This window comes from Streptomyces sp. NPDC032161 (assembly GCF_040636995.1).
Lineage (GTDB): Bacteria > Actinomycetota > Actinomycetes > Streptomycetales > Streptomycetaceae > Streptomyces.
In genome coordinates, this window is record NZ_JBEZVN010000030.1 from 6,440 (window position 1) to 64,110 (window position 57,671).

The 57,671-nt window shown below is 72.1% G+C and carries 47 protein-coding genes and 1 tRNA gene (1 of these 48 cut by a window edge); 21 read left to right on the plus strand and 27 right to left on the minus strand.

The features are described from left to right. Positions 1–175: 175 nt before the first annotated feature. Both AB0E67_RS29685 and AB0E67_RS29690 read right to left on the minus strand, forming a co-directional pair. Positions 176–2,872, minus strand: coding sequence for an SUKH-4 family immunity protein (locus tag AB0E67_RS29685; RefSeq protein WP_362032256.1), 2,697 nt, complete (start codon positions 2,870–2,872; stop codon positions 176–178). Between the two features lie 5 nt (positions 2,873–2,877). Next, a complete protein-coding gene (locus tag AB0E67_RS29690; RefSeq protein ID WP_362032258.1) occupies positions 2,878–3,855 on the minus strand; it encodes an SMI1/KNR4 family protein in 978 nt (325 codons plus the stop codon). 348 nt (positions 3,856–4,203) lie between these two features. Here AB0E67_RS29690 and AB0E67_RS29695 point away from each other — a divergent pair, with 348 nt between their 5' ends. Further along, complete coding sequence (locus AB0E67_RS29695; protein ID WP_362032261.1) at positions 4,204–4,740, plus strand: YwqJ-related putative deaminase; 537 nt, start codon at positions 4,204–4,206, stop codon at positions 4,738–4,740. A 10-nt stretch (positions 4,741–4,750) separates the two neighbouring features. After that, complete coding sequence (locus AB0E67_RS29700) at positions 4,751–5,284, plus strand: SUKH-3 domain-containing protein (RefSeq protein ID WP_362032263.1); 534 nt, start codon at positions 4,751–4,753, stop codon at positions 5,282–5,284. A gap of 104 nt (positions 5,285–5,388) precedes the next feature. On the opposite strand, the gene AB0E67_RS29705 is transcribed toward AB0E67_RS29700, so the two are convergent. After that, the gene (locus AB0E67_RS29705; protein ID WP_362032265.1) at positions 5,389–6,717 is read right to left on the minus strand and encodes a histidine kinase; all 1,329 of its coding nucleotides are present in this window, start codon (positions 6,715–6,717) and stop codon (positions 5,389–5,391) included. 155 nt (positions 6,718–6,872) lie between these two features. Between AB0E67_RS29705 and AB0E67_RS29710 the strand changes: the two genes are divergently transcribed. The 7 genes from AB0E67_RS29710 (at position 6,873) to AB0E67_RS29740 (ending at position 12,701) form a co-directional block, all read left to right on the plus strand. Beyond that, the gene (locus AB0E67_RS29710) at positions 6,873–7,745 is read left to right on the plus strand and encodes a hypothetical protein (protein ID WP_362032268.1); all 873 of its coding nucleotides are present in this window, start codon (positions 6,873–6,875) and stop codon (positions 7,743–7,745) included. An 11-nt stretch (positions 7,746–7,756) separates the two neighbouring features. Further along, positions 7,757–7,830, plus strand: a tRNA-Gln gene (locus AB0E67_RS29715). A 138-nt stretch (positions 7,831–7,968) separates the two neighbouring features. After that, complete coding sequence (gene glmU / locus AB0E67_RS29720) at positions 7,969–9,417, plus strand: bifunctional UDP-N-acetylglucosamine diphosphorylase/glucosamine-1-phosphate N-acetyltransferase GlmU (protein ID WP_362032270.1); 1,449 nt, start codon at positions 7,969–7,971, stop codon at positions 9,415–9,417. A 118-nt stretch (positions 9,418–9,535) separates the two neighbouring features. After that, positions 9,536–10,510: a ribose-phosphate diphosphokinase gene (locus tag AB0E67_RS29725; RefSeq protein WP_073790034.1), complete on the plus strand. Its 975-nt coding sequence runs from the start codon at positions 9,536–9,538 to the stop codon at positions 10,508–10,510. Positions 10,511–10,702: 192 nt separating this feature from the next. After that, positions 10,703–11,287 carry a 50S ribosomal protein L25/general stress protein Ctc gene (locus AB0E67_RS29730; RefSeq protein WP_362032273.1) on the plus strand — a complete coding sequence of 195 codons (585 nt, stop codon included), beginning with the start codon at positions 10,703–10,705 and terminating at the stop codon, positions 11,285–11,287. Between the two features lie 155 nt (positions 11,288–11,442). After that, complete coding sequence (pth, locus tag AB0E67_RS29735; protein ID WP_362032276.1) at positions 11,443–12,036, plus strand: aminoacyl-tRNA hydrolase; 594 nt, start codon at positions 11,443–11,445, stop codon at positions 12,034–12,036. A gap of 194 nt (positions 12,037–12,230) precedes the next feature. Then, positions 12,231–12,701: a hypothetical protein gene (locus AB0E67_RS29740; RefSeq protein ID WP_351518413.1), complete on the plus strand. Its 471-nt coding sequence runs from the start codon at positions 12,231–12,233 to the stop codon at positions 12,699–12,701. 78 nt (positions 12,702–12,779) lie between these two features. Here AB0E67_RS29740 and ppc read toward each other — a convergent pair whose 3' ends face one another. After that, on the minus strand, positions 12,780–15,509 hold the full coding sequence (gene ppc, locus AB0E67_RS29745; protein WP_362032279.1) for a phosphoenolpyruvate carboxylase: 2,730 nt from the start codon (positions 15,507–15,509) through the stop codon (positions 12,780–12,782). Positions 15,510–15,848: 339 nt separating this feature from the next. Here ppc and AB0E67_RS29750 point away from each other — a divergent pair, with 339 nt between their 5' ends. The 3 genes from AB0E67_RS29750 to AB0E67_RS29760 all read left to right on the plus strand — a co-directional run bounded on the left by AB0E67_RS29750 (position 15,849) and on the right by AB0E67_RS29760 (position 18,284). Further along, entirely contained in the window at positions 15,849–16,850 is a 1,002-nt protein-coding gene (locus tag AB0E67_RS29750; RefSeq protein ID WP_362032282.1) for a fatty acid desaturase, read from the plus strand. Next, positions 16,847–17,533, plus strand: a complete 687-nt coding sequence (locus AB0E67_RS29755; protein ID WP_360118022.1) for a TetR/AcrR family transcriptional regulator — start codon at positions 16,847–16,849, stop codon at positions 17,531–17,533. The genes AB0E67_RS29750 and AB0E67_RS29755 overlap by 4 nt, the downstream gene beginning before the upstream one ends. A 148-nt stretch (positions 17,534–17,681) precedes the next feature. Next, a complete protein-coding gene (locus AB0E67_RS29760; RefSeq protein ID WP_362032395.1) occupies positions 17,682–18,284 on the plus strand; it encodes a Uma2 family endonuclease in 603 nt (200 codons plus the stop codon). 19 nt (positions 18,285–18,303) lie between these two features. Here the strand turns inward: AB0E67_RS29760 and AB0E67_RS29765 are convergent, their stop codons facing one another. Beyond that, positions 18,304–18,678, minus strand: a complete 375-nt coding sequence (locus tag AB0E67_RS29765) for a VOC family protein (RefSeq protein WP_362032285.1) — start codon at positions 18,676–18,678, stop codon at positions 18,304–18,306. After that, complete coding sequence (locus tag AB0E67_RS29770) at positions 18,675–19,523, minus strand: trans-aconitate 2-methyltransferase (protein ID WP_362032287.1); 849 nt, start codon at positions 19,521–19,523, stop codon at positions 18,675–18,677. The genes AB0E67_RS29765 and AB0E67_RS29770 overlap by 4 nt, the downstream gene beginning before the upstream one ends. Positions 19,524–19,626: 103 nt before the next feature. Between AB0E67_RS29770 and AB0E67_RS29775 the strand changes: the two genes are divergently transcribed. Then, complete coding sequence (locus tag AB0E67_RS29775) at positions 19,627–20,124, plus strand: MarR family transcriptional regulator (RefSeq protein WP_362032290.1); 498 nt, start codon at positions 19,627–19,629, stop codon at positions 20,122–20,124. Here the strand turns inward: AB0E67_RS29775 and AB0E67_RS29780 are convergent. From AB0E67_RS29780 to rsmI, 14 genes are all read right to left on the minus strand, one after another. Beyond that, positions 20,083–20,925, minus strand: a complete 843-nt coding sequence (locus AB0E67_RS29780) for a response regulator transcription factor (protein ID WP_362032293.1) — start codon at positions 20,923–20,925, stop codon at positions 20,083–20,085. The two genes, AB0E67_RS29775 and AB0E67_RS29780, sit on opposite strands and share 42 nt — an antisense overlap. Positions 20,926–21,319: 394 nt before the next feature. After that, positions 21,320–22,564 (minus strand): galactokinase, encoded by a 1,245-nt coding sequence (gene galK / locus AB0E67_RS29785; protein ID WP_362032296.1) that lies wholly within the window; start codon positions 22,562–22,564, stop codon positions 21,320–21,322. Next, positions 22,561–23,541, minus strand: a complete 981-nt coding sequence (gene galE, locus AB0E67_RS29790; RefSeq protein WP_362032299.1) for a UDP-glucose 4-epimerase GalE — start codon at positions 23,539–23,541, stop codon at positions 22,561–22,563. The genes galK and galE overlap by 4 nt, the downstream gene beginning before the upstream one ends. Further along, a complete protein-coding gene (gene galT / locus AB0E67_RS29795; protein ID WP_362032302.1) occupies positions 23,538–24,581 on the minus strand; it encodes a galactose-1-phosphate uridylyltransferase in 1,044 nt (347 codons plus the stop codon). Before galT ends, galE begins: the two co-directional genes overlap by 4 nt. Positions 24,582–24,999: 418 nt before the next feature. Then, positions 25,000–25,695: a LuxR C-terminal-related transcriptional regulator gene (locus AB0E67_RS29800; RefSeq protein ID WP_362032305.1), complete on the minus strand. Its 696-nt coding sequence runs from the start codon at positions 25,693–25,695 to the stop codon at positions 25,000–25,002. A gap of 313 nt (positions 25,696–26,008) precedes the next feature. Continuing rightward, the gene (locus AB0E67_RS29805) at positions 26,009–27,952 is read right to left on the minus strand and encodes a PQQ-binding-like beta-propeller repeat protein (protein ID WP_362032308.1); all 1,944 of its coding nucleotides are present in this window, start codon (positions 27,950–27,952) and stop codon (positions 26,009–26,011) included. 140 nt (positions 27,953–28,092) lie between these two features. After that, positions 28,093–29,940: a PQQ-binding-like beta-propeller repeat protein gene (locus AB0E67_RS29810; RefSeq protein WP_362032311.1), complete on the minus strand. Its 1,848-nt coding sequence runs from the start codon at positions 29,938–29,940 to the stop codon at positions 28,093–28,095. A gap of 338 nt (positions 29,941–30,278) precedes the next feature. Then, a complete protein-coding gene (locus AB0E67_RS29815) occupies positions 30,279–31,334 on the minus strand; it encodes a hypothetical protein (RefSeq protein ID WP_362032313.1) in 1,056 nt (351 codons plus the stop codon). Between the two features lie 254 nt (positions 31,335–31,588). After that, positions 31,589–33,406, minus strand: a complete 1,818-nt coding sequence (locus tag AB0E67_RS29820; RefSeq protein WP_362032315.1) for an ABC-F family ATP-binding cassette domain-containing protein — start codon at positions 33,404–33,406, stop codon at positions 31,589–31,591. A gap of 186 nt (positions 33,407–33,592) precedes the next feature. Continuing rightward, the gene (locus tag AB0E67_RS29825; RefSeq protein WP_362032318.1) at positions 33,593–34,486 is read right to left on the minus strand and encodes a 4-(cytidine 5'-diphospho)-2-C-methyl-D-erythritol kinase; all 894 of its coding nucleotides are present in this window, start codon (positions 34,484–34,486) and stop codon (positions 33,593–33,595) included. Continuing rightward, positions 34,483–35,478: a 16S rRNA (adenine(1518)-N(6)/adenine(1519)-N(6))-dimethyltransferase RsmA gene (rsmA, locus tag AB0E67_RS29830; RefSeq protein ID WP_362032321.1), complete on the minus strand. Its 996-nt coding sequence runs from the start codon at positions 35,476–35,478 to the stop codon at positions 34,483–34,485. The genes AB0E67_RS29825 and rsmA overlap by 4 nt, the downstream gene beginning before the upstream one ends. A gap of 92 nt (positions 35,479–35,570) precedes the next feature. After that, complete coding sequence (locus AB0E67_RS29835; RefSeq protein WP_362032324.1) at positions 35,571–36,437, minus strand: TatD family hydrolase; 867 nt, start codon at positions 36,435–36,437, stop codon at positions 35,571–35,573. A 166-nt stretch (positions 36,438–36,603) separates the two neighbouring features. Continuing rightward, entirely contained in the window at positions 36,604–36,999 is a 396-nt protein-coding gene (locus AB0E67_RS29840; protein WP_362032326.1) for a hypothetical protein, read from the minus strand. Between the two features lie 158 nt (positions 37,000–37,157). After that, positions 37,158–38,045: a 16S rRNA (cytidine(1402)-2'-O)-methyltransferase gene (rsmI, locus tag AB0E67_RS29845; RefSeq protein WP_351518949.1), complete on the minus strand. Its 888-nt coding sequence runs from the start codon at positions 38,043–38,045 to the stop codon at positions 37,158–37,160. 325 nt (positions 38,046–38,370) lie between these two features. Here rsmI and AB0E67_RS29850 point away from each other — a divergent pair, with 325 nt between their 5' ends. From AB0E67_RS29850 to AB0E67_RS29870, 5 genes are all read left to right on the plus strand, one after another. Continuing rightward, complete coding sequence (locus AB0E67_RS29850; protein ID WP_362032329.1) at positions 38,371–40,227, plus strand: phospholipid carrier-dependent glycosyltransferase; 1,857 nt, start codon at positions 38,371–38,373, stop codon at positions 40,225–40,227. 294 nt (positions 40,228–40,521) lie between these two features. Next, on the plus strand, positions 40,522–42,156 hold the full coding sequence (locus tag AB0E67_RS29855; RefSeq protein ID WP_362032332.1) for a penicillin-binding transpeptidase domain-containing protein: 1,635 nt from the start codon (positions 40,522–40,524) through the stop codon (positions 42,154–42,156). A gap of 159 nt (positions 42,157–42,315) precedes the next feature. Continuing rightward, positions 42,316–42,813 carry a YbaK/EbsC family protein gene (locus AB0E67_RS29860; protein ID WP_362032335.1) on the plus strand — a complete coding sequence of 166 codons (498 nt, stop codon included), beginning with the start codon at positions 42,316–42,318 and terminating at the stop codon, positions 42,811–42,813. Further along, positions 42,810–43,661 (plus strand): DMT family transporter, encoded by an 852-nt coding sequence (locus tag AB0E67_RS29865; RefSeq protein WP_362032338.1) that lies wholly within the window; start codon positions 42,810–42,812, stop codon positions 43,659–43,661. The genes AB0E67_RS29860 and AB0E67_RS29865 overlap by 4 nt, the downstream gene beginning before the upstream one ends. A 194-nt stretch (positions 43,662–43,855) precedes the next feature. After that, positions 43,856–44,443, plus strand: coding sequence for an RICIN domain-containing protein (locus AB0E67_RS29870; RefSeq protein ID WP_362032341.1), 588 nt, complete (start codon positions 43,856–43,858; stop codon positions 44,441–44,443). 173 nt (positions 44,444–44,616) lie between these two features. Here AB0E67_RS29870 and AB0E67_RS29875 read toward each other — a convergent pair whose 3' ends face one another. The 5 genes from AB0E67_RS29875 to AB0E67_RS29895 form a co-directional block, all read right to left on the minus strand. Next, positions 44,617–45,459 carry an SDR family NAD(P)-dependent oxidoreductase gene (locus tag AB0E67_RS29875; RefSeq protein ID WP_362032344.1) on the minus strand — a complete coding sequence of 281 codons (843 nt, stop codon included), beginning with the start codon at positions 45,457–45,459 and terminating at the stop codon, positions 44,617–44,619. Next, on the minus strand, positions 45,456–46,616 hold the full coding sequence (locus tag AB0E67_RS29880; protein ID WP_362032398.1) for a serine hydrolase domain-containing protein: 1,161 nt from the start codon (positions 46,614–46,616) through the stop codon (positions 45,456–45,458). The genes AB0E67_RS29875 and AB0E67_RS29880 overlap by 4 nt, the downstream gene beginning before the upstream one ends. Before the next feature lie 236 nt (positions 46,617–46,852). Further along, positions 46,853–47,638, minus strand: coding sequence for an ABC transporter ATP-binding protein (locus AB0E67_RS29885; protein WP_362032347.1), 786 nt, complete (start codon positions 47,636–47,638; stop codon positions 46,853–46,855). Beyond that, entirely contained in the window at positions 47,635–48,396 is a 762-nt protein-coding gene (gene cbiQ / locus AB0E67_RS29890) for a cobalt ECF transporter T component CbiQ (RefSeq protein ID WP_362032350.1), read from the minus strand. Before cbiQ ends, AB0E67_RS29885 begins: the two co-directional genes overlap by 4 nt. A gap of 1 nt (position 48,397) precedes the next feature. Then, the gene (locus tag AB0E67_RS29895) at positions 48,398–49,486 is read right to left on the minus strand and encodes an energy-coupling factor ABC transporter permease (protein WP_362032353.1); all 1,089 of its coding nucleotides are present in this window, start codon (positions 49,484–49,486) and stop codon (positions 48,398–48,400) included. 241 nt (positions 49,487–49,727) lie between these two features. On the opposite strand from AB0E67_RS29895, the gene AB0E67_RS29900 reads away from it, so the two are divergent. Then, a complete protein-coding gene (locus AB0E67_RS29900; RefSeq protein WP_362032356.1) occupies positions 49,728–50,093 on the plus strand; it encodes an SsgA family sporulation/cell division regulator in 366 nt (121 codons plus the stop codon). Between the two features lie 237 nt (positions 50,094–50,330). Here AB0E67_RS29900 and AB0E67_RS29905 read toward each other — a convergent pair whose 3' ends face one another. Then, complete coding sequence (locus tag AB0E67_RS29905) at positions 50,331–52,571, minus strand: MMPL family transporter (RefSeq protein WP_362032358.1); 2,241 nt, start codon at positions 52,569–52,571, stop codon at positions 50,331–50,333. A 191-nt stretch (positions 52,572–52,762) separates the two neighbouring features. Next, entirely contained in the window at positions 52,763–53,335 is a 573-nt protein-coding gene (locus AB0E67_RS29910; protein WP_362032361.1) for a TetR/AcrR family transcriptional regulator, read from the minus strand. Positions 53,336–53,555: 220 nt separating this feature from the next. On the opposite strand from AB0E67_RS29910, the gene AB0E67_RS29915 reads away from it, so the two are divergent. Further along, positions 53,556–56,864, plus strand: a complete 3,309-nt coding sequence (locus AB0E67_RS29915) for a S41 family peptidase (protein ID WP_362032364.1) — start codon at positions 53,556–53,558, stop codon at positions 56,862–56,864. Between the two features lie 143 nt (positions 56,865–57,007). Continuing rightward, positions 57,008–57,671, plus strand: the 5' portion of a protein-coding gene (locus tag AB0E67_RS29920; RefSeq protein WP_362032367.1) for an FAD-dependent oxidoreductase. Its footprint extends 509 nt past the window's final position; 664 of the gene's 1,173 nt are visible here — the first part of the coding sequence; the start codon lies at positions 57,008–57,010; the stop codon falls past the right edge of the window.

The following is a 57,671-nucleotide window of genomic DNA, read 5'->3' on the forward strand; positions in this document are numbered from 1 at the left end:
ACGGCACGGCACGGCACGGCACGGCACGGCACGGCACGGCACGGCACGGCACGGCACGGCACGGCACGGCACGGCACGGCACGGCACGGCACGGCACGGCGCCCGGCCCCTTTCGGGAGCCGGGCGCCGAACCTGCGGCCCGCCCGCATCCATACGACCGGGTCGGCCGCATCCGTCAGAGCAGCCCGTCCCACATCTGTTCGAGCAGTACGGACCACCAGCTCTCCGGCGACGCCAGCGCTGCCGCGTCCAGCGCCGCCAACTGGGCCTGGAAGTCGACCGTCCAACGGCCCGCCTGCTCCGGATTCAGCCCGAAGCGCAGCCGCCACATCCGGCCGAGCAACGCCATCGAACGCTGGAACTCCGGCAGCCCGGTGTTCACGAACTGCGGCGCCACCGACTGCCCGCCCGGACCCGCCTCGACCGGTACGGCCACGATGTTCGCGGTGCCGTACTGGACGCAGATCGCCCGGCCGAAGTCGGTACCCATCACGAGGTACGCCCCCGCGTCCGGCGCCGCCTGGACCTGCCGCTGCGCGGCCAGCTCGGCCAGCGTCGGCACCACCGGCTGCCCGGGCTGCGCCCAGAAGAACGGCCCGAAGTCGGCGGGCAGCCCCGCCCACACCAGCGCCCGCGCCACGGTCTCGGGCACACCCTGCCGGGACACCGCGCGCTGATCGAAGCGCAGGATGCCCTGCGGACCGAAGGACTGCACCATCTCCTGCGCGACGGCCTCCGGAGGCACCGGTGGCGCGGGCGGCATCTGCGGCAGCGGCGCCCGCACCGGCGCGGGGCGCGCGGGACCGTCCGCCACCTGGTGCAGCTCGCCCTGATGCGTCAGCAGATGCCGCATGCCCTGCTGCCGGCTGGCGTGATCGGTGCCGTACGGGGCGACGCTGGTGATCCGCACCTGCGGCCAGGTCTCACGGATCATCCGCGCGCAGTAGCCACCGGGCAGCTCGCACGACTCCAGCTCGGTGTGCAGCTCGATGACCTGCTGCGGCGGCACGTTCATCGCCCGCAACTCGTGCAGCATCTGCCACTCCGGGTGCGGAGTGCCGGGCGCCGAGCGGCGGATCAGCTGCTGCTCGCTGCCGTCGTGCGCGCGGTAGCGGAGCACGGCCTGGTAGCCGGGACCGACGGTCGGCTGCCCGGGCTGCTGCGGATAGCCGTACGCGGCGGGCGGCGGGGTGTGCCCGGGCGGCGGTACGGGAGCCGGCCCCTGCGGCGCACCGGGAGGGCCGGGCGGGCCGGGAGGTTGCGGCAGACCCGGGCCGCCGATGCTCGGGTCGGCGAGCATCGTCGCCGCGTGATGCACCCCACCCCCCGGCGGAGGCGTCGAACCAGGAGGCACGGGCGGCACCGAACCACCAGGAACCCCAGGCGCACCCGGAGGACCCGGAGGACCGGGCGGACTCGGCGGACCGGGCGGACTCGGCTGCTGCGGCGCGCCGGAAGCACCGTGAACCCCGGGGGGACCAGGAGGACCGGGAGGACCGGGAGGGCCGGGCGGGCCGGGAGGCTGCGGCAGACCCGGGCCGCCGATGCTCGGGTCGGCGAGCATCGTCGCCGCGTGATGCACCCCACCCCCCGGCGGAGGCGTCGAACCAGGAGGCACGGGCGGCACCGAACCACCAGGAACCCCAGGCGCACCCGGAGGACCGGGCGGACTCGGCGGACCGGGCGGACTCGGCGGACCCTGCTCGGGAACGAGCTGCGTCGGCAGGTACCCACCGGCCGGGGAACCGGGTGCACCCGGACCCGAGGGCGGCGGCACCGGCGCGCCGGGCACACCGGGCGGCGGCGGGGTCGAGGGGCCGCCCCCGCGCGTACCGCGCGGGGGCACGGCGGCCTTGCTGGTGGTCGCGTCCGCGATGTCACCGGCCCCGGGCGCGCCGGGCACGGGCGTACCCGGCGCGGGAGTCCCCGGCACAGGGGTGCCGGGCGCGGGAGTACCGGGCGTGGGAGTACCGGGCGCGGGAGTCCCCGGCGCGTCCGGTGCCTGCGCCCCCGGCGCGGAACCGGCGGCGCGCGGCGAGTCCAGCCCCGGGACGATCGCCGTCGGCGGCAGCTGACTGCCACCGGACATCAGCGCGGTCGGCGCGTCCGCGGGCACGACCGGCGGCGGGGTGCCCTCGTCGTCGGCGCCCGAGAGCGGCGGCGCGAACACCGTGGCGGGAAGCGGGACCGAGCCGTCGTCCGAACCCGCGTTGGTGTCGGTCCCGTCCCACGGCGTGGAACCGGCGGGCACGCTCGGCGGCGACGCCGGAACACCGTCGTTCGCGGTGGGCTCGTACTCGGCCCGGCCCCCGCCCGTGCCCCCGGCCACAGCTCCGGACACACCACCGGCCACGGCTCCGGGCGCACCCCCGCCCGTACCTCCGCCCGTGCCTCCGGTCGACGAAGGCGCGCCCGAGACCTCCGGGCCCTCGCCCCGGCCGTCCTGGCCGCCCTGCTCGTTCGGCTCCCCACCGTCGTTCCGGTCGTTCCGATGATCGGGAATGCCCAGCTTGTCCGCCGCCTCCTGGAGCCACTCCGGCGGGCTCAACAGGAAGGACGTCTGATTCAGATCGACCCGCTGCGGCAGCTCCGGAGCGGCCGGCGCGGCGGCGACCGCCCCGTACTCCTCCTCGTACCGCCGGATGATCTCGCCCACCGGCAGCCCCGGCCACAGCGTGGCCTCACCACTGTCCCCGGCGATCACCAGCCGCTGCCTGCCGCCGTCCGAGACCGGACCCTCGGCACGGTCCTCGCCCCACACGACGAACCCCAGCTCGAACTCCCGCACCCGCACCTCCCGGTGCTGATACGCGGGCACATCGCCGTTGATCCACTCGTCGGCGCGCTCCTGCGCCTGCGCGAACGTCACCATCGCGCTCACCCCTCCACCGGGACGGCCCGCGCGAAGCCACCGTCCACCATCAGGTTCGCCACGGTCTCCAGCTCCGGCGGATTGCCCGCCAGACGCTCCAGGAACGCATCGAAGTCGTCACCGCACGGCAGCAGCAGCCGGTCCACCCGCTCCTGCACGTTCCAGCCGTCCCGGTCCCGCGCGTCGTCGTACGCGCAGAACCACACCGAACCGATACCGGAACCTTTCGCCTTCACCGCGAGCAGACCGCCCTGGACGAAGGCGACCCCCAGGAAGTCCTTGGTCAGATGGTCCCGCAGACACTTGTTCACATACACCAGATCGTTCACGGCGGCCTCCTCGCGCACCGTGAAGAACGGCTGATCGACCAGGAGTCCCAGCTGCGCGTCGAGCGCGGCGCCGACCGGCGCCGAACCACCCGCCGCCTTGAGGAACGAACGGTACGCACCCGGCAGCCGGTAACCCAGGTCCTCCTCGACCCCCTGCACCTGCTGCTCGGTCACCGCCACGGCCCCCTTCGGCAGACCGAAGTGCGCGGGCCGGGTCTCCTGCAACGGCCGGGTGCCCCGCTTGTCCTGGTCGACCTCCGTCGCCGCGAGTCCCGCGTGATGCCTCAGCAGCGCCTTGACCTCGACCGGGATCAGCTCCATGCGCCGACCGCCGGGCACGTGGTGCCACGTCCAGCCGTGCGGCGTCGCGACCGCCGGAATCGTGTCCCACAGCTCATGACCGCTCGCCGCCAGCGCCGCGTTGGCCGAGACGTAGTCCGTCAACCGCAGCTCGTCCACACCGAACCCCTGCGGGGGCTCGGCGATCTCCGCGGCGGCACGCGCGTACGGCGAGAAGTCCGGACTCCCGTCCGCGCCTATCCGCACACCCGCGGGATGCCGCGCCGCACGGACCGGATCCGGGAAGTGCACGAGCTGCCCGGCATAGGCCGCGTTCGGCGGCGCGGCCTGCTGCCCGGGCCGACCTGTCGTCATGGCGTTGCCCCCTGCTGCGTCTGGCTGGTGAGGACCGGCCTGCCCGAGGGGGACGGTCCGCGCACAGCCTATGCGGTGCCGCAAGCCCCGGAACCGCCCCTGCTCCCCTCCTTTCCCTCCTCCCTCCCGACCGCCCTCCACACCGTCACGAACCGTCACGACCGCACGACGGACGAGCGACGACTCCCCGCCCTCCGGGAGCCGCCGCCCCACCCCCCAGGGCGACACAAACCGCCGTAACCCCGCCCCAGCTTCCCCACCAGCCCGGACATTTGGCAGGCTGTCACCGCAACTCGGGGGCGTGCACATCACGCGGCCACCGCCGCGGGCACGGGAGGGAACAGCACCATGCACACCGCACTAACAGTCACACCCACCGGCACACCCGGGGATCCACGCCTCAGCTGGAGCAGCACCCGCACCGCTCACGCACCCCGGCTGCACCAGCGCCGCGACGGCATCCTCCCCGCGGTGGCCGCTGCCCTGTCCGTACGCGGCGAGACACTCACCTGCACCGCGGGCAAGGGCGACCAGCCCCCCGTGCTCCACCCCCTCGTGCAGGACTTCCTCGACACCCTCACCAGCGGCCAGCGCGAACGGTTCACCGGCCGCTGCCCCGAGGCCATGCTGCTGTCCCGGCACCTCGCCGCGGCCGAAACCGCCCGCTCCAAGCGCGCCCGGCGCAAGCCCCTGACCAACGGCGAGGCCCGCCGCGCCCTCAAGCACTCCCGCCTCACCGCACGGCACATCCGCGAGGACGGCGACCCCCTGCACGGCAGCTACGCCCCGCCGTGCCGCTCCTGCTCGGCGATGCTCGCCCACTTCGGAGTACGTCCCGTCGACCTCGCGACGGACGGGGCGGCGACCACCGCCGAGAAGGGCTGACCCCGCGCCGATGCACGACCGAACCGACCTGCCCGGCCAGACGGCCCCCGCGCACCCCGACCGCCACGCCCCGGCCCGCTTCCCCGCCCCCGTCGACACCGCCCTGCGCTCCGCGGGCTGGCAGCCCGGCCGCTGGGACATCCGCCGGGCCGAGGAATGGGCCGACGCCCTGCGCGCCCACCGCTCACCCGCCGGCCACCAGCACGCCGTCTTCCCGGCGGCCGTGGAGGCCTGGGCGGAGTTCGGCGGACTGCACATCAAGGCCACCGCGCCCGGCCGCCAGATCGCACCCGCGCCGGTACGCATCGACCCGATGAGCGGCCTGCACCTCGCCCGCACCCTCGGCGACCTCGGCCGGGCCCTGGAGACCGAGATCAGTCCGCTGGGCGAGGAGGGCGACGGACAGGCGATCCTCGCGATCGACACCGAGGGCCGCGTCTACAGCATCGACCACACCGGCGACTGGTACCTCGGCCCGGACATCGACCAGGCCCTGACCAGCCTCGTCACGGGCATCCAGCCGGAACGCCTCACCGCGGGCTGACCCCCGCCCGGCCCCGGCAACAGCAACCGACCGCCCGGCCGACGACGGCCCGGTGGGACCGGCACGGCCCGGATCGAACGGCCGCGGCCCCACACGCCCCGCGATCAGGCGGACGCGCCCCCCGGGTCCGGCAGCACCGCCGACACCCGGAAACCCCCCGCGTCCGTCGGGCCCGAGACGAACACACCCCCGAGCCCCAGCACGCGCTCCCGCATGCCGACGAGCCCGTTGCCCCCGCTCGGCAGCCCGGCATCCGCCGTCGCGGCGTCCGACGGACCGTTCTCCACCTGCATCGCGACCTCCGAGCCGCGGTGCGCCAGCCGTACCCACGTCCTCGCGCCCGCCGCGTGCTTGTGCACGTTCGTCAGCGCCTCCTGCACCACCCGGTACGCGGTCTGCTCGACCTCCGGCGCGTACGGGCGGGCCTCGCCGTCCACCGACAGCTCCACCGTCATACCGGCCGCCCGGGACTCCCCCACCAGCTTCTCCACCTCGGCCAGCCGGGGACCGTCCTCCACCGCCGCCGCCTCGGCCGCCGCGGCCGCCGCCCGGCCGACCGAGGCGAGCGGCACCTGCGCCCGCGCGGGACCGGGCACCACCGACTCCCCCGCCCGCAGCACCCCGAGCATCTCCCGCAGCTCCGTGAGCGCCTGCCGCCCCATGTCACCGACCAGCGCCGCGTTCCGCACCGCCTTCGCCGGGTCCTTCAGCGCCACGGCCTGGAGCGCGGCGGCGTGCACCACCATCAGGCTCACCCGGTGGGCCACCACGTCGTGCATCTCACGGGCGATCCGGTGACGCTCCTCCGTCCGCGCCCACTCGGCCCGCTCCTCGGCCCGGTCGGCGAGCAGCGAGAGCTCCTGCTCCAGCGAGTCCGCCCGCTCCCGCAGGCTCTCCATCAGCCGCCGCCGGGCCCCTATGTACAGGCCGAACAGCACGGGCGGCGCGGTGAGCCCCAACGACATGAAGAGGGAGATCAGCGGGATGTACCCGTCGCCCGGCCCGAATTCGGCCTGATCGGCGACGCTCTGCCGCATCCGTACGTACGTGACGATGAACGACCCCGCGAAGGACATCCCCGCCAGCACGACCGTGATCCTGCGCGGCACCTCGGAGGCGGCCAGCGTGTAGAGGCCGACCAGCCCCATCAGGAAGCCCATGTCGGCGGGGGCCGTCGCGATCGCGACCAGCACCACGGCGATCGGCCAACGCCGCCGCACCACCAGCACGGCCCCCGCGACCAGCCCGAACACCACGCCGACCGGCACCGGCAGCGCGGCGTCGCGGGCGAAGTCCACCCCTTCCCACCCGCACTCCAGCGCCGACAGGAGCGCGAGCCCCACGTCCAGTGCGACACTCCGCCGCCGTCCCCACCACGCATAGCCGCGGGCAGTCGCACCCACGGCTTCCCGGTGTTCCCCCGTTGCGGTCATGCCGTCCACCCTACGGGCGCACGCACCTCATTTACGGGCGACCTGGACAGCACGCGCGTCCGCCGAACAGAGACGGAACGGTCGCTTTTCGCTTGAAATAGTGAATCGAGCAGGCTTTCGCACCGGACGTCCGCATTCCGGACGACGGTCGACGCATGACGGAAATCACGAGCAGGTACGCCGACTTCGAGGGTCTGCGCGCCCGAGCCGTCGCCCTCCGTCGCCAGGGTCTCAGCCTGCGCCGGATCCGCGATCGCCTGCACGTCCACAACAACGACCTCCTGAGCCGTCTCGTCCGGGGCGAGCCCGCCCCGGAGTGGACCAAGCGCCCCAACGCCAAGGGCGACCTGCGCGCAAGAGCCCGGGAACTGCGGCTACAGGGCATGACGTACGACCAGATCCAGGTGGAGCCGGGCTGCTCGAAGAGCTCGATCTCGCTGTGGGTGCGGGATCTACCGAAGCCCGAGCGGAGGCGGACGCGGGAGGAGGCGTCGGCCATCGCCAGGCGCGGCCGGGAGGCCACCCTCCAACGGCGCGAGGCGGAGCGGCAACGGACCAAGCAGGCAGCGGAGAAGGAGACCGGGACACCAAGCTCACGCGAACCCTTCCTGCTCGGCGTGGGGCTCTACTGGGCGGAGGGTTCCAAGGCCAAGCCGCACCGCCCGGAGGAGCGAGTCACCTTCGTCAACAGCGACCCCCACATGATCGAGGTGTTCCTCGCATGGCTTCGCCTGTTGGGCGTACGGCCGGATCATCTCCGGTTCCATGTGCACATCCATGAGACGGCCGACGTCCCGACGGCGGAGCAGTTCTGGCGGGCCCTGACGGGCGCCGACGCCTCGGCATTCGGCAAAACGTCCCTCAAGAAGCATTCCCCCAGGACCAACCGGAAGAACACGGGTCCGGCCTATCGGGGCTGTCTGGTCGTACGAGTCCTGAAAAGCGCCGACCTGTACCGTCGCATCGAGGGCTGGTGGTACGGCATAGTAGGAGCTGCCTCGACGCCCGATCATGAAATTCGGGCATAGCGGACGAACTATCCCGGGTCGTCTAATGGCAGGACAAATGGTTTTGGTCCATTGAATGAGGGTTCGATTCCTTCCCCGGGAGCCACAACACGGGCCCCGACCACCAAGGTCGGGGCCCGTACGCATGTCCGCACGCGCATCTCCCGCCCGTCCACCCACCGAGCCCCCACAGGCCCCCCGGTATCCTTCGGATGTCCACCACCCGAAGCCGAAGGGCATTTCCGTGAGCTCCGAACGCCCGGCAGCCGTCGTCGTCCTCGCAGCGGGTGAGGGCACCCGCATGAAGTCGAAGACACCCAAGGTCCTGCACGAGATCGCCGGGCGTTCGCTCGTCGGACACGTCGTCGCCGCCGCCCGCGAACTGGACCCGGCCCACCTCGTCGTGGTCGTCGGCCACGAGAGCGAGCGGGTCACCGCACACCTCACCGCCGTCGACGACCGACTGCGCACCGCCCACCAGGCCGAGCAGCGGGGCACCGGCAACGCCGTGCGCGTCGGGCTCGACGAGCTCGGCGGGACCGTCGAGGGCACCGTGATCGTCGTCTGCGGCGACACGCCGCTGCTGTCCGGCGAGACGCTCGCCGCGCTCTCGGCCACGCACACGGCCGACGCCAACGCCGTCACCGTGCTGACCGCCGAGGTCCCCGACTCCACCGGTTACGGGCGCATCGTCCGCGACCCTGCCACCGGCGCGGTCACCGAGATCGTCGAGCACAAGGACGCGAGCGAGGCCCAGCGGGCGATCCGGGAGATCAACTCCGGGGTCTTCGCGTTCGACGGCCGGCTGCTCGCGGACGCGCTCGGCAAGGTCCGCACGGACAACAGCCAGGGCGAGGAGTACCTCACCGACGTGCTGTCCATCCTGCGCGAGGCCGGTCACCGGGTCGGCGCCTGCGTCGCCGGCGACCACCGCGAGATCCTCGGCATCAACAACCGGGTGCAGCTGGCCGAGGCCCGGCGGCTGCTGAACCAGCGGCTGCTGGAGCGGGCGATGACGGCCGGCGTGACCGTCGTCGACCCCGCGTCCACGCTGATCGACGTCACCGTCACGTACGAGCGGGACGTGATCGTGCACCCGGGCACCCAGCTGCTCGGCACCACGCACCTCGCCGAGGACGCGGAGGTCGGGCCGAACTCCCGGCTCAAGGACACCCGCGTGGGCACGGGCGCGCGCGTGGACAACACGGTCTCCGACGGGGCCGAGGTCGGCGAGGGCGCGACCGTGGGCCCGTACGCCTACCTGCGGCCGGGCACCAGGCTCGGGACGCGGTCCAAGGCCGGCACGTACGTGGAGATGAAGAACGCGACGATCGGCGAGGGCACCAAGGTCCCGCACCTGAGCTATGTCGGTGACGCGACGATCGGCGACCACACCAACATCGGTGCCGCGAGCGTGTTCGTGAACTACGACGGCGTGGCCAAGCACCACACCACGATCGGCTCCCACTGCCGTACCGGTTCGGACAATATGTTTGTGGCTCCCGTCACGGTGGGGGACGGCGTTTACACCGCCGCCGGCTCGGTCATCACCAAGGACGTACCGGCCGGTTCGCTGGCCGTCGCCCGTGGCCAGCAAAGGAATATCGAGGGTTGGGTGGCCCGCAAGCGTCCGGGGAGCGCCGCCGCGCAGGCGGCTCAGGTGGCCGCCGCGGGGCACGACAGCGAAAGCTGACCGGAAACAGGCACGCCGTGCACGGCGTACCGTGATAGGTGCTCACCCCATTTCGGCTGGCTCGTCGCACATTGGGACACGTGCGCGGCGCCAGGAACATGTCTGAGGAGACTGTGCTGTGACCGGGATCAAGACGACCGGCGAGAAGAAACTGATGCTCTTCTCCGGCCGCGCCCACCCCGAGCTGGCCGAGGAGGTCGCGCATCAACTGGGTGTCGGTCTCGTGCCGACGAAGGCGTTCGATTTCGCCAACGGCGAGATCTACGTCCGCTTCCAGGAGTCCGCGCGCGGCGCCGACTGCTTCCTGATCCAGAGCCACACCGCTCCGATCAACAAGTGGATCATGGAGCAGCTGATCATGCTGGACGCGCTGAAGCGCGCGTCGGCCCGGTCCATCACGGTGATCGTGCCGTTCTACGGTTACGCCCGGCAGGACAAGAAGCACCGCGGTCGTGAGCCGATCTCGGCGCGTCTGGTGGCCGATCTGATGAAGGCGGCGGGTGCGGACCGGATCCTCACGGTGGATCTGCACACGGACCAGATCCAGGGCTTCTTCGACGGTCCGGTGGACCACCTGTTCGCGCTGCCGATCCTGGCGGACTACGTCGGGGCGAAGGTGGACCGTACGAAGCTGACGGTGGTCTCGCCGGACGCGGGCCGGGTGCGGGTCGCGGACCGCTGGTGCGACCGGCTGGACGCGCCGCTCGCCATCGTGCACAAGCGCCGTGACAAGGACGTCGCCAACCAGGTGACGGTCCACGAGGTGGTCGGCAACGTCAAGGGCCGGGTCTGTGTCCTGGTGGACGACATGATCGACACCGGTGGCACGATCTGCGCCGCCGCCGACGCGCTGTTCGCGCACGGTGCCGAGGACGTGATAGTGACCGCGACGCACGGTGTGCTGTCGGGTCCGGCCGCGGACCGGCTGAAGAACTCGAAGGTCAGCGAGTTCGTCTTCACGGACACGCTGCCGACGCCGGGCGAGCTGGAGCTGGACAAGATCACGGTGCTGTCGATCGCGCCGACGATCGCGCGCGCGGTGCGCGAGGTGTTCGAGGACGGTTCGGTCACCAGCCTCTTCGAGGAGCAGTAGCCACCGGCCGGCATACGGTCCGGAAGATCCACTTTGGGGTGCGGCCTCCGCGCCGGGTAGACTCAGTGAGTTGCTCGGCGAGGGAGGCCGTACTCATGTGTACGGCGGTCCGTTATCGACGCGCTCTTCGTAGCAGGCCTGTCGTGGGCCGGGTGACCGTACGTTTTCCGTCACCTCACGAGGAGTGCAGTCATGGCTGAGGTCAAGCTCGCCGCCCAGGTCCGTTCCGAGTTCGGCAAGGGTGCCGCCCGTCGCGCCCGCCGCGAGGGCCTGGTTCCCGGTGTCGTCTACGGCCACGGTGCCGAGCCGGTCCACGTCGCGCTGCCGGGCCACGCCCTGATGATGGCGCTCAAGACGGCCAACGTCCTGATCGGTCTGGACATCGAGGGCAAGAGCACCCTGGTCATCCCGAAGGCCGTGCAGCGCGACCCGCTGAAGGGCTTCCTGGAGCACGTCGACCTGCTGACGGTCAAGCGCGGCGAGAAGGTCGACGTCGAGGTCGCGGTGCACGTCGAGGGCGACCTGGCTCCGGGCAGCAACCTGCTGGAGTACGTGATGAACACCCTGCGCATCCAGGCCGAGGCCACCCACATCCCCGAGTCCGTCACGGTCTCGGTCGAGGGCCTGGACGCCGGTGCCTCCGTGTTCGCCAAGGACATCCCGCTGCCCGAGGGCTCCGCGCTGGTGGACGACCCGGACGCGATCGTGCTCCAGGTCGTCGCGGCCAAGGCCGAGGCCGCGGCCGCGGGTGCTGAGGAAGAGGGCGCCGAGGGCTGAGCCTCGTCCGCGAGCTTCGCCGACCTTCACTGACGGGGCGGCGGTTCCCGTGTCCGGGACCCGCCGCCCCGTTTCCCTGTTGAAATCCTGTCGATCGGGCCGTCCGGGTCTTCCGGGGCCCGGGGCCGTCCCGTATGCGAGGAGACCGAGCGCAGATGTCCGACGCCACCGCCCCCTGGCTCATCGTGGGCCTGGGCAATCCCGGTCCCGAATACGCGGCGAACCGGCACAACGTGGGTTTCATGGTCGTCGACCTGCTCGCCGAGCGGATCGGCGGGAAGTTCAAGCGGGCGCAGAAGGCGCAGGCGCAGGTGGTCGAGGGCCGTATGGGTCCGCCGGGGCCGTCGAGCCGGCGGGTGGTGCTGGCGAAGCCGATGTCGTACATGAACCTGTCGGGTGGCCCGGTCACGGCGCTGTGCGACTTCTACAAGGTGCCGGTGGACCGTGTCGTGGCGGTTCACGACGAGCTGGACATCGACTACGGGACGCTGCGGCTGAAGCTGGGCGGCGGCGACAACGGGCACAACGGGCTGAAGTCGATGACGAAGTCGATGGGCGCGGGCTATCACCGGGTGCGGTTCGGGATCGGACGGCCGCCGGGGCGGATGCAGGTCGCGGACTTCGTGCTCAAGGACTTCTCGTCGGCGGAGCGCAAGGAGCTGGCGTATTTCGTGGACCGGGCGGCGGACGCGGTGGAGTGTCTGCTGGCGGAGGGGCTGGAGCGGGCGCAGAGCGCGTACAACTCCTGACGGCCCCGGCCCGCCGCGCCCGACGCCCGCATCGGCGCACGCGCGCCCGACGCCCGTGTCTCACGTCCAGACCCGATGTGCGCGCCTCGGATGGCGGCCGCGTCGGTGCGCAACTGCTGACATTCCTGACGGTAAGCCGTGTTTTTCGGGCGCGAGTTGACCGGGCGTGCCGCTCTGTCCAAGGATCGCTGCCCATGAAGCGGAGCTCCTCCCACCGCGCCGTGGTCCATGCCCGTACCGCCGCCATGGGCTGTGTCGTTCTGTTGCTGCTCGTCGCGGGGGTGCGGTCCTCGTGGGATTCGGCGCACCACATCGTTCTGGGCAAGGGCCGTGAGCACGGGACGATGACGGTGACGGGCTGCGGTGCGGATGTGTGCACGGGGCCGTTCACGCCGTCGGGGCAGGCGGTCGCGCGGTCCAGGGTGACGGTCGAGAAGTCGGTCGGGGCGCGGCGTGGTGATCGTTTCCCGGTGGTGGTGCGGCCGGGTACGGATGATGTGGTGCGTGCGGGGGTGGCGGGGTTTCTGCACGCGTGGGTGCCGTTGGGGGGTGCGCTGGTGCTGGCCGCGTTGGTGATCGGGGGCGGTATGCGGCTGTCCCGGATCGCGTGGGGTACGGGGATCGCGGGGGCGGTTCTGCTGGTGGCGGTGTTCTTCGCGTTGTAGTTCCATGCCGCGATGTCGACGGCGTGGCGCGTGGTCGCGTCGCCCTGGCGGAACCGCCCCCGTGGGCCGGGGTGTGGGTCAGCCGGTGTTGCGCAGGCCGGCGGCGACTCCGTTGACGGTGAGGAGCAGGGCGCGGGCGAGCAGCGGGTCGGGGTCCTCGCCGCGTGCGGCCGCTTCGCGCTGGCGGGCCAGGAGGGAGACCTGGAGGTAGGAGATGGGGTCGAGGTAGGCGTCGCGGATGGCGAAGGTCTGCTGGAGGACCGGGCTGGTGCCGAGGAGTTCGGTGGCGCCGGTGACCTTGAGGACCTCCTGGACGGTGAGGGCGTGTTCGGCCTCGATGGCGGTGAAGACGTGCTTGAGCTCGTCGGGGACGAGGGTGTCGACGTAGTGGCGGGCGATGCGCAGGTCGGTCTTGGCGAGGGTCATCTCGACGTTGGAGATGAAGTTGCGGAAGAAGTGCCAGTTCTCGTGCATCTCGTCGAGGACGGTGTCGAGTCCGGCTTCGCGCAGGGCCTTGAGGCCGGAGCCGACGCCGTACCAGCCGGGGACGATCTGGCGTGACTGGGTCCAGCCGAAGACCCAGGGGATGGCGCGGAGTCCGTCGAGTCCGGCGCCCGAGTCGGGGCGTCGGGAGGGGCGTGAGCCGAGGTGGAGTTCGGCGAGCTGGTCGACGGGGGTGGAGGCGAAGAAGTAGGCGGGGAGGTCGGGGTCGTCGACGAGCCTGCGGTAGGCGTCGTGGGCGGCGTCGGAGACGGTGTCCATGGCCGCGTCCCAGCGGGCGAGGGCTTCGTCGGACTGGCGGGGCGCGGTGTGCAGGGCGGATGCCTGCAGGGTGGCGGCGACGGTCAGTTCGAGGTTCTCGCGGGCGAGGGCCGGGATGAGGTACTTGTCGGAGATGACCTCGCCCTGTTCGGTGACCTTGATCTCGCCTTCGAGGGTGCCCCAGGGCTGGGCGAGGATCGCGTCGTGGGAGGGGCCGCCGCCGCGGCCGACGGTGCCGCCGCGGCCGTGGAAGAGGCGCAGGCGTACGCCGTAGCGGTGGGCGACGTCGCGCAGCCGGCGCTGGGCGCGGTGGATCTCCCACTGGGAGGTGGTGATGCCGCCGAACTTGGAGGAGTCGGAGTAGCCGAGCATGACCTCCTGGACGTCGCCGCGGAGCGAGACGAGGCGCCGGTAGGAGGGGTCGGCGAGCATGTCGTCGAGGATGACGTCGGCGGCGCGGAGTTCGTCGGTGGTCTCCAGGAGGGGGACGATGCCGATCCTGGCCCAGCCGGCGTGGAGGTCGACGAGGCCGGCCTCGCGGGCGAGGACGGCGGCGGCGAAGACGTCGTCGGCGCCCTGGCACATCGAGATGATGTAGGACTCGATGACTTCGGGGCCGAAGCGTTCGAAGGCTTCCTTGATGGTGTGGAAGACGCCGAGGGTCTTCTGTCCGGCCGCGTCGAGCGGTGCGGGGGTGGGGGCGAGGGGGCGGCGGGAGCGGAGTTCCTTGGCGAGGAGCTTCTGCCGGTAGTCGCGGGGCATGTCGGCGTAGCGCCAGGATTCCTCGCCGAGCCGGTCGAAGAGCTGGCCGAGGGCGTGGTGGTGGGCGTCGGCGTGTTCGCGGACGTCCATGGTGGCGAGCTGGAGGCCGAAGGCGGCGAGGGTGCGGATGGTGCGGTCCATGCGGCCGTCGGCGAAGAGGCCGCCGCGGTGTTCGCGCAGGGAGGTCTGGATGAGTTCGAGGTCGGCGAGGAGGTCTGCGGTGCCGAGGTAGTCGCAGCCGGGGCGGTGGGGTGTGCCGCCGGCGAGTCGTTCGCGGGTGTTGACGAGCTTCTGGCGGATGCAGGTGGCCTTGAGCCGGTAGGGCTCCTCGGCGTTGAGTCGCTTGTAGCGGGGGCTGATCTCGGGGAGGCGTTCGAGGTCGGCCTGGAGGGAGGTGAGGAGTTCGTCGGTGGCGCCGGTGTAGCGGATGGAGTTGGAGAGCTGGGCGCGCAGGTGGTCGACGAGTTCGAGGGCGTCGGTGATGCCGTGTTCGTGCTGGAGGATCAGGACTTCGCGGGTGACGTCGGGGGTGACGTTGGGGTTGCCGTCGCGGTCGCCGCCGATCCAGGTGCCGAAGGTGAGGGGGCGGGTACCGGCGGGGAGTTCGACGCCGACGCGTTCGAGTTCGGCGGCGAGGTCCTCCAGTACGTCTCCGACGGCGCCCATGTGGAGTTCGTCGAGGTAGTAGATGGCGTTGCGGGCCTCGTCGGCGGGCTCGGGGCGGACGACGCGGAGTTCGTCGGTCTGCCAGATGAGGTCGATGTTCTCGGCGAGGCGGAGGTCCTGGCGGCGCCGGTCGGCGTCGATGACGGGGGTTTCGAGGAGCTCGGCGATGCGGCGGAGCTTGTTGAGGACGGAGCGCCGGGCGGCCTCGGTGGGGTGGGCGGTGAAGACGGGCCGCACGTTGAGGTGCTCGACGGTCTGGCGCAGGTGCTGCGGGTCGGCGTCCTTGAGGCGGTCGGCGGTGCGGGCGAGGACTCCGCCCTCGGCGGCGCGCCGGTCGCGCATCTCGCGGGCGCGGTGGACCTGTTCGGTGACGTTGGCGAGGTGGAAGTAGGTGGAGAAGGCGCGGACGAGGCGCGCGGCGGTCTCCAGGTCGGTGTCGCCGAGGAGTTCGGCGGCGGCCTCTCCGTCGGTGCGGGTCAGGGCGCGTACTCGCTCGACGAGGTCGAGGAGTTCCTGGCCTTCCTGGCGTACGAGGGTCTCGCCCAGCAGGTCGCCGAGGCGGCGGATGTCGGCGCGCAGCTCGGGGCTGGCGGCGTGGGTCTGGTCGGCACTGCTCACAGTGTGCGGCTCCTTGCAGTGAATGAGGAGGTGCGTCGCGTTGCGGCTCCCGCACGAGGGTGGTGGCGGAAGTCGCGCGGGCGCGGGGTCTCCGGGGCCGCGGCCGGCAGCGGTGCTGAGGCCACCCCGGAAAGCAGAGTGCGGACCGCGCTGTCCGACTCCACCAGGATAGGTGTCCATGTCGTCGGCATGGCTGGCGGCCCGTTCGGGTTTTCCCCACCCGGACGGTCGTCGCGCTCTCGTGCGGCGGGTCTCCGCGCTGCCATACTTACGTAACCGTAGGTTACGGAACCGTAGCCAGGACTGTCCGTCGTACTCCTCATCCCCAGGGGACTCCCCATGAACACCAGCCCCGCCGTGATCGACGACGCCGAGCCGTCGTCGGCCGTTGATCAGGCCCTTCCGTCCGCCACGCTGGGCGGGGACAGCAAACGGTCGATCGAGCAGATCACGCTTCTGCTGTTCATCGTGGTGCCGTTCCTGGCGCTGGTGGCGGCGGTGCCGTTGGCCTGGGGCCGGGGGGTGAGCTGGCTGGATCTGGGTCTGCTGGTGGTGATGTATTTCATCGGCTGCCACGGCATCACGATCGGTTTCCACCGTTATTTCACGCATGGTTCGTTCAAGGCGAGGCGTCCGTTGCGCATCGTGCTGGCGGTGGCGGGTTCGCTGGCGGTGGAGGGGCCGCTGGTGCGGTGGGTGGCGGATCACCGCAAGCATCACCGTTTCTCGGACGCGGAGGGCGATCCGCATTCGCCGTGGCGGTACGGGGAGACGCTGCCGGCCCTGCTGAAGGGGCTGTGGTGGGCGCACATCGGCTGGATGTTCGACGAGGAGCAGACGCCGCAGCAGAAGTACGCCCCCGATCTGATCAAGGATCCGGCGATCCGCGGGATCTCCCGCCACTTCGTGACCTTCACGGCCGTGTCGCTGGCGGTTCCGCCGCTGGTGGGGGGCCTGGTGACGATGTCGTGGTGGGGCGCGGCGACCGCCTTCTTCTGGGGGTCGCTCGTGCGGGTGGCCCTGCTGCACCATGTCACGTGGTCGATCAACTCGATCTGTCACGCGGTCGGCAAGCGTCCGTTCAGGTCCCGTGACCGGTCGGGGAACGTGTGGTGGCTGGCGGTGCTGTCGTGCGGCGAGTCGTGGCACAACCTGCACCACGCGGATCCGACGTGCGCGCGGCACGGTGTGGAGCGGGGGCAGATCGATTCGAGTGCCCGGCTGATCCGCTGGTTCGAGAAGCTGGGGTGGGCGTCGGACGTGCGCTGGCCGGACGCGTCCCGGATCGCGTCCCGGCGTATCGAGTCCCGCCGCGACCCCGCGTGCGGCGACGCGGCATGATTGACGACGTGGCGACCGACTCCAGCACCAGCAGCGAGAACATCCGTCCTGCCTCGACCCGGCGGGCCCGCCGGGTCAGGATGACCGGCAAGGAACGCCGCGAACAACTGTTGGACATCGGCCGCACCCTGTTCGCCGACAAGGGTTTCGAGGGCACCTCCGTGGAGGAGATCGCGGCCCGTGCGGGTGTCTCGAAGCCGGTGGTGTACGAGCACTTCGGCGGCAAGGAGGGGCTGTACGCGGTGGTGGTCGACCGCGAGATGCGCCGCCTCCTCGACATGGTGACGGGCGCGCTGACGGCGGGGCACCCGCGTGAGCTGCTGGAGCAGGCGGCGTTCGCGCTGCTCGACTACATCGAGACGTACACGGACGGTTTCCGCATCCTGGTCCGTGACTCCCCCGTCGCCCAGTCGACGGGCACGTTCGCGTCCCTGATCAGTGACATCGCCACTCAGGTGGAGGACATCCTGGGTCTGGAGTTCAAGGCCCGCGGCTTCGATCCGAAGCTGGCCCCGCTGTACGCGCAGGCGCTGGTCGGCATGGTGGCCCTGACCGGCCAGTGGTGGGTCAACGCCCGCAAGCCGAAGAAGGCGGAGGTCGCGGCCCATCTGGTGAACCTGGCCTGGCACGGGCTGGAGAACCTGGAGTCGAAGCCTCGGCTGGTGGGGCACCGCAAGAGCTGACGCCGGGCGGCCACCGTGCCCGGCCGCTCGGTGCGCCGCGGTCGTTCGTCAGCCGCGACGCACCAGGCTCACCCGTTGTGCTGACGGAACGGTGAACCGGCCCGTACCGTGGTTCGTAGGGCCGAGAATCCCGTCCATGGGAGGAACCATGACCGCCGAGTCGTTCACCGGACACAGCAGCCGCTGGCCGGTGCCGCCCCAGGACGGATACACGGTGGACGACCTGTTCGCCTTGCCCGATCTCCCGCCGCACACCGAGTTGATCGACGGGAGCCTGGTTTTCGTAAGTCCGCAGCGGGATTTCCACAGCACGATGATCGACCTGCTGGTGCACGGACTGAGGACCGACGCACCGCCCACGATCAAGATCCGCCGTGAGATGACGGTGGTCCTCGACGCGCGCAACGCCCCCGAGCCCGACGTCTCCGTCGTGCGCAAGGACGCCCTCACGGGTTTCGAGCAGACCCGTTTCCAAGCAGCCGACGTCCTGCTCGCCGTCGAGGTGGTCTCGCCCGATTCCGAGGCGCGCGACCGTGACACCAAGCCGCAGAAGTACGCGGCGGCCGGTATCCCGAACTTCTGGCTGGTCGACATGGCGGGCACCGACCACCACCCGGTGGTGCGGGTCTACGAGCTGGATCCGGTGTCCAAGGCGTACGCGCTGACGGGGATCCACCACGACCGGCTGAAGACGCATGTCCCGTTCCCGATCGACATCGACATCACGCCGGAGGCGCTGAAGGAGCTGTGACGCTCCCGTCGCCTCCCGTTCATCGCCCGGCGGGTGCCGTCGGCTCCAGGAACTCCAGCCGGTTGCCCACCGGATCGTGGCTGAAGAAGCGCCGGTGGCCGGGCAGCTCGTCGTCCCAGCTCACCTCCGCGCCGTACGCCTTCAGCCGGGCCGCGTACGCCTCGATGTCCGTGACGCACAGGCCGGGGTGGGCCTTCCTCGCCGGGCGGAAGTCCTGTTCGACGCCGATGTGGAGCTGGACCGGGCCTGCCTGGAACCAGCAGCCGCCGCGGGCGGCGAGGGCCGGGGGCTTGGGGATCTCGGTCATGCCGAGGGCGTCCGCGTAGTACGCGCGCAGCGTGTCCTCGGATCCTGCCGGGGCGGCCAGCTGGACATGGTCGAGGGCGGCGATCATCTCTTCTCCTCGGGGGTCGCGGGGCGGCGGTCGGTCCGGGTCCTGTTCCGGGTCTTTTTGTGGGCCACGGCGAAGATGCGGCGGAACGGGAGAACCGTGCCGTGCGGGCCCGCCGGATAGGCGGTGCGCAGCAGATCGCGGTAGGCGGTGAGGAACTCCTCACGGGCCTCGGGGTCGTCGGCGAGGGCGGTGAGGACGGGGCGCAGGCCGGTGCCCTTCACCCAGTCGAGCACCGGATCCTCGCCGGGCAGCAGGTGCAGGTAGGTGGTCTCCCAGACGTCGGCCGTGACGCCGGGGACGGTCAGGGCGTCGAGGTAGGCGGCGGGGGTGAGCACCGCGTCGGTGTGGCGCAGTACGCCGCCGAGGCGGTCGCTCCAGCGCGGGGAGCCGGCGAGTTCCCGCATCAGGACGTGGGTGGGCTGGTCGAAGTTGCCGGGCACCTGGAGGGCGAGCGTGCCGCCGGGGGTGAGGGCGTCCAGCCAGACGGGGAAGCGGGCGGCGTGGCCGGGGACCCACTGGAGCAGGGCGTTGGAGACGATCAGGTCGTACGGCTCGGCGGGGGTCCAGGTCGCGACGTCGGCCTGGGTGAAGTCCAGGAGGGGTCCGGCGTGGGTCCGGGCCCGTTCCAGCATCTGCGGGGAGTTGTCGTAGCCGGTGATGCGGGCCCCGGGCCAGCGGTCGGCGAGGAGGACGGTGACGTTCCCTGCGCCGCAGCCGAGGTCCGCGACGCGGGGTGCGGGAGCGGCCGGCGGGTCGGGGACACGGGCCAGGAGGTCGTGAAAGGGGCGGGTGCGGTGATCGGCGTGGCGCAGGTACTGCTGCGGATCCCAGACGGGTGCGGTCATGGGGCCAGCATCGTGCCAGATTTAGCTCGATGTCAAGATACTTGAATTCGAGACACTTGAGTTCAAGAGACTTCACGTCGACAGATCCTCTACACTGAGCGGCATGGAGGACGAGGTCGACCGACTGGTCGCTGCATGGCGCCGCGAGCGCCCCGACCTCGACGTGGAACCGCTTGAGGTACTGAGCCGCGTCTCCCGACTGGCCCGTCATCTGGACCGGGCCCGCCGCATCGCGTTCTCCGAGCACGACCTGGAGCCGTGGGAGTTCGACGTGCTGACGTCACTGCGCCGCGCGGGCGCCCCCTATCAGCTCTCCCCCGGCCAGTTGCTGACGCAGACCCTGGTCACCTCGGGCACGATGACCAACCGCATCGACCGGCTGGCCAAGAAGAACCTCGTGGAACGGCTGCCGGACCCGAACGACCGCCGGGGCGTGCTCGTCCGGCTCACCGCCGAGGGGCGCGACAAGGCGGATCAGTCGCTGGCCGGGCTGCTCGCCCAGGAACGCGCCATCCTCGCCAGGCTCTCCACCCGCGAGCGCGCCGAACTCGCCGCGCTGCTACGCCAGTTGACCGCCCCGTTCGACAACGTTCCCGGATAGGACGTTCCCGGGCAGGGCGTTCCCGGTGAGGGCGGGGTCGGCCGGTTCCAGATCGACCGGGCCGATGCCCGCCCGGCGCGCCAGCGCGACCGCGGCCAGGGTGGAGTGCACGCCCAGCTTCCCCAGGACGTTCTGCATGTGGGTGCGCACCGTGTGCGGCGAGAGGAAGAGGCGCTCCGCGACCGCCTTGCGGCCCAGTCCCGCCACCATGCAGCGCAGCACCTCGCGCTCGCGCGGGGTCAGCGACTCGACGAGCCGCTCGCTCTCGGTGCGGTGTCTGCGGGCCGCGGTCAGTTCCCGCAGGACGCCGGTGAGCAGGGCCGGGGGCAGGTGCGTCTCGTCGCGCAGCACCCCTCGTACGACCGTGAGCAGCCGCTGCAGCGAGCAGTCCTTGGCGACCCAGCCGGAGGCCCCCGCCTGGAGCGCCAGGGCGGCCCGGTGCGGGTCGTCCTTCTCGGCGAGCACCACCATGCGCACCGACGGCCGGGCGGAGTGGACGTCCGCGACCAGCGTGATCCCGTCCACCGGCGCGGTCTCCCCGGCGCGCGGCGCCGGTACGGGCGCGGGTGCGCGGCGCCCGCCCACCGCCGTCAGGGCGCCCAGTTCGGCGTCGATCAGCATCACGTCGTAGCCGCGCCCCTCGGCGGCCGCCCGCTCCAGACAGCGCAGCGCCGCCGGGCCGCTGCCCGCCGCCGACACCTCCACGTCGGGCTCGGCCGCCAGCGCCGCCGCCAGTGATTCGGCGAAAATACGGTGGTCGTCCACCACGAGAACCCGGATACGGGCCACAGGCACCCCCATGCTGCCTCTGTTGCCGGGCCACCCCCGGCCCGCCGAAGGAACGCAACGACGCGGGTACGGCCGCCCGGACCGGGGAGTTGGACCGCAGTCCCACGGCCGCCGCCGTGTTGTCGACTGCCACCCGCCCCGGGCGCCGTACCCGACTGTCTCGTACCCCTGAATCGGCACCGGCCCCCACCGGTGCTGTGCATCAGAGTACGGCGGGGGGACCGGCACCGAGGGCGATTCCCAGAACTGACCGGCACCGGTCGGTCGGTGGCCGATGCCGGTCGGTCCGTGGGCGGTGCCGGTTCCTCCGCGGGCGGTTCGTGGCCCGTACATGACGGTTCGTGGTCCGCACTCGGCGTTCGGACCGTGCGGGGCGGTTCGTGGTCCGTACGCGGACGGGGTGGGCTCAGACGAGGCGGCGGGCGCCCGCGGAGGGCACCGCCGGGAAGATCCTCGGCTCCGTGTGTCCCGCCGCGGCGAACGCCGCCGTCACGGACTCGGCGATCGTGTCCGCCGACGCCTCGTCCGCCAGGACGATCGCCGAGCCGCCGAAGCCACCGCCGGTCATCCGCGCGCCGTGGGCCCCGGCCGCGCCCGCCGCCGACACCACCAGGTCCAGCTCCGGGCAGGAGACCCGCAGATCGTCGCGGAGCGAGGCGTGCCCCGCGTCGAGGACCGGGCCCGTCGCGCGCACGTCGCCCGCGTCGAGCAGTGCGATGACCTGCTCCACACGGTGGTTGTCGCTCACCACATGGCGCACGCAGCGCACCACCGACTCGTCCACGCCCGCCCCGGCCAGGGCCTCCAGGGCCGCTCCGAGACCCTCGTGGGGCAGCTCGCGCAGGGTGCGCAGGCCGAGCGCGGCGGCCCCCGCCTCGCAGGCGGCCCGCCGCTCGGCGTACGCGCCGTCGCCCAGCGCGTGCTTGACCCGGGTGTCGACGACCAGCAGCCGCAGCCCGTGCGCGGCCAGGTCGAAGGGGACCTGGCGCTGGGTGAGGTCGCGGGTGTCGAGGTACAGGGCGTGGCCGTCGGTGCAGCAGGCGGAGGCCATCTGGTCCATGATCCCGCACGGCACGCCGACGAAGTCGTTCTCGGCGCGCTGCCCGAGGACCGCCAGCTCGGGTGCGGAGAGCCCGAGCCCGAAGAGGTCGTTCAGGGCGAACGCGGTGACGACCTCCAGGGCGGCGGAGGAGGAGAGACCCGCGCCGGTGGGCACGGTGGAGGTGAGGTGGATGTCCGCCCCGGTGACCGGGTGGCCGGCCTCGCGCAGCGCCCAGACCACTCCGGCCGGGTACGCGGCCCAGCCGTGCCCCTGGTGCGGGGCCAGTTCGTCGACCCGGAGGCTCACGACCCCGTCCGGCACGTCGGCCGAATGGAGCCGCAGTTCGCCGTCGGTGCGGCGGGCGACCGCGGCGCGCGCGGTGTGCGGCAGGGCGAGCGGCATGACGAAGCCGTCGTTGAAGTCGGTGTACTCGCCGATCAGGTTGACCCGGCCGGGCGCCGCCCAGATCCCCTCCGGCGCCCGCCCGTACAACTCGGTGAAGGCCGCGGCCGGGTCGGTCTCCTCCGTGGGGACGGGGGCGGGGGCGGGAGCGGTGCCGGCGGTGGCGGTCGGCTCGTCGGGCGCGGTCAGGGGGTGCTGCGCGGTCATGGCGCGGTGGGTTCCTCTCGGCGGGCGAACGTCCAGGCGTCGGCGACGATCCCGGCCAGGTCGGCGCGCGACGGCGTCCAGCCGAGCCGTTCCCTGGCGGTGGTGGCGGAGGCGACCAGCACGGCGGGGTCGCCGGCCCGGCGCGGACCCGCGGTCTCGGGCACGGGGTGGCCGGTGACCTCGCGGACGGTCTCGATGACCTCGCGCACGGAGAAGCCGTTGCCGTTGCCGAGGTTGCAGATCAGGTGCTCGCCCGGAGTGGCCGCGTCCAGGGCCAGCAGGTGGGCCTCGGCGAGGTCGGCGACGTGGATGTAGTCGCGGACGCAGGTGCCGTCGGGGGTCGGGTAGTCGTCACCGTACACGGCGATGGACTCCCGCTGCCCGAGGGCGACTTGGAGGACGAGCGGGATGAGGTGCGTCTCGGGGCTGTGCCGCTCGCCGCAACCGCCGTACGCCCCCGCCACGTTGAAGTAGCGCAGGGAGACCGCCGCCAGTCCGTGCGCGGCCGCCTCGCCGCTGATCATGTGGTCGACGGCGAGCTTGGTGGCGCCGTAGGGGTTGGTGGGGGCGGTGGCGTCGGACTCGGTGATGGGAGTGGTGGCCGGTTCGCCGTAGGTCGCGGCCGTGGAGGAGAAGACCAGGGTCCGCACCCCGGCGTCCCGCATCGCGGCGAGCAGCGCGACGGAACCCCCGACGTTGTTCACCCAGTACTTCTCCGGGTTGGTGACGGACTCGCCGACCTGCGAGAAGGCGGCGAAGTGCAGCACCCCGTCGTAGGAGGGATCCAGCCACTTCGCGGCGTCCTGGATCCGGCCCTCGATGAACTCGGCCCCGTCCGGGACGCCCTCCCGGAACCCGGTGGACAGGTCGTCGAGAACGGTGACCGCGTGACCGGCCTCCAGCAGATGCTGGGCGACCACGCTGCCGACATATCCCGCACCGCCCGTGACCAGGTACTTCTTCTGGGGCTTGCTCACTCGCTCGCTACCTCTCGCAGTCGCTGGGCCGCGGCCTCCGGCGGCACATCGTTGATGAACACGTTCATGCCGGATTCGGAACCCGCGAGGAACTTCAGCTTGCCGGAGGTACGTCGGATGGTGAAAAGCTCCAGATGCAGCCCGAAGTCCTCCCTGCCGGGTGCCTCGAACGGGGCCTGGTGCCAGGCCGAGATGTACGGGGTCGGCGGCTCGCCGGGGCCGAAGATCCGGTCGAACCGACGCAGGAGTTCCAGATAGATCCGCGGGAACTCGGCACGCGCGGCGTCGTCCAGCTCCCGCAGGTCGGGGACGCGGCGGCGGGGGTAGAGGTGCACCTCGTACGGCCAGTGGGCCGCGTACGGCACGAAGGCGATCCAGTGTTCGCCGGGGATGACGACCCGCGAGCCGTCGGCCTCCTCGCGGTCCACCACGTCGTCGAAGAGGTTGCGGCCGGTCGTGGCGCGGTGGGTGGCCGCCGAGCGGAGCATCAGCTCGGTGCGGGGGGTGACGAACGGGTACCCGTAGATCTGCCCGTGCGGATGGCCGAGCGTGACACCGATCTCGGCGCCCCGGTTCTCGAAGCAGAACACCTGCCGGACCTGGGGAAGCCGGGCGAGCTCGGCGGTGCGGTCGGTCCAGGCCGCCAGGACCAGGGCGGCCTGGTCCTCGGTGAGGTCGGCGAACGACGCGTCGTGGTCGGAGGTGAAGCAGACGACCTCGCAGCGGCCGGAGTCACCGGCGAGCGAGGGGAAGCGGTTCTCGAAGACGGCGACCTCGTAGTCCGCCTCGGGGATCTCGCTGCGTCGGCCGTCCCGCGAGGGGCAGAGCGGGCACTCGTCGGCCGGCGGGAGGTAGATGCGGCCCTGCCGGTGCGAGGCGATGGCGACGCTGTCGCCGAGGAGCGGGTCCCGGCGGATCTCGGACGAGGTCGACACGGCGCCGAGGGGCCGCTGGTCGACGGCGTCGCGCACGACGTCGTCGCCGCTGTCGTAGTAGAGCAGCTCCCGGCCGTCGGCGAGCGTCGTAACCGTCTTCTTCACCAGACTCCTCCAAACACAATCAAACATAATGAATCACAAGTCAACATGGCCGTCAACGGCGGCATCTGAGGTGCGGTGCCGGGGGCGGGTGTGGGCGGAGGAAGTGAAGGGGTGCCGCGCGGGCGGGGTGCGCGGCCGGGGTGGAGTGCGTACGAACGCGCCTCAGCGGGTTACGGGCCCGGCCCTCGGCACGGGAACGAGAACGGGGAGGAGAGGACTGGCAGCGGGGCCGGGGCGGAGCCCGGGATCAGGCCCGGGGACGATACCGGGGACGGCGGCGCCGAGGACGGGAAGGGGCCGACAGCGGGCCCGGGGCCGGGAAGGGCTGTGGGCCGAGTCCGCGAACGGCCGCGGGCGTGGACCGGGAACGGCTCCGCGGCCTGGACCCGGGCCCGGACCGGGAACGGGCCCGGGAGCGTCAGTCGGCTTCCGGCCGTCCCTGCCTCGGGACCGTGGCGGCCCGGTCCAGCAGCCCCGTGCGGGCCGCGAGCGCCGCGGCCTCCAGCCGGGAGCCGACGCCCAGCTTCATCAGCACCCGCTGCACATGCGTGCGCGCGGTGCTGGACGCGATGCGCATCCCCTCCGCGATCAGCCGGGTGTCCTCGCCCTCGGCGACCCGCACCAGCACCTCGATCTCGCGCGGGGTGAGCATCCGGAGCAGCCGCTGCCCCTCGTCGTCCGGTGCGGCGGCCGGGTCGAGCAGCTCGGCGAAGGCGCATTGCAGCAGTTGCGGCGCCACCGCGGCCTCCCCGGCCCGCGCTTTGGTCATCGCGCGCTCGACGCCCTCCATGCGCTCGTCGTGACGGACGTATCCCGCGGCGCCCGCCGCGAACGCCGCCGCGATCCCGCGCGGGCTGGGCACCGGGCCGAGCACCACCACGGCCACCTGCGGGCGTTCCCGCCGGATGCGTACGACCGGGTCGAAGACTCCGGGTTCGGCGGGTGCCGCGGTGCCGAACAGGCAGACCTCGGGCACCCGGCTGATCACCAGTTCCGCCGCCCCCGCAATCGGCGCGACCGCCGCGAGCACCCGGTGGCCCCTCAGTTTCAACGCCGAGGCGAGCGCCTCGGCGAGCAGTCGGTGATCGTCGATCACCATGAGCCGCACACCCATCGAGCACACCCCCGTAGCACTGGCGCCAGACCCCCCGGCCCACCATGACCCGGCAAGGTACACGCTCGTCCGGCACCGCGGACGCCTTATCGGCCAAAGGACGCGGATGACCGATCCCGTTCCCCCGACGACCAGTTGACGCCTCGTCATGTCCAACGGGCGCTGCTACAATCGCCCGCCGCCGAGGCCGGGCGGCGGCAGTGCCGATGACACGCGGCGGCACGGGCCCCGGAACGCGTACGGGGGTGGTGTCCGACGGACGGACACCACCCCCGCGAACCGCGCCCGGCGGTTACGGCCTCACCCGCGGTCGTTACTTCCGGCTGAAACCGACGAACAGGCGCCGGTCCGTGTCCAGGGAGCCGTGCGGCTTGCTCACGAGAGTGCCGGACAGGTACAGGTGCCCGTCCTCGTAGAGGATCTCGGAGTAGTCCGGCGTGAAGCTGCTCTCCACGTCACGGATGGCCTTGTCGCTCGGGTTCTCCATCAGCAGCGTCTGCTTGAACGTTCCGCCGTCGATGGAGACGATCTGGCCGCCCTTGTCGTACGGGGGCAGCTTGTACGCGATGATGTTGCCGCCGTCCATGCGGAGCGGGTACATCGTGTACCGGTCGCCCGCGTCGGCCCGGTCGCCGGTCGGCTTGCCGGTGGTGAGGTCGAACGAGACGATCTCGTTGGTGTCGCCGTACTCGCTGGTGCCCTCGTGGTCCTCGGTCGGCACGTAGATGCGGTTGTTGCCGACGGCCACCTTGCCGCAGGACTCGACCTCGGTGGAGCCGCAGCGCGCGGCGTACTTGTCGCCGTCGACCGCGATCCTGGTAAGCAGCTTGCCGGTGGAGGCGTCGATCGAGAAGAAGTCCGAGATACCGCTGCCGTCCCCGGCGGTGTCGCCGACGTCGGCCGCGACGACCAGCGGCTTGGTGGAGACGATGCTCGCGTAGTCGACGCCGGGCGGCATCTTGAACGAGGAGATCGGGGCGCCGGTGGTCGGGTTCAGCGCCTGGACGACGAGCTGCGGATCGTCGTACCCGCCGCAGCTGCGGACCACCGCCAGCGCCTCGCCGCCGCCGTACCCGCGGTCGAAGCAGCCGTCGGCGCTCGCCTTCGGCTTCCAGCGCTCGGCGCCGGTGTTCAGGTCGAAGGCGGCGCCGCCCTCCAGGCCGCCCGCGGCGGCCGTGGTGCCGCTGACCGTGACCTCCGCGAACCTGACCGCGGCGTCACCGCTGGTCTCGGCGGTCACCGACTTGCTCCACATGAGCTTGCCGGTCTTCAGGTCGAGCCCGCCTATCTGGTTGCACGGCGGGTACTTCTTGCCCTTGGTCGGCCTGCCCTCCTCGAAGACGACGGCCGTCTTGTAGTCCGCGGACATGTGCCGGGAGGCGGCGCAGAGCTGGCCCGCCAGCGGGATGGACCACAGCTTGGTGCCCTTGACCCGGTCGTAGCCGACGATCTCGTTCAGACCGGTCTTCACGTACGCCTTGTCGGTCAGCCAGGAGCCGTCGAGCTTGGTGACGTCGGTGACCTTGGGCATCGGTGCCTGGAAGGCGACCCCGGCCTTGGGGTCCGTCGGCGCCTTCTCCTTGCCGCCGCCTCCGAGGGTGCCGCCCGTGCCGTCCTCCTTGCCGCCGGTGCCGCCGCTGGACCGGGACGTCTGGTCCTTCTTGTCGTCGTCACCGCCGCTGGAGCCGTACCAGATACCGGCGACGACGATCAGCACCACGGCGACCGACGCGGCGACGATGATCCGCATCTGGGTGCTGAACTTCTTGCGCCCGCCCCCGTCGCCGTTCGGCTGCGGCGGGTGCTGCATGGGAGTGGTCGGGTAGCCGTAGCCCTGCTGCGGCGGCCGGCCGGGCGGGAAACCGTAGCCCTGCTGCGGGGGCTGACCGGGCGGCAGCCCCTGCGGGTAGCCGTAACCGGGCTGAGGCGCGCCGCCCTGCGGGTAGCCGTATCCCGGCTGGGCGGGCTGGCCGGCCGGGTAGCCGTAACCGGGGCCCGGCTGCTGCTGCGGGCTCTGCGGGGCACCGAAGCCACCGCCCTGCGGCCCGCCCGCGGGCGGAACGGCGTCGGCGGGCTGCGCGGCGTCGGCGGGCGGCGGCGTCGGGGCGCCGAAACCGCCCTGCGGCGGGTCCTGGGGTGCACCGAAGCCACCCTGCGGGGGATCCTGCGGTGCGCCGAAACCGCCCTGCGGCGGGTTCTGCGGGGCGCCGGTTCCGCCCTGGGGCGGTTCGTTGGGTGGCTGGGGCGGCTGCGTCATGACGTACGTACCTCGGGGGGAAGGGAGTCGTTGGGGTCGGGGCCGACGGGGACGGACGCTCCGGTCGCCGCGTCGGCCGGTCGTGATCGGCGAGGGCTTCCGGAGCGTCGGAGGTCGGCCCCGAAAGCCCTCGCGGACCGTCAGTTGCCGAAGGCCATCATGGTCTTCGTCTCCAGCTCTTCCTTGTCGTTGCTCGCGCTGACCCGGCCGCTCGCGACGAAACACCGGCCGTCCGCGTAGACGACCTTCGAGTTGTAGAAGCTGCTCTCGATCCTGGACGTCGACGCGGGGTGGCTCAGCAGCATCTTCGGCGTGCCGCCGCTCGGGGCGAGGGTGGCGATGCCGCCGCCCTTGCTGTAACCGGCCTCCACGTAGAGCAGCACGTCACCGCCCTCCATGCGCAGCGGCTTGATCACGCGCTCGGCCGGGGCGGCGGCCTTCCACTTGGTCTTGCCGGTGTTCAGGTCGAACGCCACGACCTTGTTCGTACGGCCGAGGCCGGAGTCCGGCGCGGTCGCCATGTAGAAGGTGTTGGCGTCGGCGGCGACACCGGTGCAGCCGTCCAGGGACTTGCCGAAGATGGCGAACGCGCTGCCGCAGTCCGGCGCGAACTTGTCGCCCTTGTCACTGGTGAGGCCGGTGCGGAGCGTCCCGTTCTCCCTGAGGGCGAGGATGCTCCACTCCTTGTCCTTCTTCAGGGAGACGACCAGCGGGCTCACCGAGAAGACCCGGTCGACCTCCCACCCGCGCTTGGGCTGGTACGTCCACCGGGGCTTCCCGCTGACCGGGTCGATCTCCTGGATCTGGTGCTGCGGGTTGTCGACGTCGCCGGTGCGGCAGTTGGAGGCGGCGATCAGCTTCGGGCCTCCGGCGAAGGCGAACGGCTGGCAGTTGCCCGGCTGCTTGCCGAACAGTTCCGTGCCGTCGCTGACCCGGTAGGCGTTGGAGTTGCCGGTACGGCCGACGGTGACCGTGTCCCCGCTGATGGCGAGCGAGATGTCCGACATCAGGTCCCAGATGCCGTTCTTCTTGATCGACTTCTTCCAGCCGGCCTTGCCGGTCTTCAGGTCGATCATTTGGAGGTCCGAGCAGTCCGCCTTGCTGGTGGTCCCGTTCTTGACCCCGACGACTATCTTGCCGTCGGTGGTGGTCTGCGCCGGCGCCGCGCACAGGTCGGCGGGCAGGTCCACCTTCCACTTCGGCTTGCCGTCGGTCACGGAGTAGCCGGATATGCCGCGGTACATGCCCTTGACGACGGTGTCGCCGACGACCCAGGGGCCGTAGACGTCCGAGCCGTTGCGCGGCAGGTCGATGTCGTTCTTCAGCAGCCAGAGGACCTTCGCCTCGCCCGGCTTGCGCCCGGCGTTGAGGTCCTCGTCGACGACGCGTCCGTCACCGCTGCCGTCACCCTGGTCGACGGACGGCGACGCGCTCGGTCCGCCGTCGTCGCTCTTCTCCGCGACGGGCTTCTTGTCGTCGCCGTCCCCGCTCGTGGCGACGTAGACGCCACCGCCGATCAGCAGGAGCGCGGCGGCCGCGGCGCCGACGATCAGCGCGGGCTTCCGCTTGGACGCGCCGCCCCCGCCCTGGCCGCCGGGGACCGGCGCGCCGGGGAACTGCTGCTGCGGGTAGCCGGGGCCGGGCTGCACCGGCTGGCCGTACGGGCCCGGCTGCACCGGCTGGTTGTAGGGGCCGGGCTGCGTCGGCTGGTTGTACGGGCCGGGCTGCTGGCCGTAGGGCCCCGGCTGCTGGTTGTACGGGCCCGGCTGCTGGGGATAGCCGTGACCGGGGGCGCCGGGCGCCTGACCGGGTGCCTGCGGGTAGCCGTATCCGGGCTGCGTGGGCGGCGGGGTCTGCGGAGCCGGTGGGGTCTGCGGGGACGGTGGGGTCTGCGGCGGCCCCTGCGGCGGCAGCGGGCTCCCGGGCGGCGGCTCCTGCGGTGCGCCGAAGCCTCCCTGCGGCGGTTGCTGGTCGGGCGGCTGGCTCATCAGCACGTCCCCCTTCGTGCGGTCCGGTGCCCGTTCCGGTCTCCCCCGCGATTCCGAGGAGCACAGAGAGTCCGACAAGACTCCCCGAACTCCACGAAAAGGAGCGAATCGGGCATGGTTCCCGCGGTGTTACGACAGTCGAGCGGGGCTTCTTTGTACCACCCGCAACACCCGGCCCACCGGGTCGGTCCACCCCCTGTTCCCAAGGGAGAACCGCCCCGTGATGCCCTTGTTACGCCCCCGACCGCGGGCCGGTCACGCCTCGGACCTCGGGCCGGGCAGGTCCCCCGCCTCGGGCCGGGCGGTCACCCGTCCCGCGCCGCGCGGGTGCGTGACCGTCAATTCCCGAAAGCCGCAATGGACTTCATCGACATCTCGGCCTCGTCGTCGATGCCACTGATCCTCGCGTGCACGAGGAAGCTGCGTCCGCTCTGCCGCTTGTACTTCTTGTGCCAGCCGGCCTCGCCGGTCGTGAGGTCGACCATCTGGAGCGAGTCGCAGAACGCCTTGTCGCCGTTGCCGGACTCGACCCCGAGGACGATCTTGCCGTCGGCGGTGGCCTGCGCGGGCGCCGCGCACATCCTGGACGGCAGGTCGAGGCTCCACTTGCGGCTGCCGTCGGTGACGGAATAGCCGGAGACCGTGCGGTACATGGCCTTGACGATCGTGTCGCCGACGATCCAGGGACCGTGCACGTCGTAGCCGTTGCGCGGCAGGTCGACGCCGCCCTCCTGGAGCCACAGCACCTTGGCCTCACCGGGCTTGCGCCGGGCGTTGAGTTCCGCGACCTTCGCGCGCAGGTCGTGGCCGCCGTCCCCGGTGTCCCCGTTCTTGCCGCCGTTCGCGCCGCCGTCCTCGGCGGGCGGGGAGGCGGTCCCGGGACCGTCGGTCGGCTTCGCCACGGGTCCCGCGCCGCCGCCGTCGCCGCTCGTGGCGATCCAGACGCCGGCCCCGGCCAGCAACGCCACCGCGAGCACGCCCCCGACGACCGCCCCGCGCCTGCCCCGGAGGAACCCGCCACCGCCGGACTCCGGCTGCGGCTGGGGTTGGGGTTGGGGTCGCTGTGGTGCCGGATGGCCGTAGCCGGGCTGTGACGAGTACGCGTACGGGCCGGGGGCGTACGGGCCCGGCTGCGCGGGCGGCGCGCCGTACGGACCGGGTTGCGCGGGGGCCGCACCGTAAGAGCCCGGCTGCTCGGGCGGCGGGCCGTACGCCCCCGGCCCGTACGGGCCCGTGGCCCGGGCCTGGTCCGGCGGCGGTACGGAGCCGGGCGGTACTGGGCCGGGGCCGAAACCGGCGGGTGGCGGCGAGGACGGCGTGTCCGGCGCCGACGGCGGGTCGTACGGAGCCCCGAAGCCTCCCCGCGGCGGTTGCTGGCCGGGCGGCTGGGTCATCAGCACGTCCCGCTTCGTGCGGATCGGACCGGCGGCTGAAGCCGTACCGGGCAAGGCTTCTTTCTACCACCCGTCCCACGAGCCCCGGCCGGACCACCAGCCACAACGGTCACACCAGCCGCGCCGGACCCACTGGTTCCGCCGGTCGCATCAGTCCCGCCGTACAGATCACGCACGCCGTACTTGTGACGACGTACGCGGCGTGCGAGACGCACGCCGTACACGTCACGCGCGCCGCGGCCGGGCCCGAAGGGTCAGGCGTCCTCGGCCAGTTCCAGCCAGCGCATCTCCAACTCGTCGCGTTCCGTGACCAGTTCGCGCAGCTCCGCGTCCAGCTTCGCCACCTTCTCGAAGTCCGTGGCGTGCTCCGCGATCTGCGCGTGCAGGGCGGTCTCGCGCGTCGCCACCTTGTCGAGCTGCCGCTCCACCTTCTGCAGCTCCTTCTTGGCCGCACGGGCGGCCTGCGCGGAGAGCGTCGTGGTCGGCGCGGCCTGCTGCCCGGCCGGTTCGGGCGCGGCGGAGGGGGTCGCGGCCTCCTCCATCCGCCGTCGGCGTTCCAGGTACTCGTCGATCCCGCGCGGCAGCATCCGCATCGTGCGGTCGCCGAGCAGGGCCATCACCCGGTCCGTGGTCCGCTCGACGAAGAACCGGTCGTGCGAGATGACGACCATCGATCCGGGCCAGCCGTCGAGGAGGTCCTCCAGCTGGGTCAGGGTCTCGATGTCGAGGTCGTTGGTGGGCTCGTCGAGGAAGAGGACGTTCGGCTCGTCCATCAGCAGGCGCAGGATCTGGAGCCGTCGCCGCTCACCGCCCGAGAGGTCGCCGACCGGGGTCCACTGCTTCTCCTTCGCGAAGCCGAACTTCTCGCAGAGCTGGCCGGCCGTCATCTCCCGGCCCTTGCCCAGGTCGACCCGGTCGCGTACCTGCTGGACGGCCTCCAGCACCCGCAGGTCCGGGTCGAGTTCGTGGACCTCCTGGGAGAGGTAGGCCAGCCGGACGGTCTTGCCGACGGCGACCCGCCCGGCGGCGGGCTGGGTCTCGCCCTCGGTACGGGCCGCCTCGGCGAGCGCCCGCAGCAGCGAGGTCTTGCCCGCGCCGTTGACGCCGACCAGGCCGATCCGGTCGCCGGGGCCGAGCTGCCAGGTGAGGTGTTCGAGCAGGGTCTTGCTGCCCGCCCGTACGGTCACGTCCTCCAGGTCGAAGACGGTCTTGCCGAGCCGGGCGCTGGCGAACCTCATCAGTTCGCTGGTGTCGCGCGGCGGCGGGACGTCGGCGATGAGTTCGTTGGCCGCCTCGATGCGGTAGCGCGGCTTGGAGGTGCGGGCGGGGGCGCCGCGGCGCAGCCAGGCCAGCTCCTTGCGCATGAGGTTCTGGCGCTTGGTCTCCTCGGTCGCGGCGATCCGTTCCCGTTCGGCGCGCGCGAAGACGTAGTCGCTGTAGCCGCCCTCGTACTCGTGGACGGTGCCGCGCTGGACGTCCCACATGCGGGTGCAGACCTGGTCGAGGAACCACCGGTCGTGGGTGACACAGACGAGCGCGGAGCGGCGTGTCCGGAGATGACCGGCCAGCCAGGAGATGCCCTCGACGTCGAGGTGGTTGGTCGGCTCGTCGAGGACGATCAGGTCCTGCTCGGCGATGAGCAGCTTGGCCAGCGCGATGCGGCGCCGCTCGCCCCCGGAGAGCGGGGCGATGACGGTGTCCAGGCCGTGTTCGAAGCCCGGCAGGGCGAGTCCGCCGAAGAGGCCGGTGAGCACGTCGCGGATCTTGGCGCTGCCCGCCCACTCGTGGTCGGCGAGGTCGCCGACCACCTCGTGGCGGATGGTCGCCTGCGGGTCGAGCGAGTCGTGCTGGGTCAGCACGCCCATGCGCAGCCCGCCGCTGTGGGTGACGCGCCCGCTGTCCGCCTCCTCCAGCTTGGCGAGCATGCGGATGAGGGTCGTCTTGCCGTCGCCGTTGCGGCCCACGACACCGATCCGGTCCCCCTCGGACACACCGAGGGACACGTTGTCGAGCAGGGCACGGGTGCCGTACACCTTGCCGACCTGCTCGACGTTGATCAGATTGACGGCCATTTCGCTCCTGCCCCGGGGTTCGATCGACGTCCCAGGGTAGTCGGCCCGCAGCCGGGGCAACGCTCGGCGACCGGTCACGGGGGCGATACCCGGCCGCGGGGACGGTCACGAGCGGCCCCGGATCCGGAAGGCGGTCCCGGATCTCCGCGCTTCCCCGTGCCTCTTCGTGCCTCCCCCGCCCCGCAGTCAGACGACAGTGGCGCCCGGCGCCGGGGACACCGCGGTCCGGGCGTCGCGGCAGGTTCCCGAGGTGAGCAGCGCCTCGGCCACCTTGCGTGCCGTCTCCTCGTCCGCCACCAGGAACGCGGTGGTCGGCCCGGAGCCCGAGACCAGGGCGGCCAGGGCGCCGGCCGCGGTGCCCGCGGCGAGGGTGTCGGCCAGGGCCGGGCGCAGCGAGAGCGCGGCGGGCTGGAGGTCGTTGCCCAGGGCGCCCGCGAGGGCGGTGGTGTCCCCGGTCCGGAGCGCGTCCAGGAGCGCCGGGGACGCGACGGGGGCCGGGACGTCCGTACCGGCGGTGAGGCGGTCGAACTCGCCGTAGACGGCCGGGGTGGAGAGCCCGCCGTCGGCGACCGCGAAGACCCAGTGGAACGTGCCGCCGACCTCGATCGGGGTCAGCCGCTCGCCGCGTCCCTCGCCGAGGGCCGCGCCGCCGACCAGGCTGAACGGGACGTCGCTGCCCAGTTCCGCGCAGATGGCGAGGAGTTCGTCCCGGTCGGCGCCGGTGTTCCAGAGGGTGTCGCAGGCGAGCAGCGCGGCGGCCCCGTCGGCGCTGCCGCCCGCCATGCCGCCCGCGACGGGGATGTCCTTGGCGATGTGGATGTGCACGTCGGGCTCGATGCCGTGCCGTTCGGCCAGGGCGATCGCGGCGCGGGCGGCGAGGTTCGTCGCGTCCAGCGGGACCTTCGCGGCGTCCGGGCCCGAGCAGGTGATCCGCAGTTCATCGGCGGGGGTGACGGTGACCTCGTCGTACAGGCCGACGGCGAGGAAGACGTTGGCCAGGTCGTGGAAGCCGTCGGGGCGCGCGGCGCCGACCGCGAGCTGGACATTGACCTTGGCGGGTACGCGGACGGTGACGCTCACTCGCCACTCCCTGAAGCCGTGTTCGTGCCGCTGTCGTTCGTGCCGTTGTCGTTCGTGTCGTTGTCGTTCGTGTCCGTGTCCGCGCCCGGCCCCGAGTCCTCGCGGGGCCCGTACGCTCCCGGACCGATCCCGCCCGGCTTGTTCTCGGCGATGGCGGCGAACTCCTCGACCGTCAGCGCCTCGCCACGGGCCTGCGGCGAGATCCCGGCCGCGACCAGGGCCGCCTCGGCGGCGGACGCGGAGCCCGCCCAGCCGGCCAGGGCCGCGCGCAGCGTCTTGCGGCGCTGGGCGAAGGCCGCGTCGACGACCGCGAAGACCTCGGTCCGGCTCGCCCGCGTCGTGACGGGTTCGGCGCGGCGGACCAGCGACACCAGGCCGGAGTCCACGTTCGGGGCGGGCCAGAAGACGTTGCGGCCGATGGCCCCGGCCCGCTTGACGTCCGCGTACCAGTTGGCCTTGACCGACGGCACGCCGTAGACCTTGTTGCCCGGCCGGGCGGCCAGCCGGTCGGCGACCTCGGCCTGGACCATGACGAGCGTCCGCTCGATGGACGGGAACCGTTCCAGCATGGTCAGCAGCACCGGCACGGCGACGTTGTACGGAAGGTTCGCGACCAGCGCGGTCGGGGCCGGGCCCGGCAGTTCCCGGACCAGCATCGCGTCGGAGTGCACCAGGGCGAACCGGTCGGCGCGTTCCGGCATCCGGGCCGCGACCGTGGTCGGCAGGGCCGCCGCCAGCACGTCGTCGATCTCGACGGCGACCACCCGGTCCGCCGCCTCCAGCAGCGCCAGGGTCAGCGAACCGAGACCCGGGCCGACCTCGACGACGACGTCGTCCGGGCGGACCTCCGCCGTGCGCACGATCCGGCGGACCGTGTTGGCGTCGATGACGAAGTTCTGACCGCGCTGCTTCGTCGGGCGCACGCCCAGCGCGGCGGCCAGCTCGCGGATGTCTGCGGGGCCCAGGAGGGCATCGGGCTCTGTGGTGCTCACCCGGTAAGCGTACGGCCGTGCGGGAGGGGACTCGTCCCCGCGCGTGCCCGGCGCCCGCGCGGGGAGGCACCGCCGGTGGCGGCCGACGGCCCTCAGTAGTCGAAGGCGCGGGCGGTGTTGTCGGCGACGGCCTCGGCCAGGGTGTCCTCGTCCAGCCCCTTCACCTCCGCCATGGCCCGCAGCGTGACCGGGATGAGGTACGGGGCGTTGGGCCGCCCCCGGTAGGGCGCGGGCGTCAGGAACGGCGCATCCGTCTCGACCAGGATCAGCTCCGTCGGGGCGACCGCGAGCGCGTCGCGCAGCGGCCGGGCGTTCTTGAAGGTGACGTTCCCGGCGAAGGACATGAAGTACCCGGCGTCCGCGCAGATCCGGGCCATGTCGGCGTCGCCGGAGTAGCAGTGGAACACGGTCCGCTCGGGCGCGCCCGCGTCGGCCAGGACGCGCAGCACGTCCGCGTGCGCCTCGCGGTCGTGGATGACGAGCGCCTTGCCGTGCCGTTTGGCGATCTCGATGTGGGCCCGGAACGACTCCTCCTGCGCGGCCATGCCCTCGGGACCGGTACGGAAGCGGTCGAGGCCGGTCTCGCCGACACCGCGTACGTGGTCGAGCGCGGCCAGTGCGTCGATCTCGGCCAGCGCCTCGTGCAGGGCTGCCGTCCCGCCCGCCTCACGCGCCCCCTGGCGCGACCGGCCGTCGGGATCGCCGTGCACGATGCGCGGCGCCTCGTTGGGGTGCAGGGCGACCGCCGCGTGCACGTTCGGGTGCGCGGCGGCGGTCTCGGCGGCCCACCGCGAGCCGGCGACGTCACAGCCCACCTGGATCACGGTGGTCACGTTGACCGCGGCGGCCCTGGCCAGGCCCTCCTCCACGGTCGCGTCCTGCATGTCCAGGTGGGTGTGCGAATCGGCGACCGGTACCCGGAGGGGCTCGGGCAACGGCGGGGCTTCGGAGCGGCTCATGCCGACGATCGTACGAGGGTCCTACGACGGCTCCCCGTACCAGCTCCCCGTACCCGGGCGATCACGCCCGGCACCTGATGCCGCATGTCCGGCCGCGTCCGGCCGCTTCCGGTGGAACGCCGGTCACTTCTGGTGGAACGCCGGTCACTTCCGGCGGGAACTCCGGTCACTTCCGGTGGAACGGATGCAGCAGCTTGGACAGCTGCCAGTGGTGCCGCTCGCCCTTGGGCGCTTCGATGGCACCCCCGGCGCCGATGGGGCCCGCCGGGGCGACGAGGCCCCGCGACGCGAGCCGGTCCGACCGGGAGTGGCCCAGCAGCTGTTCGACGGTCGACACCCGTCCGGCCCGCATGATCCGGACGACGTGACCGCCGCAGTTCGCGCAGGTGGGCCTGGAGAGCGGCGAGGGAACTCGCTCTCCGTCCGCCTTGTAGATGATGAAGGGTTTGCCGGAACCGTCGACGTGATGCTCTATCTCGTAGGACTGTTCCCAGCCGTACCCGCACCTCATGCAAGCGAAGGCGTACGCCTCGTGCACGGTGGTTGCCGCGATCTCGCTCATGCCTGCTCCTTTGTCCTCCGGACCGGCACTCCGGGGAGTGGGTCCCCGGTCCAGTGGACGCCCGTACCGGCGGGAGCGCATCAGGCCCTGTCGAGTGTTGGAGCGGTTTTGGCCTTCTCATGGCAGAAAAGCCCGGTGCGCGGCTCGCGCTTTGCTTTTTACGATAGTCCTTTGCCTTCCGCAGGGCCGGTTCGCGCCGCGTTCTTTGCCGCTACGACGGCGTCGAAGACCTCGCGTTTGGGCAGTCCCGCCTCCGCGGCGACGGCGGCGATGGCTTCCTTGCGTCGCTCCCCCGCCTCCTCGCGCACCCGCACCCTGCGTACCAGCTCCTCGGCGTCCAATTCCTCGGGTCCGGTGTCGGCCGCGCCCTCGACGACGACGGTGATCTCGCCGCGCACCCCTTCGGCCGCCCAGGCCGCCAGATCGCCCAGCGGGCCGCGCTTCACTTCCTCGTAGGTCTTGGTCAGCTCCCGGCACACGGCGGCCCGGCGGTCGGCGCCGAAGACCTCGGCCATCGCCGCGAGGGTGTCGTCGAGCCGGTGCGGGGCCTCGAAGAAGACCATGGTGCGGCGCTCGGCGGCGACCTCGCGGAGCCTGCCGAGCCGTTCGCCCGCCTTGCGCGGCAGGAAGCCCTCGAAGCAGAAGCGGTCGACGGGCAGGGCGGACAGGGCGAGCGCGGTGAGCACCGCGGACGGGCCGGGTACGGCGGTGACCCTGATGCCGTGCTCCACGGCGGCGGCCACGAGCCGGTAGCCGGGGTCGGAGACGGACGGCATCCCGGCGTCCGTGACCAGCAGGACGCGGGCGCCGCCGGTCAGGGCCTCGACGAGTTCCGGGGTACGGGCCGACTCGTTGCCCTCGAAGTAGGAGACGACCCGGCCCGTGGTGTGGATGCCGAGCGCCTGGGTGAGGCGGCGCAGCCGGCGGGTGTCCTCGGCGGCGACGACGTCGGCCGACTCCAGTTCCGCGGCGAGGCGCGGCGGGGCGTCCGCCACGTCGCCGATGGGGGTTCCCGCGAGCACCAGCGTTCCGGTCGTGCCCGCCATGGCAGTCGTTCCATTCGTTCCGGTCGTTCCAGTCACATGGGCCATCCTCCCAGGACCACCGGGACCGCAGAGACCGCAGGACCCGCAGGGACCACAGGGACCACAGGGACCACCAGGGACCACCAGGGACCACCAGGGACCACCAGGGACCACCAGGGACCACCAGGGCTCCGGTGACTGCGGGGGCCCTGGCCCCGTAACCCGCGGGGACTCCCGGGGACTTCCGGGCCCCCTGGGACTCCCGCGCCGGATGACGCGGGGCGGATGACGACGCCCGAACGGACGCGTCCCCTGCGTCGGCGCGGCGGTTCCCTACGATGGCGCGGTGACGAGTACTGCGCCCGACGCCCGGCCGGGCCAAGACGCCGGACATCCGCACGGCGAGGAACCGCCCTCCTGGCAGCGACGGCTACGCCGCTTCGGCCATGTGCCCCGGCCCGGGATCGGGCTGCGTGAGCGGCTGGTCCCCCCGTACACGCGGCCCGGTGCCCAGCTGTGGGCGGTGCTCGGGATCTCCCCGGCCATGGCCGGGCGACTGGTGCGGTGGTCCGCGTGGGGCGGTCCGCTGCTGGTGGCGCTGGTCGCCGGGGTGCTGCGGTTCTGGAGGCTGGGCAGCCCGCACGCGCTGATATTCGACGAGACGTACTACGCCAAGGACTCCTGGGCGCTGATCAACCAGGGGTACGAGGGCGACTGGCCCAAGAACATCGACAAGCTGATCCTGGAAGACCCGTCCAAGGTGACCGTCCCGGTGGACCCGGGCTATGTGGTGCATCCGCCGGTCGGCAAGTGGATCATCGGGTTGGGCGAGCAGCTCTTCGGCTTCACGCCGTTCGGCTGGCGGTTCATGGTGGCGGTGCTCGGCACGCTGTCGGTGCTGATGCTGTGCCGGATCGGGCGGCGGCTGTTCCGTTCGACGTTCCTGGGATGCCTGGCCGGGACGCTGCTCGCGTTCGACGGTCTGCACTTCGTGATGAGCCGCACCGCGCTGCTCGACCTGGTGCTGATGTTCTTCGTGGTGGCCGCGTTCGGGGCGTTGCTGATCGACCGGGACCGGTCGCGGCGCAGGCTCGCCGACGCGCTGCCGGTGGACGAGGAGGGGGTGCTGCGGCCCGACGTGGACGTGGCGGAGCATCTGCGGCTCGGATGGCGCCCCTGGCGGATCGCCGCCGGTGTGCTGCTGGGGCTGGCCTTCGCCACCAAGTGGAACGGTCTCTACATCCTGGCCGCGTTCGGTCTGATGACGGTGCTGTGGGACGTGGGCGCGCGGCGGACGGCGGGCGCGATCCGCCCGTACACGGCGGTGCTGAAGCGGGACCTGCTGCCGGCGTTCGTCTCGACGGTCCCGGTCGCGGTCCTCACGTATGTCGTCTCCTGGACGGGGTGGATCGTCACCGGCAAGGGCTACTACCGCGACTGGGCACAGACCGACGGCAAGGGCGGCGCCTGGACCTGGCTGCCGGACTGGCTGCGCGGCCTGTGGCACTACGAGCACCAGGTCTACGAGTTCCACGTGAACCTGACCTCCGGCCACACCTACGAGTCCAACCCGTGGAGCTGGATCGTGCTCGGCCGGCCCGTGTCGTACTTCTGGGCGGAGCAGCCGGGCTGCGCGGAATCGGCGACCGGCAAGTGCTCCCGCGAGGTGCTCGCCATCGGGACGCCGCTGCTGTGGTGGGCCGCGTGCTTCGCCCTGGTGTACGTGCTGTGGCGGTGGATCTTCCGGCGCGACTGGCGGGCGGGCGCGATCGCCTGCGGCGTGGCGGCGGGCTGGCTGCCCTGGTTCCTCTACCAGGAGCGGACGATCTTCCTCTTCTACGCGGTCGTGTTCGTGCCGTTCCTGTGTCTGGCGGTGGCGATGATGATCGGCGCGATGCTGGGCCCGGGGACGAGTGCGGTTGCTACGGGCACGGGCACTGCGGGGACGGGCACGGGCAAGGGCGGCGGAACTTGTGCGGGCCGGGAGACCGGTGCGGAAGCGGGCCTCGGACCGACGTGGGAGACCGGCCCGCCGAGCGGTGATGTGTCGAGCGATCGGCGCCGGACGCTGGGGGCGGTCGCGGCGGGCGTGCTGGTGCTGCTGATCATCTGGAACTTCATCTACTTCTGGCCGATCTACACCGGCACCCCGATCCCGGACGACGCCTGGCGCGAACGGATGTGGCTGGACACCTGGATCTGACGAGCCCACCCGGATCCGACGAGCACGCCGCCCCGGTCCGACCAGCACGCCCTCGAATCGGGAGGACACCCGGACCCGACCGGCACGTCTCGCGGATCCGGCCACCACCCCCCGCCGCCCGGATCCGACCGACGTGTCCCGGCACGTCCCGATGCGTTCAGGCCACACATATCCCGTTCCGATAACGGTGGTCCCGGTTGTCGGCGGTGTCCCGTAGGGTGCCCAGCGGCATCCGCTTGAACGCGTTCACTTGTACGCGTTCAGGGGGGAACTCCTGGGGAGGGGACTGCAAGGATGCGCAGTGGAGCGAAGGTGGCGATCGTCGGCGGTGTGTTCGCGGTCGTGGCCGGTGGGGTGGGCTACGGGGCGTACAACGTCCTGAGCACGCTGAACGACGCCGACGGCAAATCGGGCACGGGGACCACTTCCGCCGAGGTGCGGACGGGGCCGGTCACCAAGGCGGAGATCGACGACGTGTCGAAGAGGTTCCTCGACGCCTGGGCGAACGGTGACACGACCGTCGCGTCGCAGCTCACCAACAACGCGACCGAGGCCGAACCGGTCCTCGCCGGCTACCGGGACGAGGCCCACGTCAGCCGGGCGGTGATCACCCCGGGCGCGGCCGTCGGTACGAAGGTGCCGTACACGGTGAAGGCGACCGTGTCGTTCGGCGGGAAGTCGAAGCCCTGGTCGTACGCGTCCGAACTGACCGTGGTGCGCGGTCAGACCACCGGCAGGCCGCTGGTCGACTGGAAGCCCGCCGTGATCCACCCGGAGCTGACGGCCGGTGCATCGTTGAAGACCAAGGAGGCGTCGTCGCCGTCGATCGAGGCGGTGGACCACAACGGCAAGGTGCTCACCAGGGAGAAGTACCCCTCCCTGGGCCCGGTCCTGGACACGTTGCGCGAGAAGTACGGGGAGAAGGCGGGCGGCACCGCGGGCATCGAGACCGTGATCGAGAGCGCGGAAGCGGGCGGCCCGGACAAGACCCTCGTCACCCTCAGCGAGGGCAGACCGGGCAGGCTGCAGACCACGCTGGACGCGAACGCCCAGGCGGCGGCCGAGACCGCGGTGAAGAAGTACAACCAGGCGTCGGTGGTCGCGATCAGGCCGTCCACGGGTGCGATACGGGCGGTCGCCAACAACCCGGCCGACGGGTTCAACGCGGCGTTCCTCGGCAAGCAGGCGCCCGGTTCGACGATGAAGATCGTGACCGCGGCGACGCTGATCGAGAAGGGGCTCACCTCGGCGAACCAGAAGATCGAGTGCCCGCCCACCGCGATGTACATGGGCCGCACCTTCAAGAACCTGGACGACTTCTCCATCCCGGACGGCACCCTGACGACGAGTTTCGCCCGGTCCTGCAACACCGCCTTCATCAAGCTGATCGACGACACGAAGGACGACGCGGCGCTCGCCAAGGAGGCCCGTGACGTCTTCGGGATCGGCCTGGACTGGCAGACGGGTGTGGCCACCTTCGACGGCAGCGTGCCGGAGGCCACCGGGGGCGAGGCCGCCGCCCAGTACATCGGCCAGGGCACGATCCAGATGAACGCCCTGAACGTCGCGTCCATCACCGCCACCGCGAAGAACGGCACCTTCCACCAGCCGATCATCGTCGACCCGGACCTCGACGGCCGCCCCATCGCCAGGGCCGCCCGTTCGTTGTCCCCGTCCGTGTCCCAGCAGCTCACCAACATGATGCGGCAGACCGCGAGTTGGGGCACGGGCAAGGACGCGATGGCCTCGGTCGGCGGCGACAAGGGGGCGAAGACGGGTTCGGCGGAGGTGGACGGCCAGGCCACGTCCAACAGTTGGTTCACCGGCTTCAGCAACGACCTGGCCGCCGCCGCGGTCGTCCAGTCCGGCGGCCACGGCGGCGACGCGGCGGGCCCGGTGGTCGCGGCGGTCCTCCGCGCGGGTTCATAGAGCGGGAGTGCTCCGGGCGGCCCGGTGGGGCCGCGGTCGGGATGGGACACCGGGCGGCCACCGCTCACACGCGTCGGCCGCCGACCGGGCTCGTATAGCGGCACGAGCTTTCGATCCCGCCGCCACGGGCCCGGCGCGGCCTTCGGTAGCGTGCGGGGTATGAACTCCTCCGCCGCCGCCCCGTCCGACGCCCACCCCCGATTCGCCGAGGCCCTGCGGGAGCTGGGGCTCGATGTCGAGGTACGTCGGTTCCCGGAGGCCACTCGTACCGCCGCCGAGGCCGCCGCCGCGATCGGCTGCGCGCTGTCCGAGATCGTCAAGTCGCTGGTCTTCGAGGCGGACGGCGTGCCGGTGCTGGTCCTCATGGACGGCGCCTCGCGCGTCGATGTCGAGCTGGTGCGGGCCGAGTTGGAGGCGGGGAAGGTCAAGCGGGCCGGGGCGGACCTGGTCCGGGAGACGACCGGGTACGCGATCGGGGGCGTACCGCCCTTCGGGCACCGTACGAGGACCCGGGTCCTGGCCGACCGGGGGCTGCTGGAGCACGCGGTGGTGTGGGCGGCGGCGGGCACCCCGCACACGGTGTTCCCTCTCGGCCCCGAGGAGCTGATCGCGCACGCCGGCGGAACGGTCGTGGACGTGCGCGAGAAGTCCGCGTGACACCGCTGGTCGCCCTGGCCGTACTCGTCGCCGCGGTCACCCACGCCAGCTGGAACGCCATCGCACACGCGATCGAGGACAAGCTCGTCTCCTTCACCCTGATCTCCGGGGGCGCGCTGCTGATCAGCGCGGCGGCGGCCTGCTTCGTCCCGTTCCCGGCCGCCGGTGCCTGGCCGTACCTCGCGGTCTCGGCCGCTCTGCACGTGGTGTACATGCTGCTGCTGATGCGCTCGTTCACATTGGGCGACTTCGGGCAGATGTATCCGATCGCCCGGGGCACGGCCCCGCTGGTGGTGACCGTCCTCGCCGCCGTCTTCGTCGGCGAACGCCCGGACGCCTGGGTTGCCGCGGGGGTCGCGGTGGCTTCGACGGGGCTGGTGGGGCTGGCCCTCTGGGGCATCCGCGGGTCCGGCAGGCGACCCGACTGGCCGGCGCTGGGCGCCGCCGTCGCGACCGGCCTGGCCATCGCCGGGTACACCACGGTCGACGGGGTCGGGGTGCGGGCCGCGGGCACCCCGCTGGGCTACATCGTCTGGCTGATGATCCTGGAGGGCCTGGCCATCCCGGCGTACGCCCTGTGCCGGCGGCGGGGCGCGCTCATGGCGCAGCTGCGCCCGTACGCCGCTCGCGGACTGCTGGGTGCGGCGCTCTCGATGGCCGCGTACGGCCTCGTCCTGTGGGCGCAGACCCGGGCGGCACTGGCCCCGGTCGCGGCGCTCCGGGAGTCGTCGATCATCGTCGGCGCGGCCATGGGGACGCTGTTCTTCAAGGAACGGTTCGGCGCGCCGCGCCTGGCGGCGGCGGGGCTGATGGTCGTCGGCATCGGGCTGATGCTCCACACGAGTTGAACCGACGCGGGAAGGGGGTGGCCCCGGCGGGGTGGGCCTCCGACGGGATGGGCCGCCAATGGGGTGAAAGGGGGCGCACCCGCCCCGCGCCCCCGTCTCCGCGGGGGTGGTGGCTGCTTGGATTCCCAGGTCTCCGCCCGCGCGCACCGCTCAGCACCGGACGCGCACTCCCCAGCACCGAAAGGGACACCGCCATGCCCAAGCGCTCTCACCCCGCCAGGGTTCTCGCCGCTGCCGTACTGGCTGTGGCCGGCCTCGCCGCCTCCGGTCAGACACCGGTCTCCGCGGCGCCCGCCCCCGGCCAGGACCTGATCAACAAGATGGACGGGAGCCGCCTGGCACTGCTCAACAACAGCACCGCCGAGGGCGCCACCGGCATCACCCTGCGCGACCCCGCGTGGAAGTACAGCACCGAGCGGTGGGAGATCGACCTCTCCGCCTGGCAGGCGGACGCCCCTCACACCTACACCGCCACGCTGCGGAACGAGGCCGCGAACAAGTGCCTCCAGCCCGCTGCCGCGACGCCCCAGCGGGGGACCACGGTCGTCGTCCGGACCTGTGACGGGTCGCGGCTGCAGAAGTGGAGCCTGTACCCGGAGAGGGTCGGCGACAGTTACACGGGCTGGTGGATCTACCGCCCGATGGTGGACAAGAAGCTCGCGCTCAGCCTGAACAGGTACAACGACGGCAGCTGGGACAGCCTCTACCTGAACATCGCCCAGCCCAGCTCCGACCGGCTGTGGCGCAGGACCGCCGACGACACCCCGCTGGCCAACGGCTGACCCGTCGGCCAACGGCTGACCCGTCGGCCGGCGGTTGGCCCACCAGTCGGCGGTTGGCCCGTCGCCCGGCGGCCGACCGTCCGCACGCCCCGTCGGTGCCCGTCGCCGCGTGGATCGCACGATGCCCGCCCCGCCGTACGACACGATGGGGCGGGCATCGTGCGATCACCCCGCTACTCCCCCGAAATCGCCTTCCGGAAGCCGTAGTTGACAGCGGTCAGTCCGCCGTCCACCCGGAGCGTCGTCCCCGTGATCCAGGCCGCGTCACGGGAGGCGAGGAACGCGACGGCGGACGCGATGTCCTCCGGCTCGCCGACCCGGCCGAGCGGGTAGAGGCCGCCGGCCCGGGCCAGTTCGGCGTCCTTGCCCGCCCAGGCGTCGGTGCGGACCGTGCCGGGGGCGACCAGGTTGACACGCACGCCGCGCGGTCCCGCGTGGCCCGCCAGGGTACGGGTCAGGCTGGCCAGGCCCGCCTTCGCGGCGCTGTAGCCGTGATTGCCGAAGTCCTGTTCGCCGTTGACCGAGCCGATGTTGACGATCGCGCCCCGCCCGGAGGCCACCAGGTGCGGGAGGGCGGCGCGGGCGCAGCGGTACGGGCCGGTGAGCGTGATGTCCAGGTCGCGCTGCCAGGACTCGTCGGGCGCGTCCTCGAAGAGCGGGGTGTCGGCGGTGCACGCGTACGCGTTGTTCACCAGCACGTCGAGGGAGCCGAACGCGGCGACCGCGTGCGCGACCGCGGCCTCGACCGCCGCCCGGTCGGCCACGTCGCAGGGCAGCGCCTCGGCCGTCGCGCCCGTGGTCCGTATGGCGGCGGCGGTGCGTTCGGCGCGGTCGCCGTCCAGGTCGGTGACCAGGACCCGGGCACCCTCGGAGGCCAGGCGGCGGGCCGTGGCCGCGCCGATGCCCTGGCCCGCTCCGGTGATGAGCACGCCGTATCCCTCGAACCGTGAACCGGCCCGAGGGGAAGGGGCGTCGGTGCGGACGGCTGGGGAATCGGAGGAAGCAGCAGGAGTCATAGCGCCGACCGTACTGCCCTGATCAGTGCCTGGGCACGGGGATCGGCGGTGACTCCCTTCTGCAGACCGTTCGTCACATAGCCGAAGGCGATGCCGGATTCGGGGTCGGCGAAGCCCAGCGATCCGCCCCGGCCGGGGTGCCCGAAGGAGCCGGGGGCCAGCAGCGGGGCGGCCGGTCCGTGCAGCATGTAGCCCAGCCCGAAACGGGTGTTGACGACCAGGACCCGGTCCGGTCCGGCCGACTCCTCGGTACGGGCGAGGGTGAGCGTGGCGGGGGCGAACAGCCGGTGCCCGTCGACCGGGCCGATCATCGCGGCGTAGCAGCGGGCCAGGGCACGGGCGGTGGCGATGCCGTTGGAGGCGGGGAGTTCGGCCGTCCGGTAGCCGGGGTCGTTCTCGTCGGGCAGCGGGTCGATGGCCCCGAAGGCTCGGCGGGTGAGGGACAGCGGGTCGCGGTACGCCTCGGCGACGGACCGCTTGGGACGCAGCCGCAGGGTGCCGCCGTCCCGTCCGTCCGGAGTCTCGACGGGACCGATCCGTCCCACCCGGTGCGCCTCGTCGGCCGGGAGGCCGAACCAGAAGTCCAGGCCGAGCGGGCGGGCGATCTCCTCGGCGATCCAGCGGCCGACGGTGCGCCCGGTGACCCTGCGCACCAGTTCACCGATGAGGAAGCTGTAGGTCTGGGCGTGGTAGCCGTGTCCGGTGCCGGGCTCCCACTGGGGACACTGGACGGCGACGGCCTGCGGCCCGGAGATCCCGTCGGTGGCCTCGGAGGGGGTCAACGGGCAGTCGAGGGCGGGGATGCCGGCCCGGTGCGCGAGCAGGTGGCGGACCGGGACGCGTTCCTTGCCGCCGGCCTTGAACTCCGGCCAGTACGTGCCGACCGGGGCGTCGAGGTCGAGCTGGCCGCGCTGGTGCAGCAGCAGCGGTACGGCGGAGGCGATGCCCTTGCCCGCGGAGCGGACGATCTGGACGGTGTCCACGGCCCACGGTTCGGTGCCGTCGACGTCTCTCGTACCGGCCCACAGGTCGACGACCTTGCGGCCGTCCCGGTAGACCGTGACGGCCGCGCCGCGTTCGCCGCGCTGCTCGAAGTTGCGGACGAAGGCGTCCCGGACCGGTTCGAATCCGGCCGCCACCGTGCCGCGTACGTCCACGCCTGCTCCTGCGCTCCCGCTCCCGCTCATCCCTCCATGGTGCATCCCTCCGGGGGCCGGACGGGTGGCGGGTCACCCGAAGTTCACGGACGGATTCGCGGGCGGGTTCGCGGTCGGATCCACGGGCGGGTTCGTGGACGGGTCCACGGGCGGGTTCGCGGTCGGATCCGCGGACAGGCGCACGGACGGATCCGCCGGAAGCCGGCGGAAGGGCCGGCCCGCGCGGGCCGGAACGCTCAACGCCGCGTGGTGTCCACGGTGACGGAACGCGGATCGAAGCCGAAGGGCAGCTCCAGGCGGTGGGCGCGCATCAGCTCCTCGTCGCAGAGCAGGTCCTGGGTGCGGTCGTCGGCGGCGATGACGCCCTCGCTCAGGATCACCGAGCGCGGGCAGAGTTCCAGTGCGTACGGCAGGTCGTGCGTGACCATGAGCACGGTGACGTCCAGGGACCTCAGGATGTCGGCCAGTTCGCGCCGCGAGGCCGGGTCCAGGTTGGACGACGGCTCGTCCAGGACGAGGATCTCCGGCCGCATGGCGAGGACGGTGGCGACGGCGACGCGGCGGCGCTGCCCGAAGGAGAGGTGGTGCGGCGGGCGGTCCGCGTACGCCTCCATGCCGACCCGCTTCAGCGCCTCGGTGACGCGTTCCTCCAGTTCGGCGCCGCGCAGCCCGGAGGAAGCGGGTCCGAAGGCCACGTCCTCGCGGACGGTGGGCATGAAGAGCTGGTCGTCGGGGTCCTGGAAGACGATGCCGACGCGGCGGCGGATCTCCGCGAGGTTGCGCTTCTCCACGGGGAGCCCGGCGACGCGGACGCTGCCCGCACCTGCGTCGAGGATGCCGTTGAGGTGGAGGACGAGGGTGGTCTTGCCGGCCCCGTTCGGGCCGAGCAGCGCGACGCGCTCGCCCCGGCCGACGGTGAGGTTCACCCCGAAGAGGGCCTGGTGACCGTCGGGGTAGGCGTACGCGAGACCGCTGACCTCCAGCGAGGGCGCGGCGGCGGACGTGGACGTGGGCGTGCTCATACGGTCCATCCCAGCAGACACACGACGAGGGCGAGGACGGGGAGGGCGGCGGCGTGCGCCCACTGGGTCCGGGAGGCCGTCACCTCGTCGATGACCGGCATGGAACCGGCGTAGCCGCGGCTGACCATGGCGAGGTGGACGCGTTCGCCGCGCTCGTACGACCGGATGAAGAGCGCGCCGGCCGACTTGGCCAGGACACCCCATTGGCGTATCCCGCGTGCCTCGAAACCGCGCGAGCGGCGGGCGATCGACATCCGGCGCATCTCGTCGGTGATCACATCGCCGTAGCGGATCATGAAGGACGCGATCTGGACGAGGAGCGGGGGCAGCCTGAGCCGCTGGAGGCCGAGCAGCAGCGACCGCAGTTCGGTGGTGGAGGCGAGGAGCACGGAGGCGGCGACGCCGAGGGTGCCCTTGGCGAGGACGTTCCAGGCGCCCCAGAGGCCGGGAACGCTGACCGAGAGGCCGAGCACCTGGGTCTGTTCTCCGGGCACCACGAACGGCATGAGCAGCGCGAACGCGACGAACGGCACCTCGATGAGCAGCCGCTTGAGCAGGAATCCGGCGGGGATCCGGGCCAGGACGGTGACCGCGCCGAGCAGTACGGCGTACAGCGCGAACGCCCACATCGCCCCGCGCGGTGTCGAGACGACGACCACGACGAAGCAGAGGGCGGCGGCGAGCTTGCAGTGCGGCGGCAGCTCGTGGACCGGCGAGCGGCCGGGCCGGTAGAGCCGGTGCGCGTGGCCGGCGCCCATGTCAGGCGTCTTCCCCGCCGCGCGCGCTGTCGGCGGTCGCGGCACCGGTGGTCGCGTCCGGGGTGCGACGGCGGCGGATCACGTAGAAGACCCCGCTGCCCACCACGACCGTGGCACCGACGCCGATCACTCCGGCGAGACCGCCGGAGAGCCGGGCGTCGGAGACGTCCTTGACGCCGTAGTCGGCGAGCGGGGAGTCCTTGGCGGCGTGTTCCTCGGTCTTCTTGTCGATGCCCTGGTCGGCGGCGACCTTCTCCAGGCCGTCGGGGGACGAGGAGGCGTAGAAGGAGACGAAGCCCGCCAGGACGAGGGCGGTGACCAGGCCGACGGCCCAGAAGCCCCGGTTGGAACGGGCGGCGACCGGGGCGACGGGCTGCCGGGCGGGGGCGTCGACGAGTTCGCCGTCGACCCGGAGCTTGAGCGGGGCGGCGAGTCCGCGGGCCCCGTGCACCAGGTCGGGGCGCACGGCGAGGACGGCGCCGACGGTCAGCGCGGTGATCACGGCCTCGCCGACACCGATCAGCACATGGACGCCGCCCATCGCGGTGAAGACCTTGCCGATCGGGATGTCCGTGGTGCCGCCGATCCAGTAGATCAGCGTGAAGGCGCAGGCCGCGGCCGGCACGGAGAGCAGAGCCGCGACGAAGGACGCGATGGTCGTGGAACGACGGGACCGCGGCAGCACACCGGTCAGCCCGCGGAAGACGGCGTACGCGACGACGGTGGTCACGATGCCCATGTCGAGCACGTTGACGCCGAGCGCGGTGAGGCCGCCGTCGGCGAACAGGATGCCCTGCATGAGCAGGACCACGGAGACGCAGAGCACCCCGGTGTACGGCCCGACGAGTATCGCGGCGAGCGCCCCGCCCAGCAGATGCCCGCTGGTGCCCGCCGCGACCGGGAAGTTCAGCATCTGCACCGCGAAGATGAACGCGGCCACGAGACCGGCCAGCGGCGCGGTGCGCTCTCCCCCGGAGGTGCCACCCAGTTCCCGTCGCGCGCCCCGCAGGCTGACGGCCACCGCGCCCGCGGCGACGACTCCGGCGACGGCGGAGACGGGTGGGTCGATGAATCCGTCGGGTACGTGCATGAAGGCTCCGCTTCCTGCGGTCCCGCGTGATCGCGGACGTCGGATGTCGTGAACCGCTCAATGATAGGACCTTGTTGCAAACCCTTCGCAAGAGCGAGTGGGCCACAGTCCGAGTGACATCCCCGACCTCGGCGCGCCCGAGAACCGGTGGATACCCCCGTACCGGGCACCCGTTCCAAGCGCTTATGGAATGAAATATGCGACATTTGATGCGGGGAAGAACACACACGAGGAGTCCGCCATGCCCCCCGTGATCCATGAACAGGCCGAAGCATGGCTCGTCAACGACACCCCCGATCTGCCGGCGGTGCCGGTGGATCTGCTGTACGACGCCGACACCGACCCCCGTAATGTCCACCTCGCCTTCCCGGGCGGCATCGACTGGTCGTTCGACCGCGAGCTGCTGGAGCGCGGCCTGAGCGGCCCCGCCGAGCGTGGCGGCGTCCGGGTGTGGCCGTGCGGACGGACGCAGCTGGTCGTGGAACGCCACACGGAGGAGGGCGTGGAGGTGGTGCAGTTCGACAACGCGCCGCTGATCCGTTTCCTGCACCGCACGGAGGACGAGAACGTCGACGACGAGGGCGTCGGCTCCCATGCCCACAGCTGAGCGACCGCCTGGCGCACCCCGTACGCACCTCCGGCACACCGGCCGACGGCCGCACGCCACGCACGGCGAAGCCCCCCGCGCCGCTCGCACGGGGGGCTTCGTCGTAAGCGTCGGCACCCCGTCCCCACGGGTGACCGGCGCATCCGGGACCGCGCGCCGCTCAGGCCCGGTCCCGGGGACTCGACGGACCGGTTCGCGGGGCCCGGCCCACCGGCCCGCCCCGCGCCCGGTTCCGACTCAGACCCGGCTCAGCTCGCGCTCCCCCTCCGCGCCTCCGCCGTGGCCGGAACCGTCCTCCGGGTCCGGCGCATCGCCGAGCTGCTTGCGCAGCCCCTCGCCCTCGACGTCCACGTTCGGCAGCAGCCGGTCCAGCCAGCGCGGCAGCGACCAGGCACGGTCGCCGAGCAGCGCCAGGACCGCGGGCACGATCGCCATCCGGACCACGAACGCGTCGAAGAAGACGGCGATGGCGAGCGAGAAGCCGATCATCTTCACCATCTGCTCGGTGGAACCGATGAAGCCGGCGAAGACCGCCATCATGATCACGGCGGCGGCCGTGACGACCCGGGCGCCGTGGCGGAATCCGGTGACGATCGCCTGGCCGGACTTCTCGCCGTGGACGTACGCCTCACGCATCCGGGTGACGAGGAAGACCTCGTAGTCCATCGCGAGACCGAAGACCACACCCACCATGAAGATCGGCATCATGGACATGATCGGGCCGGTCTGTTCCACGCCGAAGAGCGAGCCGAGCCAGCCCCACTGGAAGACCGCGACGACCGCGCCCAGGGCGGCGACCACCGAGAGCAGGAAGCCGAGGGCCGCCTTCAGCGGCACCAGCACCGACCGGAAGACCAGCATCAGCAGCAGGAAGGCCAGGCCGACCACGAGCGCCAGGTAGGGCGGCAGCGCGTCGTTCATCTTCTGCGAGAAGTCGATGTTCATCGCCGTGGCCCCGGTGACCAGGACCTTCGCGCCGGTGTCGGACTTGATGTCCGCGCCCGCGTCGCGGATCGCGTGGACCACGTCCTCGGTCTCGGTGGAGCTCGGGCGGTCCTTCGGGATGACGGTGATCATCGCGGTGTCGCCGGCCTTGTTGAACTGGGCCGGGGTGACCGCGGCGACGCCCCGGATGCCGGAGATCTCGTCGGCGACCTGCTTGACCGCGGTCTTGCCGTCGGAGCTGTCCGCGGTGTCGACGACGACCAGCAGCGGCCCGTTGAAGCCGGGGCCGAAGCCGTCCGAGAGCAGGTCGTAGGCGCGCCGCTGGGTGCTGCTGGTGGGCTGGGAGCCCTCGTCGGGCAGGCCCATCTCCAGGGACGTGGCCGGTACGGCGACGACGCCGAGGCCGATGACCCCGGCCAGCAGCACCCACACCGGCTTGCGCAGCACGAACCGGGCCCAGCGGGTCCCCATGTTCGGCTTGGCCTCGACCGGGTCGGACGTGTCGGCGGCCTTGCGCGCCTTGCGTCCCATGACCCGCTTGCCCGCGAAGCCCAGCATCGCCGGCACCAGGGTGAGCGCCACGAGGACCGCGATCACGACCGTGCCGGCCGCGGCGAAGCCCATCTTCGTCAGGATCGGGATGTTCACGACCGCGAGGCCGACCAGCGCGATGACCACGGTGAGACCGGCGAAGACCACCGCGGAACCGGCCGTTCCGACGGCCCGCCCGGCCGCCTCCTCGCGCTCCCGGCCCTCGGCCAGCTCGGCGCGGTAGCGGGAGACGATGAACAACGCGTAGTCGATGCCGACCGCGAGGCCGATCATCATCGCGAGGATGGAGGTGGTGGAGTCGAGTCCGAGCGGGTTCGCCAGCGCCGTGATCGTCGAGACGCCGATGCCGACCCCGATCAGGGCGGTGAGCAGCGGCAGCCCGGCGGCGACCAGGGATCCGAAGGTGATCAACAGCACCACAGCGGCGACCGTGACACCGATGACCTCCGTGGCACCGGTCTCCGGGATCACCAGGAGCGCGTCACCGCCGATCTCCACCGTCAGCCCGCCCTTCTGCGCCGCGCGGCCCGCGTCCTTCAGGGCGTCTCGGGTCTCGTCGGTCAGCTCCATCGCGCTGACCTTGTAGGACACCGCGACGTAGGCCGTGGAACCGTTCTTGCTGACGGCGCCGACGGTGTACGGGTCGGCGACCGAGGCGACCTGGTCCGAACCGGACTTCAGGCTGCCGACGGCCTTGGTCACCTGGGCCTTGTTCTCCGGGTCGGTCATCTTCCGGCCCTCGGGGGCCTTGAAGACGACCCGGGCGGTCGCGCCGTCGGCGCTGACTCCGGGGAAGCGCTGTTCCAGCAGGTCGAAGGCGCGCTGTGCCTCCGTTCCGGGGATGGAGAAGGAGCTGGAGGCGGCGGTGGACGCGGAGGCCGCGCCGAACCCGGCGAGTGCGAGCAGCGCCACCCAGATCAGGGCGACGAACCGGCGGCGCCGGAAGGCGAACCGTCCGAGTTTGTAGAGGAATGTGGCCACGAGGGCGTACTCCCGGTCAGGTCGTATGGGTGGAAATGGGCGCGGGGGACCAGCCCGACGACGAGAGCGGCGTGTCAGGTGGGGCTCGGGGAGAGGTCGGAGGCCGTGCGAGGGGACGGGCGTTCGCACGAGGGGTGCGAACGCACGGGGAGGGTCCCGTGCGAGGAGAACGAGGAGGGAACGGAAGCGGGTCAGACTCCGAGAGCGGGGAGGATCACGGAATCGACGTAGTCGATGAGGTAGGCATGCTCGACGGGACGCTCCTCGATCAGCCACCGGGTCAGATAGGCACCGATCAGCATGTGCGTCACGTACTTCAGCGCCGGATGGTCCGGCCGCACCTCGCCCCGCTCCACGGCTCTGCGCAGCATCGTCTCCAAGCCGGTCATCTCCGGTTCGAGCAACAGCTCACGCAGCGCCTGGAGCAGATCGGGGTTGCCGTGGGCGGCATGGGCCACCCCCCGCAGCAGCGCGGAATCCTTCTCCAATTGGCAGGGGTCGACGAGGTTCAGCGCGGCATGGAAGTCGCCGCGCAGCGACCCGGTGTCGGCCGAGGCGAGGGCCACCGGCTTGTCCTGCCGCAGGGCCCTCGCGACCAGCTGGGGCTTGCTCCCCCACTGGCGGTAGAGGGTGGCCTTGCTGGAACGGGTGCGGGCGGCGACGGCGTCCATGGTCAGGGCGTCGTAACCGACCTCGCGGAGCAGATCGAGCACGGCGGCGTACAGCTCGCCCTCACGCTCGGGTGTGAGCCGGGTGCGCGCCACGTACCGACCTCCCGTTTCCCGCCCGCCCCCGATCACACAGCGGCCGGCCGGGCGGCGGTCAATCGAACGAAACTGTTTCGTACACATCCACGATAGCGCGCTCGCGAACGAAACCGTTTCGTTTCGCTTGTGTTCCGCGCCACAGCCGTCACCACAGCCGCCCGACGTCCCCCCGGTATCACGAGTTGCCGGGCCCCTTCCGCGCGGAAAGCATGGAGAGGTGAGTGACGACGCCGCGTATCTCCGTTTTCCGCACCTCCACGACGATCTGATCTGCTTCGCGGCCGAGGACGACCTCTGGGTCGCCCCCCTCGCCCCGGAGGGACAGCGCCCCGAACGGGCCTGGCGGCTGACCGTCGACCGCACCCGGATCGGTTATCCGCGGTTCTCGCCCGGCGGGACCCGCATCGCGTACACCACCTGGCGCAGCCTCGACCCCGAGATCCATCTCGTACCGGTCGATGGCGGACCGGCCCGCCGGCTCACCTACTGGGGCTCGACGGACGCCCAGGTCTGCGGCTGGACCCCTGATCCGGACGACACCGCGCAGATCCTCGCCGTCTCCTCGCACAACCAGCCCCTGTCGCACCTCTCCTGGGCCTACACCCTCCCCACCGACGGCAGTCCCGGCGGCAAACTGCCCTGGGGTCCGGTCTCCGCCATCACGGTCGGCGAAGTCGACGGCGAACGCCGCACCCTGCTCCTGACCGGCACGCCGCCGCACGAACCGGCCTCCTGGAAGCGGTACCGGGGCGGCGCCACCGGGCGGCTCTGGCTGCACGGCAAACGGCTGCTCCCGGACATCGGCGGCCACCTCGACTCGCCCATGTTCGTCGCCGGGCGGATCGCGTTCCTCTCCGACCACGAGGGCGTCGGCAACCTGTACTCCTGCCGCCCAGACGGCAGCGACCTGCGCCGCCACACCGACCACGACGCCTACTACGCCCGGCACGCCTCCAGCGACGGCCGCCGGGTCGTGTACCAGTGCGCGGGCGACGTATGGCTGGTCGACGACCTGGCGTCGCCGGACGCCGTCCCCCGCAAGCTGGAGGTGCGCCTCGGCGGGCCGCGCGCCGGACGCCGTACGTACCAGGTCTCGGCCGCCAGCAACATCGACTCCCTGTCCGTGGACGAGACGGGCCGGGCCAGCGCCGTCGCCGTACGCGGCAGCCTGTACTGGCTCACCCACCGCGACGGCCCGGCCCGCACCATCGCCGACACCCCGGGCGTCCGGGTCCGGCTGCCCGAGATGCTCGGCAGCGGCGGCCAGGTCGCCTATGTCACGGACGCGGACGGCGCGGACGCGATCGAGATCGCCTACCTGCCGCGTGCCAGCGGCGACCGTCCGCCGCGCCGGCTGGCGTCCGGGCGGATCGGCCGGGTCCACGAACTGATCGCCGACCCGGACGGCGAACGCCTGGCGATCGCCACGCACGACGGACGCCTGCTGCTCCTGGACACCGACGAGGAGACGGCCACCGGCGAACCCACCGAGCTGATCCGCTCCGTCAACGGCCCGGTCCGCGACATGGCGTTCTCCCCGGACGGCGCCTGGCTGACCTGGTCGCACCCCGGCATCGGGCGGTCGCTGCGGCAGATCAAACTGGCCCGCATCCTCGGCACCGGCGCCCCGGTGATCGTCGACGTCACCAACGGCCGCTTCGAGGACGAGAACCCGGTCTTCACGGGCGACGGCCGCTATCTCGCGTTCCTCTCCTGGCGCGGCTTCGACCCGGTCTACGACGTGCACACCGGCGACCTGTCGTTCCCGCTGGGCTGCCGCCCGTACCTGGTGCCGCTCTCCTCCGCCACCCCCTCCCCCTTCGCCCTCTCCCCCGAGGGCCGCCCGGCGGCCGGCGGGCTCGACCCGGTCGACGACGTCCAGGCGACCGCCCCCGCCACGGGCGAGGAACTGTCGGGACCGTCGACGGTCAGCGTCGAGTTCGAGGGGCTGGAGAACCGGGTGACGCCGTTCCCGGTGTCCGCTTCGAAGTACTCGGGGCTGCGCCCGGTGAGCGGCGGCGGGCTGGTCTGGCTGCGCTGGCCGATCTCGGGCGCGCTCGGCGAGACGTTCGCCAACCCGGCGGACATGTCCGGCCGTCCCACGCTGGAGCACTTCAACATCTCCCGGGCCCGCAAGACCGAACTCGTCGGCCATCTGGACTGGTTCGCGGTCAGCGGCGACGCCACCCGGCTGGTCGTCATGGACGAGGGCGAGCTGCGCGCCGTGCCCGCCACCGAGATCGCCGACAGCGACACCACCGTCTACCTCGACCTGCGCCGCATCCTGCACGATGTCGACCCGGCGGCGGAGTGGCGGCAGGCGTACGCGGAGGCCGGGCGCATCATCCGCGCGTACTTCTGGGACCCGGGGATGTCCGGCATCGACTGGGACGGGGTCCTCGACCAGTACCGCCCGCTGGTCGAACGGGTGGCCTCCCCCGACGAGTTCGCGGATCTGCTGCGGGAGGTCCTGGGCGAACTCGGCACCTCGCACGCGTACGTGACACCGTCCCGCCGCAACGAGGGACCGCCGCACTACCAGCGGGCCATCGGCCTGCTCGGCGCCAACCTGGTGTGCCGGGACGGCGACTGGACGATCCGGCGCATCCTGCCCGGCGACTCCTCCGACTCCAAGGCCCGTTCCCCCCTGGCCGGCACGGGCATCCGGGCGGGCGCGGTCCTCACCCACGTCGACGGCCGCCCGGTCGACCCGGTGGCGGGCCCGTACCCGCTGCTGGCGGCGGCGGGCGGCACCACCGTCGAACTCACCTTCAGGCCGCCGGAGGCCGACGGGGGCCGCCCCCGCCGCGTCGCGGTGGTCCCGCTGGTCGACGAACGCCCCCTGCGCTACCAGGACTGGGTGGCCAAACGCCGTGAGGTCGTACGGGAGTTGAGCGGCGGCAAGTGCGGCTACCTGCACATCCCGGACATGGGCGGCTCCGGCTGGGCCCAGTTCAACCGGGACCTGCGCATGGAGATGTCCCGCCCGGCACTGATCGTGGACGTGCGAGGCAACGCGGGTGGCAACATCAGCGAGCTGGTGGTCGAGAAGCTGACCCGGACGATCCTCGGCTGGGACCTGACCCGCGACGCCCAGCCCGTCAGTTACGCCTCCAACGCCCCGCGCGGCCCGGTGGTGGCACTGGCCGACGAGGCGACGGCCTCCGACGGCGACATGATCACCGCCGCGTTCCGGCTGCTGAAGCTGGGCCCGGTGGTGGGCCAGCGGACGTGGGGCGGCGTGGTCGGCATGACCGGCCGCCACCGGCTGGGCGACGGCACGGTGATCACGGTGCCGATGAACGCGGCCTGGTTCGACACGTACGGCTGGTCGGTCGAGAACTACGGCGTCGAGCCGGACGTGGAGGCCCTGCGCACCCCGCTCGACTGGGCCGAGGGCCGGTACGCGGTGCTGGACGACGCGGTACGGGTGGCCCTGGACCTGCTGGCCGCCCACCCGGCGGCGACCCCGCCGACGTACGACACGGTCCCGGACCGGCGGCGCCCGCCGCTGCCCCCGCGCTGAACCCACCACCCCGCACGGTTCGTCCGGCAGCCCGCCCGCACGCCGGAGTGATCTGCCTCACGTGCTGTCACAGCGACCCGTCACGCGGTGTCTTGATGCCGAAACCCGGCGACAGGCCGGAGCACGGCAACGGAGGAGACACCGTGAGCGAGAACACCGAGAACACCGACGTGGTCGTGATCGGCGGAGGGTACGCCGGCGTCGTCGCGGCCAACCGCCTGGCGGGCCGCGACGATGTGACCGTGACCCTGATCAACCCGCGCCCCGTCTTCGTCGAGCGCATCCGCCTGCACCAGCTGGTGGCCGGGAACCACGACGCGGTCGTCGACTTCGGGGAGGTCCTGGCCGGGAACGTACGGCTGGTGGTCGACAGCGTGGCCCGGATCGACGCGGCCGGGCGCGGCGTGACGCTGGCGGCCGGCGGGACGGTCGGCTACGACTACCTGATCTACGCGGTGGGCAGCGGCAGCGCCGACCCCGGCGTGCCCGGCGCGGCGGAGTTCGCCCACCCGATCGCCGACCTGGAGGAGGCGCGGCGGCTGCGGCCGGTCGTCGACGCCGCACCCGCGGCGGCCCCGGTGACGGTGGTCGGGGCCGGCCCGACCGGCATCGAGACCGCCGCCGAACTGGCGGAAGAGGGCCGTGCCGTGATCCTGGTCTGCGGCGATGTGCTCGGCCCGTACCTGCACCCCCGGGGCCGCCGCTCCGTCGCCAGGACCCTCGCCGAACTCGGTGTGACCGTGGTCGAGGGCCCCGGCGCGAGGGTGACGGCCGTGACCCGCGACGCCGTGCGGCTCGACGACGGCC

What these genes read in the sequence shown, in the direction of transcription:
- AB0E67_RS29685 (WP_362032256.1), bottom strand. Translation starts at nt 2,872, where the DNA reads ATGGTGACGTTCGCGCAGGCGCAGGAGCGCGCCGACGAGTGGATCAAC.
- AB0E67_RS29690 (WP_362032258.1), bottom strand. Translation starts at nt 3,855, where the DNA reads ATGACGACAGGTCGGCCCGGGCAGCAGGCCGCGCCGCCGAACGCGGCC.
- AB0E67_RS29695 (WP_362032261.1), top strand. Translation starts at nt 4,204, where the DNA reads ATGCACACCGCACTAACAGTCACACCCACCGGCACACCCGGGGATCCA.
- AB0E67_RS29700 (WP_362032263.1), top strand. Translation starts at nt 4,751, where the DNA reads ATGCACGACCGAACCGACCTGCCCGGCCAGACGGCCCCCGCGCACCCC.
- AB0E67_RS29705 (WP_362032265.1), bottom strand. Translation starts at nt 6,717, where the DNA reads ATGACCGCAACGGGGGAACACCGGGAAGCCGTGGGTGCGACTGCCCGC.
- AB0E67_RS29710 (WP_362032268.1), top strand. Translation starts at nt 6,873, where the DNA reads ATGACGGAAATCACGAGCAGGTACGCCGACTTCGAGGGTCTGCGCGCC.
- AB0E67_RS29730 (WP_362032273.1), top strand. Translation starts at nt 10,703, where the DNA reads ATGGCTGAGGTCAAGCTCGCCGCCCAGGTCCGTTCCGAGTTCGGCAAG.
- pth (WP_362032276.1), top strand. Translation starts at nt 11,443, where the DNA reads ATGTCCGACGCCACCGCCCCCTGGCTCATCGTGGGCCTGGGCAATCCC.
- AB0E67_RS29740 (WP_351518413.1), top strand. Translation starts at nt 12,231, where the DNA reads ATGAAGCGGAGCTCCTCCCACCGCGCCGTGGTCCATGCCCGTACCGCC.
- AB0E67_RS29750 (WP_362032282.1), top strand. Translation starts at nt 15,849, where the DNA reads ATGAACACCAGCCCCGCCGTGATCGACGACGCCGAGCCGTCGTCGGCC.
- AB0E67_RS29755 (WP_360118022.1), top strand. Translation starts at nt 16,847, where the DNA reads ATGATTGACGACGTGGCGACCGACTCCAGCACCAGCAGCGAGAACATC.
- AB0E67_RS29760 (WP_362032395.1), top strand. Translation starts at nt 17,682, where the DNA reads ATGACCGCCGAGTCGTTCACCGGACACAGCAGCCGCTGGCCGGTGCCG.
- AB0E67_RS29765 (WP_362032285.1), bottom strand. Translation starts at nt 18,678, where the DNA reads ATGATCGCCGCCCTCGACCATGTCCAGCTGGCCGCCCCGGCAGGATCC.
- AB0E67_RS29770 (WP_362032287.1), bottom strand. Translation starts at nt 19,523, where the DNA reads ATGACCGCACCCGTCTGGGATCCGCAGCAGTACCTGCGCCACGCCGAT.
- AB0E67_RS29775 (WP_362032290.1), top strand. Translation starts at nt 19,627, where the DNA reads ATGGAGGACGAGGTCGACCGACTGGTCGCTGCATGGCGCCGCGAGCGC.
- AB0E67_RS29780 (WP_362032293.1), bottom strand. Translation starts at nt 20,925, where the DNA reads ATGGGGGTGCCTGTGGCCCGTATCCGGGTTCTCGTGGTGGACGACCAC.
- galK (WP_362032296.1), bottom strand. Translation starts at nt 22,564, where the DNA reads ATGACCGCGCAGCACCCCCTGACCGCGCCCGACGAGCCGACCGCCACC.
- AB0E67_RS29800 (WP_362032305.1), bottom strand. Translation starts at nt 25,695, where the DNA reads ATGGGTGTGCGGCTCATGGTGATCGACGATCACCGACTGCTCGCCGAG.
- AB0E67_RS29805 (WP_362032308.1), bottom strand. Translation starts at nt 27,952, where the DNA reads ATGACGCAGCCGCCCCAGCCACCCAACGAACCGCCCCAGGGCGGAACC.
- AB0E67_RS29810 (WP_362032311.1), bottom strand. Translation starts at nt 29,940, where the DNA reads ATGAGCCAGCCGCCCGACCAGCAACCGCCGCAGGGAGGCTTCGGCGCA.
- AB0E67_RS29815 (WP_362032313.1), bottom strand. Translation starts at nt 31,334, where the DNA reads ATGACCCAGCCGCCCGGCCAGCAACCGCCGCGGGGAGGCTTCGGGGCT.
- AB0E67_RS29820 (WP_362032315.1), bottom strand. Translation starts at nt 33,406, where the DNA reads ATGGCCGTCAATCTGATCAACGTCGAGCAGGTCGGCAAGGTGTACGGC.
- AB0E67_RS29835 (WP_362032324.1), bottom strand. Translation starts at nt 36,437, where the DNA reads ATGAGCCGCTCCGAAGCCCCGCCGTTGCCCGAGCCCCTCCGGGTACCG.
- AB0E67_RS29840 (WP_362032326.1), bottom strand. Translation starts at nt 36,999, where the DNA reads ATGAGCGAGATCGCGGCAACCACCGTGCACGAGGCGTACGCCTTCGCT.
- rsmI (WP_351518949.1), bottom strand. Translation starts at nt 38,045, where the DNA reads ATGGCGGGCACGACCGGAACGCTGGTGCTCGCGGGAACCCCCATCGGC.
- AB0E67_RS29855 (WP_362032332.1), top strand. Translation starts at nt 40,522, where the DNA reads ATGCGCAGTGGAGCGAAGGTGGCGATCGTCGGCGGTGTGTTCGCGGTC.
- AB0E67_RS29860 (WP_362032335.1), top strand. Translation starts at nt 42,316, where the DNA reads ATGAACTCCTCCGCCGCCGCCCCGTCCGACGCCCACCCCCGATTCGCC.
- AB0E67_RS29870 (WP_362032341.1), top strand. Translation starts at nt 43,856, where the DNA reads ATGCCCAAGCGCTCTCACCCCGCCAGGGTTCTCGCCGCTGCCGTACTG.
- AB0E67_RS29875 (WP_362032344.1), bottom strand. Translation starts at nt 45,459, where the DNA reads ATGACTCCTGCTGCTTCCTCCGATTCCCCAGCCGTCCGCACCGACGCC.
- AB0E67_RS29885 (WP_362032347.1), bottom strand. Translation starts at nt 47,638, where the DNA reads ATGAGCACGCCCACGTCCACGTCCGCCGCCGCGCCCTCGCTGGAGGTC.
- cbiQ (WP_362032350.1), bottom strand. Translation starts at nt 48,396, where the DNA reads ATGGGCGCCGGCCACGCGCACCGGCTCTACCGGCCCGGCCGCTCGCCG.
- AB0E67_RS29895 (WP_362032353.1), bottom strand. Translation starts at nt 49,486, where the DNA reads ATGCACGTACCCGACGGATTCATCGACCCACCCGTCTCCGCCGTCGCC.
- AB0E67_RS29900 (WP_362032356.1), top strand. Translation starts at nt 49,728, where the DNA reads ATGCCCCCCGTGATCCATGAACAGGCCGAAGCATGGCTCGTCAACGAC.